Annotated in this window: 57 protein-coding genes and 1 pseudogene (1 of these 58 cut by a window edge); 35 read left to right on the top strand and 23 right to left on the bottom strand. The window is 54.8% G+C overall.

The features are described 5' to 3' along the window. The 4 genes from BLO51_RS17155 to BLO51_RS17140 all read left to right on the top strand — a co-directional run. On the top strand, positions 1-645 hold the 3' portion of the coding sequence (locus BLO51_RS17155) for a response regulator transcription factor (RefSeq protein ID WP_090673839.1). Its footprint begins 36 nt before the window's first position; the window shows 645 of its 681 coding nt (coding positions 37-681); its start codon lies beyond the left edge, outside the window; it ends in the stop codon at positions 643-645. Beyond that, positions 642-2,051, top strand: a complete 1,410-nt coding sequence (locus BLO51_RS17150) for a HAMP domain-containing sensor histidine kinase (RefSeq protein WP_090673837.1) — start codon at positions 642-644, stop codon at positions 2,049-2,051. The genes BLO51_RS17155 and BLO51_RS17150 overlap by 4 nt, the downstream gene beginning before the upstream one ends. 33 nt (positions 2,052-2,084) lie before the next feature. Next, the gene (locus BLO51_RS17145) at positions 2,085-2,672 is read left to right on the top strand and encodes an undecaprenyl-diphosphatase (RefSeq protein WP_090673836.1); all 588 of its coding nucleotides are present in this window, start codon (positions 2,085-2,087) and stop codon (positions 2,670-2,672) included. A 142-nt stretch (positions 2,673-2,814) separates the two neighbouring features. After that, complete coding sequence (locus BLO51_RS17140) at positions 2,815-3,720, top strand: YheC/YheD family protein (RefSeq protein WP_342672403.1); 906 nt, start codon at positions 2,815-2,817, stop codon at positions 3,718-3,720. 55 nt (positions 3,721-3,775) lie between these two features. On the opposite strand, the gene BLO51_RS17135 is transcribed toward BLO51_RS17140, so the two are convergent. The 3 genes from BLO51_RS17135 to BLO51_RS17125 all read right to left on the bottom strand — a co-directional run bounded on the left by BLO51_RS17135 (position 3,776) and on the right by BLO51_RS17125 (position 6,829). Next, on the bottom strand, positions 3,776-5,254 hold the full coding sequence (locus BLO51_RS17135) for a sensor histidine kinase (RefSeq protein WP_090673834.1): 1,479 nt from the start codon (positions 5,252-5,254) through the stop codon (positions 3,776-3,778). A 2-nt stretch (positions 5,255-5,256) separates the two neighbouring features. Next, positions 5,257-5,958, bottom strand: coding sequence for a response regulator transcription factor (locus BLO51_RS17130; protein ID WP_090673833.1), 702 nt, complete (start codon positions 5,956-5,958; stop codon positions 5,257-5,259). 106 nt (positions 5,959-6,064) lie between these two features. After that, a complete protein-coding gene (locus BLO51_RS17125) occupies positions 6,065-6,829 on the bottom strand; it encodes a 4'-phosphopantetheinyl transferase family protein (protein ID WP_090673831.1) in 765 nt (254 codons plus the stop codon). Between the two features lie 162 nt (positions 6,830-6,991). On the opposite strand from BLO51_RS17125, the gene BLO51_RS17120 reads away from it, so the two are divergent. Next, on the top strand, positions 6,992-8,056 hold the full coding sequence (locus tag BLO51_RS17120; RefSeq protein ID WP_090673829.1) for a LacI family DNA-binding transcriptional regulator: 1,065 nt from the start codon (positions 6,992-6,994) through the stop codon (positions 8,054-8,056). Positions 8,057-8,158: 102 nt separating this feature from the next. Here BLO51_RS17120 and sspI read toward each other — a convergent pair whose 3' ends face one another. Continuing rightward, positions 8,159-8,362 carry a small acid-soluble spore protein SspI gene (gene sspI, locus BLO51_RS17115; RefSeq protein ID WP_090673827.1) on the bottom strand — a complete coding sequence of 68 codons (204 nt, stop codon included), beginning with the start codon at positions 8,360-8,362 and terminating at the stop codon, positions 8,159-8,161. 156 nt (positions 8,363-8,518) lie between these two features. Between sspI and BLO51_RS17110 the strand changes: the two genes are divergently transcribed. The 4 genes and pseudogenes from BLO51_RS17110 to BLO51_RS31225 all read left to right on the top strand — a co-directional run. Then, a complete protein-coding gene (locus tag BLO51_RS17110) occupies positions 8,519-9,178 on the top strand; it encodes a potassium channel family protein (RefSeq protein ID WP_090673825.1) in 660 nt (219 codons plus the stop codon). 18 nt (positions 9,179-9,196) lie between these two features. Continuing rightward, positions 9,197-10,030 (top strand): TrmH family RNA methyltransferase, encoded by an 834-nt coding sequence (locus tag BLO51_RS17105; protein WP_090673823.1) that lies wholly within the window; start codon positions 9,197-9,199, stop codon positions 10,028-10,030. Positions 10,031-10,490: 460 nt separating this feature from the next. Continuing rightward, positions 10,491-10,898: a hypothetical protein gene (locus tag BLO51_RS17100; RefSeq protein WP_245719707.1), complete on the top strand. Its 408-nt coding sequence runs from the start codon at positions 10,491-10,493 to the stop codon at positions 10,896-10,898. Positions 10,899-11,036: 138 nt separating this feature from the next. Then, a pseudogene (locus tag BLO51_RS31225) lies at positions 11,037-11,232 on the top strand (transposase); the annotation flags it as partial. 166 nt (positions 11,233-11,398) lie between these two features. Here the strand turns inward: BLO51_RS31225 and BLO51_RS17090 are convergent. Both BLO51_RS17090 and BLO51_RS17085 read right to left on the bottom strand, forming a co-directional pair. Then, on the bottom strand, positions 11,399-11,725 hold the full coding sequence (locus BLO51_RS17090) for a DUF7716 domain-containing protein (RefSeq protein WP_090673821.1): 327 nt from the start codon (positions 11,723-11,725) through the stop codon (positions 11,399-11,401). A 49-nt stretch (positions 11,726-11,774) separates the two neighbouring features. Further along, the gene (locus BLO51_RS17085) at positions 11,775-12,392 is read right to left on the bottom strand and encodes a pentapeptide repeat-containing protein (RefSeq protein WP_167670244.1); all 618 of its coding nucleotides are present in this window, start codon (positions 12,390-12,392) and stop codon (positions 11,775-11,777) included. Positions 12,393-12,575: 183 nt separating this feature from the next. Between BLO51_RS17085 and BLO51_RS17080 the strand changes: the two genes are divergently transcribed. Together BLO51_RS17080 and BLO51_RS17075 are read left to right on the top strand one after the other, a co-directional pair. Then, positions 12,576-14,744, top strand: coding sequence for an ATP-dependent helicase (locus tag BLO51_RS17080; protein ID WP_090673817.1), 2,169 nt, complete (start codon positions 12,576-12,578; stop codon positions 14,742-14,744). After that, a complete protein-coding gene (locus tag BLO51_RS17075) occupies positions 14,745-15,302 on the top strand; it encodes an AAA family ATPase (protein WP_245719705.1) in 558 nt (185 codons plus the stop codon). A 136-nt stretch (positions 15,303-15,438) separates the two neighbouring features. On the opposite strand, the gene BLO51_RS17070 is transcribed toward BLO51_RS17075, so the two are convergent. Further along, positions 15,439-16,239, bottom strand: coding sequence for an ABC transporter ATP-binding protein (locus BLO51_RS17070; RefSeq protein ID WP_090673816.1), 801 nt, complete (start codon positions 16,237-16,239; stop codon positions 15,439-15,441). 227 nt (positions 16,240-16,466) lie between these two features. Between BLO51_RS17070 and BLO51_RS17065 the strand changes: the two genes are divergently transcribed. From BLO51_RS17065 to BLO51_RS17055, 4 genes are all read left to right on the top strand, one after another. Beyond that, entirely contained in the window at positions 16,467-17,690 is a 1,224-nt protein-coding gene (locus tag BLO51_RS17065; RefSeq protein WP_090673814.1) for a helix-turn-helix domain-containing protein, read from the top strand. Beyond that, entirely contained in the window at positions 17,690-17,815 is a 126-nt protein-coding gene (locus tag BLO51_RS30855; protein WP_281180379.1) for a hypothetical protein, read from the top strand. Before BLO51_RS17065 ends, BLO51_RS30855 begins: the two co-directional genes overlap by 1 nt. Before the next feature lie 151 nt (positions 17,816-17,966). Continuing rightward, positions 17,967-19,202, top strand: coding sequence for an aminopeptidase (locus tag BLO51_RS17060; RefSeq protein WP_090673812.1), 1,236 nt, complete (start codon positions 17,967-17,969; stop codon positions 19,200-19,202). Positions 19,203-19,395: 193 nt separating this feature from the next. Then, positions 19,396-19,746 (top strand): P1 family peptidase, encoded by a 351-nt coding sequence (locus BLO51_RS17055; protein WP_245719704.1) that lies wholly within the window; start codon positions 19,396-19,398, stop codon positions 19,744-19,746. 6 nt (positions 19,747-19,752) lie between these two features. Here BLO51_RS17055 and BLO51_RS17050 read toward each other — a convergent pair whose 3' ends face one another. Together BLO51_RS17050 and BLO51_RS17045 are read right to left on the bottom strand one after the other, a co-directional pair. After that, a complete protein-coding gene (locus tag BLO51_RS17050; RefSeq protein ID WP_090673809.1) occupies positions 19,753-20,943 on the bottom strand; it encodes an FAD-dependent monooxygenase in 1,191 nt (396 codons plus the stop codon). 167 nt (positions 20,944-21,110) lie between these two features. After that, positions 21,111-22,784 (bottom strand): peptide ABC transporter substrate-binding protein, encoded by a 1,674-nt coding sequence (locus BLO51_RS17045; RefSeq protein ID WP_090673808.1) that lies wholly within the window; start codon positions 22,782-22,784, stop codon positions 21,111-21,113. A gap of 610 nt (positions 22,785-23,394) precedes the next feature. On the opposite strand from BLO51_RS17045, the gene BLO51_RS17040 reads away from it, so the two are divergent. The 5 genes from BLO51_RS17040 (at position 23,395) to yunB (ending at position 29,189) form a co-directional block, all read left to right on the top strand. Next, entirely contained in the window at positions 23,395-24,975 is a 1,581-nt protein-coding gene (locus BLO51_RS17040) for a YcdB/YcdC domain-containing protein (RefSeq protein WP_167670243.1), read from the top strand. Positions 24,976-24,993: 18 nt separating this feature from the next. Then, positions 24,994-25,131 (top strand): hypothetical protein, encoded by a 138-nt coding sequence (locus BLO51_RS29830; RefSeq protein WP_217266752.1) that lies wholly within the window; start codon positions 24,994-24,996, stop codon positions 25,129-25,131. A gap of 77 nt (positions 25,132-25,208) precedes the next feature. Continuing rightward, on the top strand, positions 25,209-25,571 hold the full coding sequence (locus tag BLO51_RS17035; RefSeq protein WP_090673804.1) for an ArsR/SmtB family transcription factor: 363 nt from the start codon (positions 25,209-25,211) through the stop codon (positions 25,569-25,571). Positions 25,572-25,746: 175 nt separating this feature from the next. Then, positions 25,747-28,197 (top strand): heavy metal translocating P-type ATPase, encoded by a 2,451-nt coding sequence (locus BLO51_RS17030; protein WP_281180378.1) that lies wholly within the window; start codon positions 25,747-25,749, stop codon positions 28,195-28,197. A 209-nt stretch (positions 28,198-28,406) separates the two neighbouring features. Next, the gene (gene yunB, locus BLO51_RS17025; protein WP_090673802.1) at positions 28,407-29,189 is read left to right on the top strand and encodes a sporulation protein YunB; all 783 of its coding nucleotides are present in this window, start codon (positions 28,407-28,409) and stop codon (positions 29,187-29,189) included. 86 nt (positions 29,190-29,275) lie between these two features. Here yunB and BLO51_RS17020 read toward each other — a convergent pair whose 3' ends face one another. Beyond that, complete coding sequence (locus BLO51_RS17020) at positions 29,276-30,352, bottom strand: M23 family metallopeptidase (protein ID WP_090673800.1); 1,077 nt, start codon at positions 30,350-30,352, stop codon at positions 29,276-29,278. A 123-nt stretch (positions 30,353-30,475) separates the two neighbouring features. Here BLO51_RS17020 and larC2 point away from each other — a divergent pair, with 123 nt between their 5' ends. Then, on the top strand, positions 30,476-30,952 hold the full coding sequence (gene larC2, locus BLO51_RS17015; protein ID WP_090673798.1) for a nickel pincer cofactor biosynthesis protein LarC2: 477 nt from the start codon (positions 30,476-30,478) through the stop codon (positions 30,950-30,952). 134 nt (positions 30,953-31,086) lie between these two features. Here larC2 and larC read toward each other — a convergent pair whose 3' ends face one another. Both larC and larB read right to left on the bottom strand, forming a co-directional pair. Next, positions 31,087-32,229, bottom strand: coding sequence for a nickel pincer cofactor biosynthesis protein LarC (gene larC / locus BLO51_RS17010; protein ID WP_090673797.1), 1,143 nt, complete (start codon positions 32,227-32,229; stop codon positions 31,087-31,089). Next, entirely contained in the window at positions 32,226-33,176 is a 951-nt protein-coding gene (larB, locus tag BLO51_RS17005; RefSeq protein WP_090673795.1) for a nickel pincer cofactor biosynthesis protein LarB, read from the bottom strand. Before larB ends, larC begins: the two co-directional genes overlap by 4 nt. Before the next feature lie 156 nt (positions 33,177-33,332). On the opposite strand from larB, the gene lipA reads away from it, so the two are divergent. After that, entirely contained in the window at positions 33,333-34,208 is an 876-nt protein-coding gene (gene lipA, locus BLO51_RS17000; protein WP_090673793.1) for a lipoyl synthase, read from the top strand. 17 nt (positions 34,209-34,225) lie between these two features. Further along, a complete protein-coding gene (locus tag BLO51_RS30400; protein WP_245719703.1) occupies positions 34,226-34,924 on the top strand; it encodes a YutD family protein in 699 nt (232 codons plus the stop codon). A gap of 87 nt (positions 34,925-35,011) precedes the next feature. Here the strand turns inward: BLO51_RS30400 and BLO51_RS16990 are convergent, their stop codons facing one another. From BLO51_RS16990 to ylbJ, 4 genes are all read right to left on the bottom strand, one after another. Further along, a complete protein-coding gene (locus BLO51_RS16990; RefSeq protein ID WP_090673792.1) occupies positions 35,012-35,824 on the bottom strand; it encodes an NAD kinase in 813 nt (270 codons plus the stop codon). 31 nt (positions 35,825-35,855) lie between these two features. Further along, entirely contained in the window at positions 35,856-36,539 is a 684-nt protein-coding gene (locus BLO51_RS16985) for a flagellar brake protein (RefSeq protein WP_090673790.1), read from the bottom strand. A 377-nt stretch (positions 36,540-36,916) separates the two neighbouring features. Then, positions 36,917-39,472, bottom strand: a complete 2,556-nt coding sequence (gene glgP / locus BLO51_RS16980) for an alpha-glucan family phosphorylase (protein WP_245719702.1) — start codon at positions 39,470-39,472, stop codon at positions 36,917-36,919. Between the two features lie 93 nt (positions 39,473-39,565). Next, complete coding sequence (gene ylbJ / locus BLO51_RS16975; protein WP_090673786.1) at positions 39,566-40,822, bottom strand: sporulation integral membrane protein YlbJ; 1,257 nt, start codon at positions 40,820-40,822, stop codon at positions 39,566-39,568. Positions 40,823-41,162: 340 nt separating this feature from the next. Here ylbJ and BLO51_RS16970 point away from each other — a divergent pair, with 340 nt between their 5' ends. Together BLO51_RS16970 and BLO51_RS16965 are read left to right on the top strand one after the other, a co-directional pair. Further along, positions 41,163-41,558 carry a globin domain-containing protein gene (locus BLO51_RS16970; RefSeq protein ID WP_090673783.1) on the top strand — a complete coding sequence of 132 codons (396 nt, stop codon included), beginning with the start codon at positions 41,163-41,165 and terminating at the stop codon, positions 41,556-41,558. A 50-nt stretch (positions 41,559-41,608) separates the two neighbouring features. Beyond that, entirely contained in the window at positions 41,609-42,310 is a 702-nt protein-coding gene (locus BLO51_RS16965) for a DUF2225 domain-containing protein (RefSeq protein ID WP_090673781.1), read from the top strand. 135 nt (positions 42,311-42,445) lie between these two features. On the opposite strand, the gene BLO51_RS16960 is transcribed toward BLO51_RS16965, so the two are convergent. Both BLO51_RS16960 and BLO51_RS16955 read right to left on the bottom strand, forming a co-directional pair. Continuing rightward, positions 42,446-42,691: a hypothetical protein gene (locus BLO51_RS16960; RefSeq protein ID WP_090673780.1), complete on the bottom strand. Its 246-nt coding sequence runs from the start codon at positions 42,689-42,691 to the stop codon at positions 42,446-42,448. A gap of 4 nt (positions 42,692-42,695) precedes the next feature. After that, on the bottom strand, positions 42,696-42,887 hold the full coding sequence (locus BLO51_RS16955; protein WP_090673778.1) for a YycC family protein: 192 nt from the start codon (positions 42,885-42,887) through the stop codon (positions 42,696-42,698). A gap of 157 nt (positions 42,888-43,044) precedes the next feature. Here BLO51_RS16955 and BLO51_RS16950 point away from each other — a divergent pair, with 157 nt between their 5' ends. The 3 genes from BLO51_RS16950 (at position 43,045) to BLO51_RS16940 (ending at position 46,209) form a co-directional block, all read left to right on the top strand. Further along, positions 43,045-44,835: a M3 family oligoendopeptidase gene (locus tag BLO51_RS16950; RefSeq protein ID WP_090673777.1), complete on the top strand. Its 1,791-nt coding sequence runs from the start codon at positions 43,045-43,047 to the stop codon at positions 44,833-44,835. A gap of 232 nt (positions 44,836-45,067) precedes the next feature. After that, on the top strand, positions 45,068-45,451 hold the full coding sequence (locus tag BLO51_RS16945; RefSeq protein WP_090673775.1) for an O-methyltransferase: 384 nt from the start codon (positions 45,068-45,070) through the stop codon (positions 45,449-45,451). 224 nt (positions 45,452-45,675) lie between these two features. Then, on the top strand, positions 45,676-46,209 hold the full coding sequence (locus BLO51_RS16940; RefSeq protein WP_090673773.1) for a GNAT family N-acetyltransferase: 534 nt from the start codon (positions 45,676-45,678) through the stop codon (positions 46,207-46,209). A 114-nt stretch (positions 46,210-46,323) separates the two neighbouring features. Here the strand turns inward: BLO51_RS16940 and BLO51_RS16935 are convergent, their stop codons facing one another. Continuing rightward, positions 46,324-46,551, bottom strand: a complete 228-nt coding sequence (locus BLO51_RS16935; RefSeq protein WP_090673771.1) for an alpha/beta-type small acid-soluble spore protein — start codon at positions 46,549-46,551, stop codon at positions 46,324-46,326. Between the two features lie 99 nt (positions 46,552-46,650). Between BLO51_RS16935 and BLO51_RS16930 the strand changes: the two genes are divergently transcribed. Continuing rightward, positions 46,651-47,130: a hypothetical protein gene (locus tag BLO51_RS16930; RefSeq protein ID WP_090673770.1), complete on the top strand. Its 480-nt coding sequence runs from the start codon at positions 46,651-46,653 to the stop codon at positions 47,128-47,130. Here the strand turns inward: BLO51_RS16930 and BLO51_RS29295 are convergent. Continuing rightward, positions 47,127-47,288 carry a hypothetical protein gene (locus BLO51_RS29295; RefSeq protein ID WP_167670242.1) on the bottom strand — a complete coding sequence of 54 codons (162 nt, stop codon included), beginning with the start codon at positions 47,286-47,288 and terminating at the stop codon, positions 47,127-47,129. The two genes, BLO51_RS16930 and BLO51_RS29295, sit on opposite strands and share 4 nt — an antisense overlap. 223 nt (positions 47,289-47,511) lie before the next feature. Then, positions 47,512-48,465: an aldose 1-epimerase gene (locus tag BLO51_RS16925; protein ID WP_174551264.1), complete on the bottom strand. Its 954-nt coding sequence runs from the start codon at positions 48,463-48,465 to the stop codon at positions 47,512-47,514. Between the two features lie 705 nt (positions 48,466-49,170). Here BLO51_RS16925 and trpS point away from each other — a divergent pair. Then, a complete protein-coding gene (gene trpS, locus BLO51_RS16915) occupies positions 49,171-50,160 on the top strand; it encodes a tryptophan--tRNA ligase (protein ID WP_090673768.1) in 990 nt (329 codons plus the stop codon). A gap of 50 nt (positions 50,161-50,210) precedes the next feature. Here the strand turns inward: trpS and BLO51_RS29290 are convergent, their stop codons facing one another. Then, complete coding sequence (locus tag BLO51_RS29290) at positions 50,211-50,387, bottom strand: DUF5325 family protein (RefSeq protein ID WP_167670241.1); 177 nt, start codon at positions 50,385-50,387, stop codon at positions 50,211-50,213. 147 nt (positions 50,388-50,534) lie between these two features. Between BLO51_RS29290 and BLO51_RS16910 the strand changes: the two genes are divergently transcribed. Further along, the gene (locus tag BLO51_RS16910; protein WP_036693330.1) at positions 50,535-50,762 is read left to right on the top strand and encodes an alpha/beta-type small acid-soluble spore protein; all 228 of its coding nucleotides are present in this window, start codon (positions 50,535-50,537) and stop codon (positions 50,760-50,762) included. A gap of 101 nt (positions 50,763-50,863) precedes the next feature. Here BLO51_RS16910 and BLO51_RS16905 read toward each other — a convergent pair whose 3' ends face one another. Next, positions 50,864-51,847: a metal-dependent hydrolase gene (locus BLO51_RS16905; RefSeq protein WP_090673766.1), complete on the bottom strand. Its 984-nt coding sequence runs from the start codon at positions 51,845-51,847 to the stop codon at positions 50,864-50,866. 156 nt (positions 51,848-52,003) lie between these two features. Between BLO51_RS16905 and BLO51_RS16900 the strand changes: the two genes are divergently transcribed. The 4 genes from BLO51_RS16900 to BLO51_RS16885 form a co-directional block, all read left to right on the top strand. Next, entirely contained in the window at positions 52,004-52,273 is a 270-nt protein-coding gene (locus BLO51_RS16900; RefSeq protein ID WP_217266751.1) for a hypothetical protein, read from the top strand. 89 nt (positions 52,274-52,362) lie between these two features. Then, a complete protein-coding gene (locus tag BLO51_RS16895; RefSeq protein ID WP_090673763.1) occupies positions 52,363-54,171 on the top strand; it encodes an ABC transporter ATP-binding protein in 1,809 nt (602 codons plus the stop codon). Beyond that, complete coding sequence (locus BLO51_RS16890; RefSeq protein WP_090673762.1) at positions 54,168-56,282, top strand: ABC transporter ATP-binding protein; 2,115 nt, start codon at positions 54,168-54,170, stop codon at positions 56,280-56,282. Before BLO51_RS16895 ends, BLO51_RS16890 begins: the two co-directional genes overlap by 4 nt. Before the next feature lie 533 nt (positions 56,283-56,815). Further along, on the top strand, positions 56,816-57,046 hold a 231-nt coding region (locus tag BLO51_RS16885), incomplete at its 3' end, for a transposase (RefSeq protein ID WP_143006906.1).

The following is a 57,046-nucleotide window of genomic DNA, read 5'->3' as shown; positions in this document are numbered from 1 at the left end:
TTTGCCCGTTTTATGGAACTCGAATTGATGCACCAAGGCTATGCCGTTACCGTAGTCGGGAACGGTCGGGAAGGTCTGGAAACCGCCACTCGCGATGCATGGGATGCCATTCTCCTTGATGCCATGCTGCCGGAGCTGCACGGCTTCGAGGTATGCCGCGGCATTCGCCGTGCCGGCTTCGCGACGCCCGTCATTATGCTGACGGCCCGCGACAGCGTCATGGATCGCGTATCGGGGCTGGACAGCGGGGCGGACGATTATTTGCCGAAACCGTTCGCGATTGAGGAACTGCTGGCACGGATTCGGGCGGTCATAAGACGAAACAAGCGGGGAAGCGGCGCAGCGCAAGCGGCGTTGGCGTACCGGGAGCTTCGGATCGATCCGGTTGCCGGGACCGTAAGCAAGGCCGGGGCGGTTCTGGAGCTGACCAAGCGTGAATACGAGCTGCTGCTCGTACTTATGAACCATAGGGACCGGGTGCTGAGCCGGGCTATGCTGCTTGATCTGGTCTGGGGGTACGACTGTGAAGTTGAGACGAACGTGGTCGATGTGTACGTCCGCTATTTGCGCAACAAGATCGACGATCCGGCGCAGCGGAGCTATATTCAAACCGTCCGCGGCATCGGCTACGTCATCCGGACATGAAAAAGCTGCGAATGCGTTTCACCCGGCTGCCGATCAAATGGCAGATGACCTTATGGTCGGCCTTCATGCTGTTTGTCTTGTTTACGGTCTATAACGCCGTTCAATATATAGGCATCAACCAATGGATGAGCAGCCGCGAAGTGGAGTCGGTGCGCAAAACGATGGGCGAGCTGCAAAGTTATTTTACGGAAAAAAGCGATATACTGGATGCTGGACAAATCGTCAGGAGCAAGCATTTTATCCAGAGCATCAATCAAAAAAATCAATTGATCCGAATTTTGGACGGCGAGGGAAAGCCGGTGCTGACGGTGCTTTCGGCGCTGCCGGAGGATTGGGTGGCGCCGCGTCCGGTCACAAACACCGAGCTTGAAAGCGTATGGCACCAGGAGGAGCATCTGCTCGTTCTGCGCGCCCCGGTCGTGTCGGAGAAGTTCCGCGGCACGATTGAAATTGTCAGCAATCTGGAGATGTTCGACGAACTGAAAGGGATTGTCACGCTGGTCATGATTCTGGGCGGTGCCGGGGCGGTGCTGCTGAGCGGCCTGGGCGGGCTGCTTCTGGCGGGACGGCTGCTGAGGCCGGTTCAAAGCATAACGGACACAATGAGAAGTATCCAGAAGAACGGACTGCAGGAGCGGGTCCCTTTCTATGACAATAAGGATGAGATTTCGGCGCTGGTCCGCGTGTTCAACGAGATGATGGATCAATTGGAAACGTCGTTCCGCAAGCAGAAGCAATTCGTTGAAGACGCTTCGCATGAACTGCGGACCCCGATTGCGATTATTTCCGGACATTTGTCGATGCTGAACCGTTGGGGCAAGCGCGACCCGGTTCTCGTGGACGAATCGCTCCACGCCTCGCTTGAGGAACTGGAGCGTCTGAAAGGGCTCGTGCAGGAGCTGTTGGAGCTTACCCGCGCGGAACATGCCAGTCCGGACGGCGCTGCCGAGCTGTTCGATTTGGGAGAGACGATTGCCCAAATCGTTAAGAACGTTTCCGTTGTTCATCCCGAATTCGAGATTACGACGGATGTGGATGCGCTGAAAGGCGTTCACATCCGATTGGTTCCAAATCATATCAAACAAATTTTGTTGATTTTGTTGGATAATGCGGTGAAATATTCGACCGAACGAAACAAAATCCACGTGTCGGCCGTCTTGATAGAAGATACGATACTGCGCATCGTCATCCGCGATTACGGAATGGGCATTCCGAAAGCGGAAGTGGAGCATGTGTTCGACCGGTTTTACCGGGTGGACAAAGCCCGCAGTCGCAAACGAGGCGGCAGCGGCCTGGGACTTTCGATCGCCAAGCGGCTCGTCGAGAAGTATCATGGGGACATACGTTTGGAAAGCAAAGAGAACCAAGGAACGACGGTGACGGTGCAATTGCCGTTCAGCCGTTAACGGAACGGATAACGGGACGAGGAGAGATCGCGTATGTTATTGAAATGGGACTATGATTTATTCGAAATGATCAACGGCTTGGCTGTCGATCATACGATGCTTAACGTGTGGATGCGCTTTTTCGCGGAATATGCGGAATATTTCTTTTATTTGGGCATCCTCGTGTATTGGTTTACCCGAAAACAAGAGAACCGCCGGATGGTGGCCAAAGCGCTCTGTTCCGCCGCTTTGGCGATGGGGATCGGCTCGCTGATCGGCATGTTGTTTTACCGGAATCGGCCGTTCGTCAGCCACGAGGTTCATCAGTTGATCGAGCATGCGGCTAATGCGTCGTTTCCCAGCAGCCATGCCATTGGCGCTTTTGTCATCGCCACCTCGATCTGGCTGTACCGCCGTAAGGATGGATACGTCTGGCTTGCGCTGGCCGTATTGATCGCTTTGTCCCGGATCTGGACCGGCGTCCATTATCCGATAGACGTCACCGTCGGAGCACTGCTGGGCTTCGGCTCCGCCGTAGCCGTAAACAAGCTGTTCACCCAATGGACGCTCGCCCGGCGCTGGCTGGCCGTTGGCTTGTCGCTATTTGAAAAAATCGAGCGCAAGCTCGGCTTTAAATCGTAGAAGGACTTTTGAAAAGCAGTTGCCTGCATCGCGGCAGCTGCCTTTTTTTGCGAAAAATCGTCCATAATTGGGGTCTCTGCATGTCCCGGACGCCTGTCGTAGGCCTCTATACCTCACCGTGCTGCGGCGGGGGGCATACACTATGATGGATGAACGAGACCAGGGCTCAGAGGGATTGGATAGCGGGAGTAGGAGGTTCGTAAAGGCGCTGCAGAGGGAGATGAGGCAGCTTGGCGCCAGCCGTTCTCCGGCCGAAGGAAGAAAGGTGGATGTAATGAGGAAGAACAAACCGAATAACAGCAGGTACATCGTAAGCAAATGGGCCAAAACCCAGGCGGTGATTCCGAACCGAAAGCTGGTCAAATACATTCCCGAGACGCGCAAGCTGAACCGCGAAAGCTTGAGGGGGATGCTGGACCGGCACGGCATGGTCTATGTCAAGCCGAACAGCGGCACATACGGCATCGGCGTGATGCGGGTGGAGCGGCTGGCCGGCAGAGGGAGCGCGTCTTACCGCTGTCATATCGGAACGAAAATTAACACCTTTACCCAATACGATGACTTATACAGGCATATCGCGGGATTGACCCGAAAACGGATGTATTTGGTGCAAAAAGGCATCCATCTGCTTAAATATCAGAAGCGGCGCTTCGATCTTCGCGTCATGGTGCAGAAGACTCCGACCGGGAATTGGCAGACGACAGGACTGATCGGGCGCGTTGCGGCGCCGGGCAAGGTCGTGACCAATGTGCATAACGGAGGAACGCTCAAACCCGTAGAGGTTTTGCTGCAGGGGCATGCCGGGAGCGCCGAAAAGTCAAGATTAACCTCAGGGCTGCGCAGCCTCGGCACTTCCGTAGCAAGGCAGCTGCATTCGAAGTACGGAAGACTTAAGGAAATCGGGCTGGACGTCGCGTTGGACGAGAAGCTGCACCCGTGGATTCTGGAGATTAACACGGCTCCCGATCCTTATATTTTCCGAAAGCTGAAGGATAAGCGCATCTTCGCGAGAATTTACCGATACGCAAAAGCTTACGGACGGCTCTAAGCAGCCGTCCGCTCTTTATGAAGGAAGGAGCCCGACGCAGGCTCCTGAATCGGTGTTAATCCGCTTTGTCGTCCTTGGATGCGGCTTGGTCGACTTTGGGCAGGGTGATCGTGAACGAGGTGCTGATACCGGGCGTGCTGTCCGCTTCGATCGTGCCTGCATGGGCTTCGACGAGCTGCTTGACGATGGACAGGCCGAGCCCGGTCTCGCTGTTGCTTTTGGATCGGGACGGATCGGATTTGTAGAACCGCTCCCAGATGAGCACCAGCTCTTCCTTGGACATGCCGCGGCCGGTATCCTCGATCACGATCACGGTATGCGTTTCCGTTTCGGAGCCGGTCAGGCGGATCGTACCGTATGCCGTAAACTGGATGCTGTTTTTGACCAGATTGATGAGAATTTGCATCAGCCGGTCGTAGTCGGCATACACCTGCAGGTCCGGCTCGCATTCGATAAGAATGTGCAGGCGCTTCTCTTCAATCAAGACTTCGAGCGACTCGTGAACGATTTCGAACAGCTCTTTAAGCGGTGTTCGTTTTTTGTTCAGCGTGATGAGGCCGCTTTCGATTTTCTCCATGTCGAGCAGTCCGTTGATGAGCCGGATCAGGCGGAACGTTTCTTTCTCGATGATGCCGTAATAGTTGGCCCGCTCCTCCGGCGAGTGGACGAGATTGCTCTTCAGCCCTTCGATGATGCCGCGGATCGAGGTAAGCGGCGTGCGCAGCTCGTGCGTCACGTCCATAATAAAATGGCGGCGCCGCGTCTCGAACTGCTGCAGCTTATGCAGGGCGAGCTCGAGCTGCCGGGCCATAGAGTTGAAGTCGCCTGCGAGCTCGCCCAGCTCGTCCGACCGGCTAACTGTGGATCGGGCGGCATAATCTCCCGCGGCAATTTGGCGGGTCGTCCGGCGCAGCGACTGGATGCTGGCGCTCATGCTGCGGGAAAATATCCAACTGACGGCGACGGCCAGTATGAAAATAACGACGATCATATAGATCAGCGCTTGGTTAAGCGCCTCCATCGTCTCTTGAATGCCGTGAAGCGGGGAGAAGACGAAAAGGTGCAGCTCGGTTTTCTGCGGCTTCAGCTTGGTTTGCCTGTAAACGACGACCCATGGCTTCTCCGCTCCGCGTTCGACGATGAAGCTTTCGTTGTCCTTGGCGTCGGACATGTGCGACCGCAGCTCGTCCAAGAACGCTTTGCCCCGCAGCGCGCCGGGCATCTTCGGGTCGCGGTAGGCGATTTCGCCGGCATGGTCCAGCAGGATGAACGACGTCCGGCGTTCGGCGAGCAGGGTGCGATACGCTTGCAGCGCGCTGGTCGGGTCTTCCCCTTCTCTTGCGATCAGGCGGACGATTCCTTTGGAGACGCTGGCCAGTTCTTCCGTCTCGTTGTCGAATGTTCGCTGCTTCATGTAGTAGGTAAACCCGGCCGCCAGCAGGACGAGAATGAGCATGGACAGAAGGAGATGGGACAGAAACTGCCGCTGGAAAAAAGTAAACCGGAAGCGCGGCCGCAGATGGCTCAGCTTCATCGTCATTCCTCCAGCTCTAGCTTGTAGCCCACGCCCCAGACGGTCACAATCAACGGATGCTCCGGTGAAGACACCTTATTGCGCAGCCGCTTGATATGGACATCGACCGTGCGCTCTTCGCCCAAATAATCGTAGCCCCATATGCTTTCCAGCAGCTGCTCGCGGGTAAAGACGCGTCTGGGATACCGGACGAACAGCGAGAGCAGATCGAACTCCTTCGGCGTTAAGTTGCTGATCGTATTCCCGCCGACAGTGGCGGTCCGGGCGGACAGGTTGACGACAATCGTCTTGTGTTTGAGCAGCTCTTGCGTCTCGGCCGCCCCTTCGGCCTCAGCCCCGCCGCCTCGATGGTATCGGCGAAGCACGGCTTTCATGCGGGCGATCAGCTCCATCGGGCTGAACGGCTTGCTGACGTAATCGTCGGCTCCGAGCTCAAGCCCCATAATCCGGTCCTGCTCCTGATCGCGTGCCGTAAGCAGGATGACCGGCGTTTCCCCTTTACCGCGTATATCCCTGCACAGCGCCAGCCCGTCCTTGCCGGGAAGCATCCAGTCCAGGATGACGAAATCCCACGTATGCCGGTCAAGCTGTTCCTGGGCGCTGAGCCCGTCATGAACGAAGGTCGTATCATACTGTTCTTTTTGAAAAAACAAGTGCAGCATTTCGCAAACGGACGTATCGTCCTCCGCGACTAGCAGCTTCATGGCGGCACCTCCATCGGAGTCAGAATGGTTCGGTTAAGTCTGTTAGCTCCAGCATAGAGAGTTCCAAGCGGGATAGCAAGCGCAAGCGCTGGGCAGTAACTTCCGGTCACTGAACATCGACAGCAGACGATGTGCCGAAAAGTCGCTGGATCTCCGGGATGTTCACTTTGAATTCGGTTCTTTTCGGATGCGTGATCGAGCACATGTAGCGGCCGACGCGGAACGATACGCTGCTATATTGGGCAAAGTTCGTATAGCTGGTGACAATGCAGTCTTGCTTGATGTCCATATGATTGATTTCATACACTTTGAGCGGGGTCATGAGTCCGGTTTTCAAAATCTTCGACAAGGATTCCTTGGAGGTCCACAGCATCGTAAGCGCGGCCTCGTATTCAAGAGAGGTGTCCGCGATCATTTGCTTTTCGTTGGCTGTAAGTTGCGACTCGATGGCACTGACGTTGGCGCTGTCGATTTTCTCCAAGTCGATACCTACCGGGTGGGCCTCCGGGAACGCGATAGCAGCCGCGATATGATCGCAATGCGTAATGGTGATCTGAAGAGGCTCGGTTCGTGGAAGCATGATGACCGGCTGCTGGAATACTCCCTTCTGCACCCATATTTGCCCAAGCTGAGGTTCCGCCATACGAGTGTACGCGGAGATCGCCTGCTTCGCGCAGTAGCGGCCAAGCACAAAACTGTGCTTCCTTTTATATTGCAGCTTCCGGTAGTAAGCAAGCTCCTGCTCATGGAGGACGCTTAATGCTTCCGCATCTTCATATGGGGTTGTACGGCTGCTAAGACACAACTGCGCCTTAAAGCGATTGTCAGGTCTTATGAATGCCAGTTCCTCCAAATACAATAAGGTGTTCAATACTACCTCTCCTCTCGTCTTCGTTCGTTGTTGAACGTCGTTATGTAGTTAATCGTTTCCCATCATTCGCCAGTTGTCAATAGGTGAAATTCAGGGTTGACATACAAAGAAAGAGCGTGAAATAATGAACGCGCGCACATTATTTTTAAGGAGGCGGCTGAAATCGTAACCCGAAAGGAAGTTGCAGAGCTGGCGGGAGTGTCCGAAGCGACGGTTTCCCGCGTATTCAACGACGTCGGTCCGATGAAGGAGCAGACTCGGCTGCGGGTGCTACAGGCCGCCAAAGCTTTAAATTATCATCCGAACGCGATTGCTCAAAGCTTCGCCCGCCGCAGAAGCGGCAACTTGGGCGTCGTGCTGCCTTACGTGCCGAAAGTACACATTTTCTCGACTTACTATTTCTCCGAGGTGCTTAGCGGAATCGGGGAGCAGGTGAAGGCTTCAGGCTACGATATGCTGCTGAAATTCCGCGTTCCCGGAGAAGAAAGCGATCACAGCGATATTTTTCGTTCGCAAAAGGTGGATGCCTGCGTGATCCTCGGAGCGACGGATACGCCCTCGGAGCGGGCGGAGCTGAAAAAATTGGAAGACGGCGGGTTCCCCTTTTGCCTGATCAACCAGCATATGAGCGGAGAGCGGTTTCATGAAGTGGATGCGGATCATGAGGGAGGCAGCTACCGCGCGGTACGGTATTTGCTTGATCTGGGATACCGGGACATAGCGTTTTTGAGCGGCTCGCCCGAATTTTCCAACAGCGGCGACCGGCTGCGGGGGTATATGCAGGCCATGCGCGAAGCGGGACTGCTGCCGGCGGATGCCAAGGCTCCGGGTGACCTGCCTGTGCATCTGTACTACGAGGGCAATTACAGCCGAACAAGCGGAATGAAAACGGCGTCGGCCATGCATCCGCACCTGAACCGGATCGAGGCGGTGTTCGCCTCCAACGACCGGATGGCGATCGGCTTGATGCAGGGGCTGCGCGAGTACGGGCACGTTCCCGGCCGGGATTACGCCATTGTCGGCTATGACGACTCGGAGGCCGCCCGCGTAACCGACCCTCCGCTAACGAGTGTTGCCGTGCCGTTCTACGAGATGGGCCAGCTGGCGGCGGAGCGGGTGCTGAGACGCGTCGGCGGAGGGAATGAGACGGATGGCGCATCGGAGAGCTTCAGACTTAGGCTGGATACGAAGCTTGTTGTGCGGCAATCGTGCTGCATCCTGCGGTAACACCGTCGTTGCGCCCGATTCGATAAGGGACGGTAAGGGGAAGAGGCCACATGACGGAAAAGCGCGCAGGGACCGTTCCCCGCACGCTTTTTTGCTGTTGCTTTAAGCCAAATGCTCTTTGAGTGTCGCGATCAGCTGGTTCTGCGTATCCGCTTCGCTGTGCTTCCAAATAATTTCGAACAGCACTCCAAGGCCCGGCAGCACACGTTCTTCCGCATCCATCGAATCCGCAATAACTTCGAACAGTTCTTCGTTGCTTTTGTCATGCATGCGCTGAATGATCGCTTGCCGCAAATTCAGGTTCATGGCAGTTCCTCGCTTTATTGTCTTTTCCACTTGGATGATGCGATTTCGCTTTTATTAATATGCTCCGCTTGAATAAGTTTCATGCTTCGTCACGAACTTTGGTGAACTGCCGCGCTTCTTGATATAATAAAGAAATGAGAAGGGGGATGAACACGGATGAGCAAACAATTCGCTGTCATTGGAATGGGGCGCTTCGGCTTCAGCGTAGCCAAAACGTTATCGAATCTGGGCTTTGAAGTGCTGGCGATCGACAGCAGCGAGCAGCGGACTCAGGAAGTGTCGAATATTGTGACCCACGTCGTTCAGGCCGATTCCACCGATGAAGAAGCGCTGCGCGCGCTCGGATTGCGCAATTTCGACGTCGTCATCGTCTCAATCGGACAAGATATTCAGGCCAGTATTCTTACAACAATCATCGTTAAAGAAATCGGCGTGCCGAAGGTCGTCGTCAAGGCTCAGAACGAACTGCACGGCAAGGTGCTCGCGAAAGTAGGGGCGGACAAGGTAATTTATCCGGAGCGCGATATGGGTGTCCGGGTGGCCCACCACTTGATTTCATCCAACATTATCGATTACATCGAGCTTTCGGAAGACTACAGCATCGTCGAGGTTCAAGCGTCCGGGCAAATGGTCGGCCGCAATCTGAGAGAGCTCGATATTCGCGCCAAATATGGCTGCAACGTGATAGCGATCCGAACCGGGGACAAGATGAACATTGCTCCGCACGCCGAGGATATTATTAGACATCACGACATTCTTGTCGTTGTAGGGACGAACACGGATTTGAAAAATTTCGAAAAGACGTTTGCGGAATAGAGGGTCGAAGAAAATCGTATGAACGATAAAAAAAAGATAGTTTCCAATGAATCGGCTATCCTAAGCTCGGTTCAAAATCCGCGGGTTAAGCAGTGGACCGAGTTGCTCAGCCGCAAAGGGAGGGACAAGCAGGGACGCTTCCTGATCGAAGGCGTCCACATTGTGCAGGAGGCACTCCGTTCTGGCGACCTGGTGCCGGAGGTATTGGTTTACGTCGCCGATAAGAAGCAGGCGATTGCCGGACTGCTGGAGGATGCGGCGGCTAAAGGAACGGAATGCGTCGCGGTAACGGAAGCCGTGCTGGCCAAATGCACGGACACCGAGACGCCGCAGCCTGTGTTCGCAGTCGTGCCGAAGCTGCCGTGGCGCGGAAGCGATCTTCTCGCAGCAAGTGAGCTGAACGGGCTGGTCGTTGTCATCGACGGCATCCAGGACCCCGGCAATCTGGGCACGATCATCCGCAGCGCGGATGCGGTCGGCGCCTCCGGCGTGCTGCTTGGCAAAGGAACCGTCGACCTATATAACCCGAAAACGGTGCGCTCGACGATGGGGTCGCTTTTTCATCTGCCGATCGTCCAAGGCGAATTGACCGAATGGCTGCCGCGGGCCGCTGAGTCTGGCGTGCAGGTTGTCGCTACAAGCCTGCAGGGAGCGGTTAGCTGCTACGAGCACGATTTTCGCAAAGCCACGTGGTTTGTCATCGGCAACGAAGGGCAAGGCGTCTCCGAGGAAGTGCGGCAGCTTGCCCGGCATCAGGTGCTAGTCCCGATGAAGGGGCGTGCCGAATCGCTGAATGCGGCAATGGCCGCTACCGTCGTCCTGTTCGAGGCTATGCGGCAGCGGGGGGGTTAATAAAACAATTATTCTTGTCCACACCCCCAAATAAGTGTCCAGGAATAAAAAATACTGTCCACCAACTCACCATAGACTGGCAATGGCTCGGGCAATCCCCAAGCGATTTCCGGTCTTTTTTCTCTGCCGGCACACAAAAGCAGGGAAATGCAGGGGGATCTCGAATTCTTTACCCAAGCATAAACCCAAGCGTATCAAATACAAATCATTGTAAAAAAGTAAAAAGTAATAAGGATTTTTGAGATACGAAAACAAGAAGTGGATTTGATGAATAAATCAAAGGTGGCTACTATAATTAAACATATTAGGCGACCTCAAAGGTACTGAGGTGGACGATAACGAGGATATTGCCATACAGTTTTGCGACGAAAAGAATATAGATGAGTACCAGTTGGAATATAACGTTCATCAGGATGGACATTTTTCCTGAAGAGCATTTCATCGTAGAAAAGATGGGATGGTGAAAAATGTGATCTGGGTGCCTCATGAAATGACAGTAGGACATCCTCAAGATTTCGATGTGAAGTATAGACTGTACTCCTATGAAGAAGGAGGCAGAAAGAATCCGCCAAGACAAGGTTACAGATGCGATTTTTCCTATGACGGTGATGACATAACCAAGACTGGCATCTATATGATTCATCCTGAATTCGAAGATGAACAAGGCGAGATTATTTTAGATCGCGAGATGCCGATTGCATTAGATGGGACGGCAAGAATGTGGATCGTGATTCCTGAAATGAGAGAAGCCGTACATCGGCACCGAATTCAAGTAGGGGTTAAAGGATATTTCATGGAAGGGTCAAGGAAAGTTGGTGAAGTTGAAGTCATCAAGGTAGTGGGACTTTTTACGAATCCGGTAAAGTAATTAATGGGGATTGCTACAAGAAGCAACAATTGGATAGAGAAGGCATGAATCAAGATGATATGGGTGCTATAGGTAAAAGTAAATGCGTTGGAGTTAGGGAACTATAGCATCGTCAATCACGCGGCGGACTGAAACATGATGCTGCACCTGTCTGCCGAGCAAATTGCCGATATGTACAAGGCAAGATGGGGCATCGAAGTTTTCTTCCGATGGATCAAGCAAAACTTGAATGTCCCTGTTCTGTTTGGAACCACGAAAAATGCCGTATTCAACCAGTTGTTCGCTGCACTCATGACGTATGTCGTCCTGAGATGGCTATATGACCATTCCAAATCGCTCATCATCGCTTGCAGGTCCATGCCACTTATCCGATTTAAGGAACTCATGCAAGAGAATCAATTGCAGGCGGAATGGCTTATTGCTGTTACTAGGATTCTGGATAAATACGTCTATTTGTCGCGTCTTGATAACCCAAAAGTTGGTAAATCAACAGGCGTGAATTATTCTATTACTAAAAAAGCATCATTATCATAGTAGTATAAGAAAGCTTCGAATAAATCGTTATCTGTACACGATGCCTTTTGATCAGAAATGTTACTGATAATTCCTCGTACAGAGTCTATACCTAATACATATTTTAAATTATGTTCCTTTGCAAATTTAGGAATTTCATCACTGTCATTTTCCATGTCATCTATGTCATCTGGAAGTACAGCACCTTTTGTATCTAGACTCCACGTTTCGTCTTCTGGAAGAAACAAATCATCCGACCACTCGAATTGTTCAATATTATTTAGTATATCTCGCAATACCATAAGCTTTTCCATATTTTCCTCCCATTAAATAGTTAAGACATTGCATGCGTCATCTATTATTTTACTGTGCCCATACGGGAATATCCATGTCAGTAAACTGGGCTGCAGATGGCAGCCGCTCGCCTTCCGCTTTCGTCCCGCTTAGCTCACATTTGATAAATGTCGTATTGTCAAAAATACAGTCGTAAAATCTCGCAGCTCTAAGCTCCACCCTGCGAAACGTTGCATTCGTAAAGTTACAATTGTAAAACTTCACTCGTCTCCCCCCGAACTCTAACCAGCCATGGCCGAAAAATTGAGTGCCTGTAAAGCGACAATGATGATAACGGGTATCGTCCATGTTAACCCTCATTTTAGCCGATGAAAAATCAGAGTCCGCAATTTGGCATGAACGCATCAAACACCGCTCCAAGGTAGCTTTGGAAAAGTTGACACGAGACAAAATACTCTTCGATAAATTATGTATATTTGCATAGGAAAGATTTACATTTTCAAGGTGAGATCCATATAAACTGGACCTTTCCAATTCTTTTATGACGGCAAAAGGGCCCACTTCCAGTCCGGCTAAGTCAGCATCCCGAATAACTGCATGTCCAGCAGAAATGGCATCGATAAAAGGACGGACACTTTCCACAAATTCTTCACAATGCCATCGTTCCAAGATGGTTTTCTTTTTCATCCCCGCAAGCATCTCCTGTTAATATATACTGATATTATAGAATTATAGGATATATTCATATTAACTTCAAAGCTGAAGTGTAAGATGGTCCAAGAATTGGCCTTCTGTTTGGATGATAGCTTCAGATAAGATTCTGAATATCATGGGAATATAGGGAATGGAACGGTGAAAGGAAAATTCGAAATGAAGGGAAAAGAAGATTTCTTTACACGCAAGAGACGTGAAATAGGCGTTGCCTTAAACGAAGTTCAGAGGAAAGCTGTTCTTCAGACAAACGGAGCACTGCTCTTATTGGCATCGCCAGGGTCCGGGAAGACGACTACTATCATCATGAGGATAGGTTATTTGATCGAGGAGAAAAAAATTGATCCATCGAGAATAAAGGCGGTTACATTTAGCCGTGCGTCGGCTCATGATATGAAGGAGCGATTTAAGCGATTTTTTCCGCACCTTCAACCAGTCCATTTTTCGACGATACACAGCTTTGCTTATGAGGTAATGAGAGAACATTTTCGGAAAACAAGAACAGCTTTCCAAATCATCGAAGGGGATCTGGATTTGGAAGAGCAAGAAACGATGGATGCGAAACATCTGCCGCTGCACAAGAAAATGATTTTGCGTAATTTGTTCAAGTCCATTGTTGGCGACAATATTACCGACGATCAGATGGATGATTTGACGACCTATATCAGTTTCATCAAAAATAAAATGATTCCTCCGGAGAAATGGTCGTTGGTTCGAGCAGCTGTACCGGAAGCGGAACGGATTCTACATGAATATGAGGCATTTAAGAGGTCAGGTCACAGCAAGTTGCTTGTTGATTACGACGATATGCTGACGATAGGAGAGCAGGTTTTAGAGAGAGATACAGAACTCCTTCAGAGGGTTCAGGAGCGGTATGATTATATCCTTACGGACGAGAGTCAGGATACCTCCGCAGTGCAACATGCCATTATCGAAAAGCTGGTTCGGAAGCACGGGAATCTTTGCGTGGTTGCAGATGACGATCAATCGATTTATAGTTGGCGTGGCGCGGAGCCTGCCTACCTTCTGGACTTCAAGCAAGTATATCCTCATGCCATTACCTTGTTTATGGAGCAAAATTATCGCTCCTCTAAAGATATCGTGACCATAACGAATCAGTTCATCAAGCGAAATAAGAACCGTTACGACAAAAATATGTTCACGAAGAATCCATCAAGTAAGCCGATGAAGATCAGAAGCTTATCGGATTACATCTATCAAACGAAGTATCTGGTTCAACAGATTCAGAAGGTGGAGCAGCTTTCTGAAGTGGCCGTATTGTATCGTAACAATTCCTCATCGATTGCCTTGATCAATGAATTTGATCGAGCAGGGATTCCCTTTTTCATGAAAGATGCAGACAATCGATTCTTTTCGCATTGGGTGGTTGAAGATATTAAAAATTTCATGCGAATGAGCTTTACTGACAAGCGTCCGGACATTTTGGAAAAGATCCACCTGAAATTTAATGGATATATCAGTAAACAGCAGATGGCGGTATTGAAGCAAATTGACAACAAAGAATCGGTATTTGATAATTTGCTGAATCATGTGCAATTGCAGGATTATCAAGTGAGGCCGTTGGTTGCAAGCAAAGAAACATTTCTGCAAATGCGGGGGATGCCGCCGCTACATGCTATACGTGTCATTCGTGATCGATTGGGATATGAAAAGGCGCTTGAAAAGATTTGCGAGCGGCTTGGATTCCGTAAGGAATACTTAATGGGCATCCTTAACACATTGGAAGAGATTGCAGTGGGGCTGGAGACGATGGAGGAGTTTGCGAGCAGGTTAAAGCATCTGGAATTGGTTCTAAAGAATGCGAAGTTCAGGAAAGATCAGAATGTAGTGACTTTTTCAACGTTTCATAGTGCTAAGGGTCTTGAGTTTGAGCGGGTCTATATGATTGATCTCGTGGATGGCATTATTCCGTCATCTGACGATCTCAAAGCAAGCTCAGTAGCAATGATGGAAGAGGCAGTTCGACTTTTTTATGTTGGTATGACACGAGCGAAGAAACATCTGGAGCTTATAACGTATAGGAAAAGAGACGGTGAGGAGGTTAAAGAATCGCAGTTTGTTACGGCGATCAGGAACATCATGAATCCTCCGAAAAAGGATGTGGCCCAAAACAGCGGAGCAGCAGAAAAAAATGCTATACGGGATCGAGCCGGGCTGGTTGTAGGGAAGACCATAAGACATGGCGCTTTCGGCTCCGGGTCCATAAGACGGATAGACAAAGATTACATCCATATTCAATTTGGATCAAGCGTAAAAGTTCTATGGATTACAACTTGTTTAGAAAAAGGATTATTGGAGCGAGTGTAAATGAATGTCACGAAAAGAGAGGCTGATAAAATGCAAACGGTATACCTATTGTCAGGACCGGCAGGGGTCGGGAAGTCAACGACCTCACAGGCACTGGCAAGGTGCTTGAACAATAGTGCATATGTTTCAGGGGATTATGTAAGCCATATGCATGTTAACGGTCGCCAGAAACCTTGGGAGAGTAAGTTGGAATTATCCCTTATTTGGAATAATATCTTGAGTCTAACCCGAAATTTTATTCTCAATGAAATTGATGTTGTAGTAGATTACGTTACTTTCCCGGATGAGGCGTATTGGCTAAGAGATAAGCTAAAGGATTTAACCGACAATGTTGTCTATACGGTCTTATGGGTTGACCCTGAAACCCTGTTAAAAAGAGATCAGCTCAGACTCCCGGAACATCAGATGGGAGAGCGGTGTCTTATTCTAATGGAAGAATTCAAGCAATCCGGGTTAAAAAACAACAATTTGCTTGATACAAGTCAGAAAAGCCCTGATGATATCCAACAGGTTATTGAAGAAATTATGAACAATAAACAATACAGGTTAGCGGATTGAGTTAACCCATACAGCGGCAGCCCGGACTTTTTTGCTTCGGGGCTGCCGCCGGTTTTTCCACCTTACTTAGCGCGGCCTTTGTCATGTTCCGAACGAAGAAGAACTCTAAGCTTTTTTGGCTTTGCTTCTTAAGCCGCTATGTAAGCGGGTCCCCGCCGTGGGCTGCCCGCACGTACACGCGCTGACGGTGCTTTTCGACCTCGACAGGGGCCTCGAAAAATTCGGTCAAGATATCCGCCTCCAGGATGCTTTCGGTGGCTCCGCTGCGGACCACCTCGCCTCTGCGCAGCAGCAGCGTATGGCTGAAGGCGGGAACGATTTCTTCCGTATGGTGGGTGACGTAAATCAGCGTCGGCGACTGCTCCTGGCAGCTCAGCTCCTGGATGCTGTCCAGCAGCTTTTCGCGCGAAAACAAATCCAGCCCGTTGCAGGGCTCGTCCAATATCAGCAGGTGCGGGTCGGCCATCAGCGCCCGGGCGATCAGCACCTTCTGCTTCTCTCCCTGCGAGCAGGTCCGGAATTCCCGGTCCCACAGATGCGTGCAGCCCAGCGTGCGCATCAGCGCTTGCGCTCGGTTCAGATCTTCTTCGGACAGCCGCTCGTACAAGCCGATGGTTGCGTATTTGCCGCTGATGACCACATACTGGGTTATGTCGGTGGCATACAGCTTCTCCTGCAGCGAGGAGCTGACCCAGCCGATGGATCGGCGCAGCTCGCGCAAATCAACTTCCCCGAACCGGTGGCCGAGCACGGACACCGACCCTTTCGTTGGCCAGAGATAGCCGTTAATCATGTTCAGCAGCGTCGTTTTTCCCGATCCGTTCAAGCCCAGCAGCGCCCAATGCTCTTTGGGACGCACGGTCCAGCTGATATTGTGCAGCAAAACGTTCTGGCCGTTTTTCCAAGATACATCCTGAATATCAATGACATGTTCCATAGGCTGACCTCTTCCCTTTTGTTCACCATTGTCTATTTCCTCATCATAAAACAAGGAAGATGCCGTGTCGATGCGAAAAGTGCTCATCCCGAAGAGCAATTTTTGCTACATTTCATTTTTTTGTGTGATAGCGGTTACAAACCAGTAATATACATATAAAGTAGGTTGTTTACACTTCCCTTCGACCGATGTACTATTATGGATATAGGTAGGGAGGAGAATTTTATATGGTAACGACCATGGAAAGTATGAGAACGGTAGTTGAGAATGAGTTGCAGCTCCACAGGTACACGCCTTCGCAATTCAGCAAGCTTGCAGGAATCCGTATTGAGCAGTTGGATTACCCTCGATCCGTCACCATAGACCAGCTCGACAAGATAGCATCCGTGTTGGGGCACAGCCCCGGTTGGCTTTACGAATTGTACTTGGGCCAATGTTTCTTGAACGATCAGTTGACCTGCTCGCAGCAATTTTCTTTAGCCGAGAGTCTGTTTGAGCAAGGAAAGAAAAAAGAGGCTATTCCGCTTTATCGCCAAATTGTCGATAAAGGAGACACAGAGGACCCGCAGTATGTCATGAGTCAGTTCCGGTTGTTTCAATTGCTCATCGGAACCGGGGTGGAAGAAAACAGAGAAGCCGTATTTCGTTTTGAAACCCATTACAAACATCTGCCGGAGGATGTCCGGCTGGACGCTCTCTTGCAGATGGCCAACATTTATTACACCTTCGAAAGGTGGGACAAAGTCGGACAGTACGCTGATGAACTCAGAGAACTGGCAACTGCGATCTACGAAAAGCAGATTCATCGTGAGCTGCATCAACCGCTGCAAACGGAACGGCATTTAGTGGTGTACTACGGTCAAGGCTGTCTGATGAAAGGGGTGGCTCTAACCAAACTGGAACAATACGAAGAGGCTAAGCGCTGTGTGCAGGAGTATTCTGATCTTTCATGGTTCCAAGGTCTTGACGAGGTCGGTAAAAAGGAGGTTGAGAAATTCCAGGTATGGGGGAGAGGAAACGGGCTCATCCTCGAATTGAATACGGGAAACCTCAAAGTGCTGCCCGAATTATCCGTCTATATGGATGAATTTCCCAACCAAATCCTTCCCAGTTTATCGGTCGTCATGAAAGCTGCAAACCGATACCAGTTTTCCGTTGATGCGATCCTTTCCAAATTCGAAAAGAGAATCCCGACAGTAGGCACGATTTGCGATCACATTCATGGCACGCAGCTGTTTCACTTTTGGTATGAGAAAGTCATTTACAGCTTCAAAAGAGGAGGGAAGCACCAAGCCTTAAATGAATTAATTCACGCATTGGGTCTGGCTCAAAAATTACGTTATTATTCAGGGTTCGAAAGATGCGTTTCTTTGTTCTGGAAGCACGTTGATCGTGCGACGGAACAGCAGAAAAAGGAATACGAGAAAATTTTGGAAGGAGTGTCCGTATGATGAAAAAAATGCTGGTGCTTCTGACCTTGGGGTTCATTTTCTTGAATGGCTTGTCCGTATCGTATCAATCGCCGACAAACGGGTCGGTAAAAACGCTCTTGCATGATAATGGTGTAGGAGGCTGACATCGATCGCAAGGAGCCCCGGCCGGTTCATGGAACAGGTCAGGGGCTTCTTTCGTTTGACCGGATCTGAGCCTGGGAGTACGTTTGGTTCGCCTTCTGACTTTTAGTATAATGAAACGGGTAACCAATCGATAGGACAGGAGACAGGAACATGGAAGCTTTTGACCGAAGTCTGGAAAAATACGCGGAGCTTGTCGTCCGGGTCGGAGCGAACGTTCAGCCCGGACAAGTGCTTCACATCGAATCGCCGCTGGAAGCTGCGCCCTTCACCCGCAAAGTCGTGCAAAAGGCCTACGAAGCGGGAGCGAAATACGTGCAGGTTCAATGGGATGACGAGGAAGTGACGAGAAACCGGTTCTTATATGCGCCCGACGAATCGTTCGACTACTACCCGCAGTGGATGCCGGCGATGATGGAGCAGCTGGCGGAGAACGGCGGGGCATTGATCAACATTAAGGTACCCGATCCGGAACTGTACAAGGGCATCGATTCGGACAAAGTGACGCAGGCGACCAAAGTGGCGGCCGTGGCGAGGGAGAAATTCCAAGGCTACGTGCGCAACAAAAAGTTCAGCTGGTGTCTGGTGAAAGCGCCGACGCGCGCTTGGGCGGCCAAGGTGTTCCCCGAGCTTCCGGAGGAAGAGCGGGTCCGGGTGATGTGGGATACGATCTTCAAAATGAACCGGGTCGACGCGGACGATCCCGTGGCGGCTTGGAAAGAGCATATCGGCCGGTTGAAGCAGCTCAAGGAGAAGCTCAACGAGAAAAAATACAAGAAGCTGCATTACCGGGCTCCCGGCACCGACTTGTCGGTCGAGCTGCCCGAAGGGCATATTTGGCACGGCGGCGGGACGACGGACGATCTGGGCGTATACTTCGTAGCCAACATGCCGACGGAGGAAGTGTACACGATGCCGCTGCGGACTGGAGTGAACGGAACGGTGACGAGCACGAAGCCGTTAAACTTGAACGGCCGACTGGTCGACAAGTTTTCGCTCACATTCGAAGGCGGCAAAGTGGTCAGCTATACGGCCGAGGTCGGGCTTGAATATTTGGATGCCCTGCTGAAGACGGACGAAGGGGCGAAATATTTGGGGGAAGTGGCGCTTGTGCCGCACGATTCTCCGATTTCGAACCTGAACCGCGTGTTTTACAATACCGGTATTGACGAGAACGCGTCTTGCCACTTCGCCGTTGGCAGCGCCTATCCGTTTACGATCGAGAATGGAACGAAGATGACCAATCAGGAACTGCTGGCCAAGGGCGCGAACGTCAGCCTGACGCACGTCGACTTTATGATCGGTTCGGCAGAGCTGGATATTGACGGCGAGCTGCCGGACGGCACCCGCGAGCCTGTGTTCCGGCAGGGCAACTGGGCTATCGGGTAATCCCCGCTCTGTTGCTTGAACATTTGAACAAAGGACCGCCCGACTTGCCGAGTCGGGCGTTTTTTATTTCGTTACTCCGACTGCGCATGGTGCTGACGAATTTCGGTCTTGGGGAAGATTTGACCATTCTTGGGAAGCCTGTGGGCGAATCCCTTCGGGCGAAGCGCGGGACAACGACGGCTCGATCATCATCGTGGTCGGCACCGACTTGCCGATGGACGCCCGCCAGTTAAAGCGGACTGCCAAGCGGGCAGGCTTCGGCTTGGCGCGTACCGGCTCGATCGCTCATCATGGAAGCGGCGACATCGTGATCGCCTTCAGCAACGGCAACCGCATTCCGCATACGCCGGCTTCCAGTGTGCTGGAGCTTCGCGTCGCTCGCGAAGACGGCCGGCTGATGTCCGAATGCTTCCGCGCCGTCGCGGAGGCGACCGAGGAAGCGATCTACAACTCCCTGTTTATGGCGGAGACGACTTCGGGGCGCGAAGGAAGAACGATTGCCGCTCTGTCGGTTGAGGAAGTGCTGGCCTTACTAGGACGCTGATCGGGGTCAGGGCTCATATCCGACCAGCCAGTCCAGACGGCTAATTTGCATCTGGGCGGGGAGCAGGCGAAGCAATCGGTTCCGGACGGCAATGGCGGCGGGGTGCGCGAGCTGCACCATCCGGCCCATCGCGCGCGACCTGCGGACGACCAGCGCGGTCCGTCCGAGCCGCTCCCGTTCATATTGCTGCAGAGCGGCGGTGCCGCCGGGAGTGTCCGGCGTGCCGCACTTCTGCCGCAGGCAGCGGGCTAACGCAAGAGCGTCTTCCATCGCCTGCGCCCCGCCTTGTCCGAGGTTGGGCAGCATCGGATGCGCGGCGTCGCCGAGCAAGGTCACACGCCCCCGGCTCCAGTCGGCGAGCGGCCGGCGGTCGAAAATATCGTGCGAAAGGATAGACGCCTCATCGGTCGCGGCGATCAGCGCCTCGATCGGCTCCATCCAACCGCGAAAATGATGCAGCGTGGCCGCCTTCCTCTCGGCGGGCGGGAGCTCTTGGCCTTGCGGCGCGTTGATGGCGGCGAACCAGAAGATGCGCCCTTGTCCGATTGCCGACACGCCGAACCGCTTGCCTGGCCCCCAGGCCTCGAAGCCGCCGCCTTGCTCGAATGGAAACCGTTCGTCGTGCCAATGCGCTATGCCCCGCAGCGCGGTATATCCGGCATAACGAAGCGGGGCGTTTTCGCCGAAGAGCTGCGCCCGAACGGCGGAGTGAAGGCCGTCGGCGCCGATCAGCACGTCCCCTTCGGCAGTCGTGCCGTCCTCGAAGAAAGCCTTGACGCTCCGCTCGCTCTGCTCCCAGCGACGCAATTTCATATCCGTGTGTACCGTTTCGGGCTCCAGACGGTCGAGCAGAACGGAATGCAGGTCGGCCCGGTGGATCAGGTAGCTCTGCGCCCCGTAGCGGCGGGCTTGCTCTTCCGTCGGAAGCGACACCAGCAGCCGTCCGTCCGAAGTATAAATATCCGCTTTCCGTACAGGGGCTCCGAGGCGGCTTACCTGCTCGTCGGCTCCAAGCTGCCGCAGCGCTTTCATAGCATTGGCGGCGAGCACGATGCCTGCGCCGATGCCGGACAGGGTGCGTGTCCTCTCGTAGACCGAGACGTCCCACCCCGCGGATTGCAGCGCAATGGCCGCGGACAATCCGCCGATGCCTGCGCCGATAATGACCGCTCTTGGACGGGATGAAGCTGATACCATGCGGAACTCTCCTTTCAGGCAGCTATCGCTGCTGTTAAGCGATACCCTGATTATAAGGCGTAGTCTTGGTTCAAACAATGGTACAGATCCAGTAAGACAGTCATAGAAAAAGCCGTCCTCCGTTGGTTGTTCAACGGGAAGGACGGCTTTTGCCTATTTAGCTCGAACTACTTTACATAGGCCCACTTAAGTTCGTATTCGATCGCATATGGCGGGAAGATCGCACCTTGCAGTTTCGGGTCTTTGAGCCAGCTCATGGAGCGGAAGTAGTTCGGGATGATCGGCATTTCCTCCATCAATAATTTTTCGCCGTCGACCATCATCTGCGAACGCTTCGCTTTGTCCATCTCGCCTTGCGCGCCTTTGATGAACTTGTCGTATTCGGCATTCGACCAATCGACGTCGTTGAATTCATTGCCCGTCACCCACATTTCAAGGAACGTCATCGGATCGTTATAGTCCGCGCTCCAGCCGGAGAGAGACGCTTCGTATTTGTGGTTGTTCTCGTTATCGACGCGCAGCTTGTGAGGAACCGGCTCGCCGATGGCATCGACGTCAAGATTTTGCTTCCATTGGGCCAGAACGAACTCAACGGATTTCGGACCGACGCCGTTGTCGTCCGCCTGAAGCTTGAACTTGGGCAGCTTCGCCAAGCCCAGCTCCTTTAAGCCTTCTTGGAGCAGTTGCTTCGCTTTGGCCGGATCGAATTTCGGTCTCAGCTCGCCGGCTTTTTTGCGGAACTCTGTGCCGTTGCCGTCACTTGTTCCGTTCGGTACGAAGCCGGTGGCCGGAACGGGACCTTTGCCTGTAACCGTCTCGATGTACGCTTTGGTGTCGATGGCAAGCGCGAGCGCTTGACGAACCTTTTTGTTTTTGAAGGCCGGCACGTTTTTCTGGCTCAGCTTAACATACCAGGAAGACAGCTCGGGCTGCAGGACGAATTCCGGCTTTCCTTCCCATTGATTGATGCTCTCGCGTGTAATATTTTGCAGTTGGGTAACGCCGGTTTGGAACAGGTTCAGACCGGTGTTCTCGTCTTTGACGATGTTCAGCGTGATTTTTTCCAGCTTGACTTTATCTTTGTCCCAATATTTATCGTTTTTGACTAAGACGATCTGCTGCTCATGGTCCCATTGGGCCAGCTTGAATGGACCCGGGCCGATGGCAGAATCTGCGTCTGCGCCGTTTTTGTCGCCGAACTTCTCGACGATGTCTTTGCGTTGCGGGAAAAATTGCAGGAAGGATAATTGCTCGGTGAAGAATGGAATCGGGCGTTCCAAGGTGATTTCCACGGTTTTATCATCCAGCGCCTTGACGCCGAGCGCCTTCTTCGCCGCTTCGAGCTCTTGGGGGGTCTTGGCTTTCTGCACGTCCGCCCCGCCCTTGACCCAAGCCACCATAAACGCATACAGCGCCTTGGTCGAAGGGTCCAGCGTACGCTGGTACGAGTAGACGAAATCTTGGGCTTTGACCGGCTGGCCGTCGGAATAGACCACATTGTCCTTCAGTTGGATCGTGTACGTTTTGCCATCCGCCGAAATTTTCGGCATGTCTTTAGCCAACCCCGGCTCGGCTTTGCCGTCTTTATTCAGACGGTACAGCCCTTCGCTGACGGCGTTCATGACAGTAAACGCTGCCACCTGCGTCGATTTGGAGACGTCCATCGCTCCCGGCTCCGTCCTGAAGTTAAGGGTGATCTCCTGCTTGGGGGCAGCGCTCTTCTCGCCGCCTTCGGTTCCCTTACCGGGGGCCGTACCGGTGTTGCCGCCGGTACATCCGGCTGCCGTTGCGCCGACAACAGTCAAGATGACCGTTGTAGCCAGCCATTTGCGAATCTTCATAAGCTCGCTCCTTTTTCATGATTTTATAAAATCAAGAACGACAATGAATCGTTCTGTGATTCCGTTGCAAAATGACACAAGTCGCATCGACTGCTGCGTTGTTATGCAGGTTCAATGAAGTAGGGGATTGAGCGGCAGAGTTGGCGGCTCGGGGACGGCGGGAGCATGGAGGAAGGCCCGGTAGGAAGTGAGTGCTCGTCCCAAATACTAGGTTCGATGAAAGATTAATAGATTATATGTAAAATTAAGTTTGTAAAAATATATTATCAAGCTACCACAATATACCAGCGTTTTCAATACAATTTTAATAAAATGTATTCGTTTTCAAAAAGAAAATAACGGGAAGTCCACCAACGAAATAAACCATAAGTTAAACCGGCCGGCCGAGCTGAACGAGTTTTTTTCGAAACCTCTGAAACCTAACTGCGCTCTTGCCAGTCTAAAGGGTATACACAGGAGGCGTCTCGATTTGCGTTCGGCGGTCAGACCGTTGTAGCCGAAGCAGAGACAGATGATTACGTTCAAGGATTGGCACGATATGACGGCCGTTTTGCTTCGCACATAGCCGACAGGCACGGCGAAAACCATTTTGCACGGGGGGTTGGAGGAGTTGCACAAACGATACGATAACCCGGACGAACCGGCAGGCTCAAGGCCGTCACCAGCGGACGGGGCTTCCGAATTATCCGCCGAGGAAGTCTTACCGCGCAAGCTGCTGGCCGAATTGAAGCTGCGAACGGAGGAGCTCTTTGACATCCCGGAAGCGTACGAGCTTACGATTGCGGATTATCACGAAGACAAGCGCGAAGGCGGACGGGCGCTGTTCGTCTGGACGAAAGCGGGCGAAGACCCCATATGGAACAAGTCCGGGAACGATAGCGGCCTATCCGTGGAGCTTAACGGTCAAGGGGAGCTGATCGAGTATACGATCGATGTGGAGGAGTCTGCCTGCGATTTGCCGAAGCTGTCTGTGGAGGAACTGCGGCTCCGGGCGGAGAAGTTCGCGCTCGACCATTATCTGGGCGCGCTGAAGCCGTTTTCCCTAACGCGCACCAAATCCGCAGACTCCGGGACGCTTTTCTTCTATGAGCAGGAGGTCATGGGGTTGCCGCTGCCGATGTCGGGCTTCCGGGTGAAGGTTCACCGCAGCGGCATCGTCAGCGACTTCCGGTATTTCGGCCGGCAAACGAAGCCGAAAGTCCCGGAGTCCCTTGTGCTGAAGGAGCAGCTTCTGCGCCAGATTGCGGATACCGCCAGGCTGGACCTGCGGCTGGACTTCCTTTACAAGTCCGTCGACGATACGGAAAAGGATGAGCTGAGGCTGGTCTACGAACCGAGAACCCGCTGGATGCATTTCCAAGCGGACGGGATGGAAGCGGCCCGCGAAGCAGACGAAGACACGGCATCCGAAGAGCCGGCCGTATGGCTGCCTGTTCCCGAGCTGCTGGCGGTCGAGGCCTCGGCTGTCCGGACGGCGCAGGACGTTCAGGAACTGCTTGGACTCGATCCGGACCGGTATGTGCTGCTGAGAGAAGTGAAAATGGACGACCGTATGATGGGTATCGTCTGGCGGCGGCGCGATTGGCAGCCGGCTGCATCAGAGGACCGTTCGCTGGACGCTTTTTTCCGGGAGCGGGCGGAGGAGACGGTGAAAGCGCAGATCGATTCGGTCGGCGGAAAGCTGGTGTCGTTTATTCGTTTTGAAGAGGAGATTCCAGGGGAGCTGAGGCTGTCACGGGACGAGTGTTTGGACATCGCGCTTGGATTTTTGGCACGCATGCAGCCTGGGTTGGCGCCGTTTTTGCAACTGCGGCAGCAGGAGGAAGCGTCCGATTCCGACAGGGAACATTTCGATTTCCGCATCGGGAAGCAGGGCGTCTGGCTGGAGCTGAAGCATATCCGGTTATCCGTCAACAAGACGTCGGGTCAGATCGGACGCGTGACGGGTCCATCCGTCGATCCGGCACAATTGCAGGCCGTCGAGGTAACACCGCTCATAGACGAGCCGGAGGCGCGCCGGATTTATGCGGAAGCTCTCGATTTGAAGCTGGGGTGGGAGATCGATTACTCGGGCAACGGCAAAAGGCGCTGTTACCGCTTGATGTACCGTCTGGAGCATAAGGAGAAGGGCCGGGAAATCCGTCGGATCGATGCCCGAACGGGCGAGTTGATTTGTTCGAAGCTGGATTAGAGGAGATGATTCGACGGGATGAACAAAAGAACGGAGCAGAGGTGCAGCATGCGCTTGTTGAAGCTGTGGATCCGTATGCCCCGGAAGCTTCGTTACCTGGCAATTATCGGGTCGCTGGTCTTCTTGCATTGGTTCTTCAAGTGGCTTAATGGGTGAATCCGGCAAGCCGTTTGGTTTTCTGTTATAATGAGATCAACAGATAAGCTTGATTAGGATGAAGGCGGTGTTGTGTCTTGGAAAAAGTGCTGCAAGATCAATGCGATGAGACCTGTGGCGGCACCTCTCAAATTGAAGATTTGAAGGAGAGTCTGATCCCGGAAGCGACGGCGGCCGGACTGGCGGACGTATTCAAAGCGCTGGGCGACCCGACGCGGGTGAAGATCATATATACGCTGTTGCAAAAAGAGCTCTGCGTGCATGACCTGACATTGGTGTTGGAAATGGGGCAGTCGGCGATTTCGCATCAGCTTCGCTATTTGCGCAATTTACGTATCGTGAAGCGGCGCAAAGTAGGAAAAACGGTTTTTTACTCGCTTGACGACGAGCACATCGAGCAAATTTTCGTGCAGATGCTGCAGCACGTCAAGCACGGCTAGCACTAAGTGAGCATACTAAAGCAGGGGGGAGATCCTCCTGCTTTTTTTTATATTTCTTTTTCATCCACTGCTACAAAATAAGGGCGAACGACGGTTGACAGAACTGCGGTGGAGTCATAAGATGGTAATAAACGTATGAACAATTAATCATATATTGTATAGAGGAGATGGGGATATGTCCGACAAACCATCTTGCTGCGGGTCCGAAGCGTCGCGCAGCAGCAATCCTGACGTTCATGGAAATGGCAACTCCCGGCACGATCAAGAGCTTAAGCATACGCATAAGGCCGGGTGCGAACACGAACATCGTCATGATCACGAGCATGGTCATGATCAAAACCACGCTCACGATCACGGCCACAGCCATGACGCTTGCGGCTGTGGGGATCATCAGGATCATGACCACAGTCATAGCCGCGATCACGGCGCTTGCGGCTGCGGAAGCAGCCACGAGACGGAGGATGCGGCCAACGCCGCTCTGGCAGCTGCGGAAGCTGCGGCGGCCGGAGCGATATCCAGCGTGTACCGCATCGAAGGAATGGACTGCGCAGATTGCGCGCGGAAGCTGGAGAAACGGGTAGGGGCGCTGGCGGCCGTCCAGATCGCCTCGGTCAATTACGGGGCTGCCAAAATGACCGTCATCCATGACGGGACCGCCGGGGAAGCTGTCATGCAGACGGTAAGGCAGGCGGGCTATACGGCTATCGCCGACAATGGTACGCTGTCCGGGACCTACGGAGAGCAGCCGTTCTGGAAACGCAACAAAAAAGCGGTGCCGACGGCGGTGTCCGGAGCGGTGTTTTTGTTTGCTTGGCTGCTTGCCTTAACCAAAGTCGCGCCGGAGTCGGTCGTCACGCTGCTGTACGCCGCGGCCATGGTGATCGGCGGCTTCCGCATCGCGCGTACCGGCATCTACGGGCTCAAATCGGGGACGATCGGCATGGATCTGCTCATGACCATAGCCGCAATCGGCGCCGGCTGCATCGGGCAGTGGGAGGAAGGGGCCGCTGTCGTGGTGCTTTTCTCACTTGGCGAGACGCTTGAAGCTTACACGATGGACCGGACCCGAAGGTCGATCCGCGGATTGATGGATTTGTCGCCGAAGGAGGCGCTGGTCCGCAGGCAAGGCAGCGAGATGAAGCTGTCGACGGGACAGATCGAAGTCGGGGACATTCTGCTCGTGAAGCCCGGCGAAAAAATCGCTATGGACGGGATGGTCGTTCAAGGGACTTCGTCAGTGAATCAAGCCCCGATTACGGGCGAATCCGTTCCGGTACTCAAGGAAATGGGCAGCGAGGCATTTGCCGGCACGATCAACGGGGAAGGGGCGCTGGAAATCCGGGTAACCCGGCGCGTGGAAGACAACACGCTATCCCGCATCATCCGCATGGTCGAAGATGCCCAGGCGCAGAAAGCGCCGTCGCAACGGTTCATCGACGCATTCGCCAAGTACTATACCCCTGCCGTTCTCCTTATTGCGCTCGGCATTGCGGTGATTCCTGCGCTGGCGTTCGGCCAGCCGTTCGAGCCGTGGTTTTACCGGGCGCTGATGATGCTCGTCGTGTCTTGCCCGTGCGCCTTGGTCATTTCTACGCCCGTCAGCATCGTATCGGCGATCGGCAATGCGGCGAGACACGGCGTATTGATCAAGGGCGGCGCCTATTTGGAACGGCTCGGCGCCGTAGAGGCCGTCGCCTTCGACAAAACCGGCACGTTGACGGCCGGCGTGCCCGAGGTGACGGAATGCATTCCGCTAGGAGGAAGAACCGCGGAAGAGGTGCTGACGATCGCAGGAGGGATCGAGGCGCGGTCCGGGCACCCCGTCGGCGAGGCCATCGTCAGGAGAGCGAAGCGGGAGGGCGTGCCGCTTGCGGACATCTCGGATTTTGCCGCCGTGCCCGGACGCGGGGCCAAAGCACAAGTCGGCGACAGCTTATTCTTTATCGGGAGCCCCCGGTGGTTCGTCCAAGAGCTGGGCATTTCCCTGGAATCGCTGCAAGGAGAGCTGAAGCGGCTGGAAAGCCAAGGAAACACCGTCATGGTGCTGGGTACGGCGAAGGAGCCGTGGGCCGTCTTCGCGGCTTCCGACGAGCTTCGTCCGAACAGCCGCACGGCATTGGAGCAGCTTCGCGTCGCAGGCATCCGTCAAGCGGTGATGCTGACCGGCGACAACCGGGGAACGGCCGAGGCGACCGCCTCCAAGCTGGGCGGGATCGCCTACCGCGCCGAACTGCTGCCCCAGGATAAAGTAACCGCCGTCCGCGAGCTGATGAACGAGCACGGGCATGTCGCGATGGTGGGGGACGGCGTCAACGATGCGCCTGCGCTGGCTACGGCCACCGTAGGCATCGCGATGGGGGCGGCCGGTACCGACACGGCGCTTGAAACGGCCGATGTCGCCCTGATGGCGGACGATCTGTCCAAACTGGCGTACACGGTGCGGCTAAGCCGCCGCGCGCTGCGGATTATTAAGCAAAATATCGCCTTTTCTCTGCTTGTAAAGGCGGTCTTTCTCGCGCTCATCTTCTTCGGAGCTTCGACGCTCTGGTTGGCGGTACTCGCCGACACGGGCAGCTCGCTTATCGTGATCGCCAACGGCATGCGGCTGCTCCGCATCAAGCCATAAAGCCGCAAGGCTCATTTTCCGACCGTCTTTCCTTGCGAAAGGCGGTTTTTTATCATGATAGAATGTATGAGTTTTTAGCGATAAGAAGCTTTTCTTATGCTTCAGCTTGAAGCCGCGCAGCTTGTTTCCATCCGGCTCCGTCTTTTTCCCGGCTGGCCCGCATAGGCTGTAACAGACGGGCCGTACAGGCCGGGGAAGGGGGAGCCGCGGTGCTGAGGCGCAGATGGAGAAGCAGTCCCTCGGGCAAAAGCAAGCTGAAGCGCACGCTGTTGATCGTGCTGGTCGTTCTGCTGCTTCTCTGCATGCAAGCTTATTTGTACGTCGAGCGCAATTTAAAGGAGCCACTGGTGCATCTGGCGCGGGTGCGCGTGAAGCAAATCGCGACGGAAGCAATCAATTCGGCGATCGCGGACCGGATGACGCAAAACACCAATTTCAAGAAGCTCATCGATTGGCATACCGACAACAGCGGCAAAATTACGGGTTTCATGTTGAATTATGCGGAGCACAGCCGGATTACCGCCGACACGGTCAATATTGTCACCAAGCAGCTGGAAGCCGTAGGCTCCGTTCCTGAACATATCCCGCTCGGTCAGGCGATGCATTCGCCGCTGCTCGCTTCGTTCGGGCCGAATATTCCGATCCGGCTCGTGCCTGCGGGCACGGCCAAGGTGGAGCTGAATACGCGCTATCAGAGCGCCGGCATCAATATGATTTTGGTGGAGGTATACGTTCATGTGACGGTCGAAATGACGGTCATTATTCCATTCGATTCCGCGCCCGAAGTGGTGGAAACGGAGCTGCCTGTTTCCTACTCGCTGGTGGTTGGGGATGTGCCTACCTATTATTTCGACGGCCGGGGCAATCCGGTCGGCCAATCGGGGCCGCTGCCCCCGGGGATCTCGCTCCCGAATGTAAACGTTCCGGCAGCGAAGCCCGACGCATCGGAGGCGCGAAGCATGGAGTCGTCTGTCGAGCCGAAAGCAAAATAAATCCGGTACGGGATACGCGGAAGCTTCCGCGTTTACGCACCGGATCATTCGTAGCGATATGAACGCCCCAGGCAGGGAGAACTCCGTCACGGTGGGGTCGTCTTGCTCCGCATGCGTTCTTCCCGCTCCCATTTGCGTAAATGGGGGTACGGATCGAAGGACCATTCCGTCAACCCGTTGTCCCGGTACAATCCGTAATGCAGATGGGGCGGAAACTTCCCGGACGTGCCGGGCTTCCCATAGCCGGAGCTGCCGACCCAACCGACCACTTGGCCGGGCTTCACGATACTGCCCTGCTGCACTTCTTTTTTGTTAAAGCGGGACAAATGGGCGTAATAATGATACACGTTGTTTAGATCGCGGATCCCGATGCGCCAGCCGCCGTACGGATTCCAGCCCATCACTTCGATGACGCCGTACGTGGCGCTGCGCACCGGAACGCCGTAGCCGGCGAAGATATCGGTTCCTTCGTGGATACGGTATCCGCCCCAGCCGCGGCTGGCCCCCCATGTGCTGCGGTAGGAATAATCGGCGCTAAGCGGCATTACGAAGCAGTGCTCGTACAAGTCGAGCGTATCGAAATGGGCGTAGATCCGGGCGAATTGCTGAATTCGCTCGACGCTCCGCGTATTTTGATAATAGTCCCAAAGTCCGATTCGGAGGTCTTCCTCGGCACTCCCTTTTTGGAGCATGTTGGAGGCCATCGAATACAGCCGGTCAAGATCGTTCATCCGGTCCGCCAAGCCATCTCCGGAGCCGTCCCTGCCGATTCCACCGAACCATTGAATGCTCTTCGCATTTTTGTCTTCGTGGTCGGGGTTAAGAATGCCGCCCCACTGCAGATCGGTAAAATATATGGCGATCAATCCGTCAGGAGCCGGGCGCTTTTTGGCCAGGTTGATCGTCCGTTCGTATTGATCGACCGCGGCTAAATAATACCAAGGAATGCCGGTAACCGCACTGACTTTGTGGAACAGATCCTTGCGCTCGGAGAACACGGCTTTCATTCCACTCGCCGCCTTGCTTGCTTTTGGTAATGCAGGTGTCTTGGCTGCGGGAGCATAGGCGAACCCCCGGTTTTCCAATCCCCCTGCTGCCGGGCCAACGAGCAGCGCGGCACACAGAGCCGCCGCGGTTAACACTCGTGCATGGAATGCCGCCATACGATAGCTGCCTCCTTCGTTCGGGTTTCGATTCGCTGGTTTCATTTAACTGTAGCATGTGCGAGCCGCTGCCTTTTTATCCCTTGTCCGGTTTGATATGATGAAGGCATGGAGGGATGCCGGATGCCGTTTGATCACCGGGAAGAGCATGTAGATGACCGCATGCTTATTTTGCAGGCCAATCTCGACGACATGAATCCGGAATATTGTTCGTACGTGACCGACCTGCTGCTGGAGCAGGGGGCCAACGACGTATACTGGATTCCGCTTATTATGAAAAAAGGCCGTCCCGGCGTCATGCTGAACGTACTGACTGACGATGAGGGCGCGAAGCGAATGGAGGACGTCATTTTCCGGGAAACGACGACGCTTGGCTTGCGTTATTTGCGGGCCTCTTGCCACCGTCTGGGAAGAGAGTTTCATAGGGTCGATACGCCCTGGGGGCCCATTCAGGTAAAAGCGGGGTTCCATCAGGGAGAACTCGTTCAGTTCGCCCCGGAGTTTAAGGAATGTGAGCAGGCGGCCAAAGCGCACGGCGTGCCGCTCAAGCAGGTGTACGACGAGGTACGGAGGCGGTTTATGGAGCGCGGAGACGCTTAAACAAGCCAACGGACGGGTTTCCCAAAGCAGACCTTACGCATGTGCCGGGGGAAGCCGTCCGTTGGCCGTTCTGCCGTAGTGAAGCAGAGAACGAAAAAGCGGCCTTTTCCCGGAGGAAAAGCCGCTCGTTGTAACTATTGCCGAATGGAAGTATGGTGCGGACCGTCGTTGTCATGCTTGTGGTGCACGTGAGGATGCTTCTCATCGTGCGAATGATCGCCGTGGCTATGTTTTTCGTGCCCGCGTTCATGCTCATGCGAATGCTCATGATGATGGTGCTCATGGCCGTGTTCATGCGAATGCCCGTGATGATGGTGCTCATGGCCGTGTTCGTGCGAATGCTCATGATGATGGTGCTCGTGGTTGTGTTCATGCGGGTGCTCATGATGATGGTGCCCATGGTTGCGTTCATGCGGGTGCTCATGATGATGGTGCCCGTGGCCGTGCTCGTGCGAGTGTCCGTGATGATGGTGTTCCGGCTGATGATGTCCGTGAACGTGTTCGTGCGAAAACTCTTCGTGGTGCACCTGCCACTTGTTCATATAGGGATCGGCCTGTCCGACAACGACGCGCAGCACGTTAGGCTGGTTCGGCAAATCGCGCGTTCCGGCCCCGTAGCCAATCGACTCCACGATCATCGGCGGGAGGCCCTTGGCGAATTCGTCGACGAGTCCGGAGACAATGCCCGCGCCTGTTGGCGTCGTCATCTCCAGAGAGTACGAGGTCGGCGCGATAGGCAGCCCTTTCATCATTTCCAGGGTAGCCGGGGCCGGCACCGGATAAATGCCATGATCGCAATGCACCGTGCCGGAGCCGAGCGGTACGGCGGAGGACAAGATTTTCTCGATCTCCAGCGAATCGATGGCCAAGGCTACCCCGATCACATCGACGATCGAATCAATTGCGCCTACTTCGTGAAAATGAACGCGGTCGATCGGGATGTTATGTATTTTCGCTTCCGCTACCCCGATCTTCTCGAAAATCGCGAGGCTCAGCTTGACGACGCGCTCGTTGAAACCGACACGATGAATCATCTCCACGATTTCCGAGTAATGGCGATGGTGAGCCGGCGGCGTATGCGGATCAAGAATGACGTCAAGCTTCAGCGCGGATATGCCGCGCTTGTTCACGCGTCTCCATTCCAGCGTGAACGGCTCGATCTGAATTTTGCGAAGCTCTTCTTCGATATAGTGACGGTCCGCGCCGGCGTCGACAAGCGCGCCCAGCGTCATATCGCCGCTGATTCCGGAGAAGCAGTCCAAATACAAGATTTTCACGTTTCATCCCTCTTTGTCCCGTTTTGGTGGATTAGTGCGGCGTTATATCCGGCGCCGAAGCCGTTGTCGATGTTCACGACGGAAATGCCGGGCGCACAGGCGTTGAGCATGGATAACAGCGCGGCGACGCCTTGAAAGCTGGCGCCGTAGCCGACGCTCGTCGGCACCGCAATGACCGGCACGGCCACCAGGCCGCCCAAGACGCTGGCGAGCGCCCCTTCCATCCCGGCGACGACCACAACCGCGCTCGCTCCGCGGATGACCGGCAGCCGGCGGAACAGCCGGTGAATACCGGCCACGCCGACATCGTAGACGCGCTCCACGCGGGAGCCCAGGCACTCGGCCGTCACGACGGCTTCCTCCGCCACCGGCACGTCCGACGTGCCCGCGCAGACGACGGCGATGTAGCTGCCGCCGTCCGGCACGGCTTCGCCGCTTCGCAGCCAAGTCAGCGCCCGCGCCTCGGGGTGATGCTTCACCCCCGGGATGCGCTCTGCGACATAGGCGGCTTTCTCCGCGTCGACGCGCGTCGCCAGCACGCGGTCCGTATGGGCGGCCAGCCGCTCGAAGATCGCGGCGATTTGCTCCGCCGATTTGCTTTCCCCGTAGATGACCTCGGGAAAGCCGGTCCGTGCCGGACGGCTCAGATCAAGCTGCGCGTAGCCGAGACTGTCGTCAACGGCGTCTTCCGAAAGCGACAGGAAGGCAGCCTTGCGGCGCATCGGCGTTTCCCCGGCTGATTGCTGCCCGGCATCTTCTTTGGAGTCTTGTACGTTTTTATCGATCGCCGGCTGCTCCGGCGTTCTTCTGGCCTGTGCGGCCGATTCCGGGCGGCCGGCCGGGGCGGTATGATCCCCGGACAGTCCTTCCTCCAGCAGCCGTTTGGCTTCGGCGATGTCCAGATCGCCGGATTGTACCAGCTTAAGTATGTTGTCGATGTTCATCATCGTAAATGTTCGAACCTCCCGCTGCCAAACCCTTTCCTCAGTGTACCATATTTCCAATCCCAAAGTAATTTCGAAAGTGGATTGTTGGCCTATTCGTGATATAATAGCTTCAAATCCAAGCGCAAGAAAAGCTTGTTGCGGAACAGGAGTGCATTCATGGCGACTCATCAAATAGAACGCAAGCCCGATTGGCTGAAAATCAAGTTGACGACGGGAGACAACTACAAAGAGCTGAAAAACATGATGCGCGGTAAAACGCTGCACACGGTATGCGAGGAAGCGAAATGCCCGAACATCCATGAATGCTGGGCGGCCCGGACCGCCACCTTTATGATTTTGGGCGATATCTGTACGCGGGCGTGCCGATTCTGCGCTGTCAATACCGGGATGCCGACGGAGCTGGATCTGCAGGAGCCGGAGCGCGTCGCGGAGGCGTCGGAGCAGATGGGCCTGCGCCATGTCGTCGTCACTTCCGTCGCGCGGGACGACCTGAAGGACGGCGGGGCTTCGGTGTTCGCCGCGACGATCCGGGCGATCCGGGGGCGTCTGCCGCTGGCCGGAGTCGAGGTGCTCATTCCCGATTTTCAAGGGGACGAGGAAGCGCTTCGCACCGTGCTTGAAGCGAAGCCCGATATTTTGAACCACAACGTGGAAACGGTGGAGCGGCTGTCCGACAAGGTGCGGGCCAAGGCCAAATACCGCCGTTCACTGGAACTGCTTGCGCGCTCCAAACGGGTTGCCCCTTCGATCCCGACAAAATCGAGCATCATGCTCGGCGTCGGAGAGACGTGGGATGAAATTTTACAGACAATGGACGACTTGCGCGCCGTCGATTGTTCCATCATGACGATCGGTCAATACTTGCAGCCTTCACTCAAGCATTTGCCGGTATCCAAGTACTACACGCCGGAGCAATTCGCAGAGCTGAAGCAGGAGGGCTTGAAACGCGGGTTCAGTCACGTGGAGTCCGGTCCGCTCGTTCGCAGCTCGTATCATGCGCATGAACAGGTCCAATCGGCAAAGCAGTCGTAGAATTCGGAGGTGATACGGTGATTCATATTGCGGGCAAAACGTACGAAGTGGTCGTTGATCATAAGAATGGCTGGCGTTTCGAGGCGTTCCGCGACCGGTATAGCGAGGTGCTGGAGCGGTACGATTATATTGTGGGCGATTGGGGCTACAGCCAGCTCCGCCTGCGCGGATTTTTTAAGGACAACCATCCGAAAGCGACGAAGGACAGCATGATCTCCACGCTTCAGGATTATTTGAACGAATACTGCAATTTTGGCTGCGCCTATTTCATCATTGAGAAGGTGCCGAACAAGAGCGGAATGGAACCGACCGGAGCGCCGGGGGATTTCTACGAGGATAAACCGGCAGCCGAGGCAGGCGCAGGGGCGGAACAAGGCGACAGGCCGAGCCCGCAGCCCGCTGTAACGGCCGAAGTCTCCGTGCACCAGCATGAGGACACGGCCGCTGCTGCGGCCCCCCGCACGCCGTCGCAGCAGCATCAACGGTACAACCCGTCTGGCAAGACGTACGGTCCCCGCCACGGGCAGGGCCAGCAGTCTGGCGGCCAAAACCAGTCCAAATCGCAGCACGGTTCTGGGCGGCAGGGCGAGGGAAGACCAGGGGGCCGACATCAAGGCCAGAACAGGCAGCAGGGGCATGCGTCCAAGCCGAAAAGCGGACAGCCCTCCCAGAATCCGCCGAAGCCCAAGTCCGAATCGTCTCGCGTGGAAGCGTAACGACAAATAAAGACCCGATGCTCCGTCTCCCTGCGAAAGTGCGGGAAGGACGGGCACCGGGTCTTTTTGCGCCCAATGGCAGCGCGATCAGACCATGTCATAGCCGATGAACGCTTCGCGTACGCGGCTCCAGAACGGAAACGGGCGGAAGCGGGCGAACTTGACCTTTTTGCCGGCGGCGACCAGGCTGCGGATCGAGATGATATCGTTGCGCTGCATGTACAAGTGATCGAGCGACAGCAAAATATTTTGGTTCGCGCGCGGGTAAATGTCGCAGTGATGATGCTTCGGCAGCAAGATCGGCGAACCGAGCGTACGGTATACGCGATTGTTGATCGAAGCGATCTCCGCAATCTGAATGGCGTCGAGCGACGGATGCACGATGGCGCCGCCCAAGCTTTTGTTGTAGGCGGTGCTTCCCGACGGCGTGGAGATGCAGATGCCGTCGCCGCGGAACGTCTCAAGCAGCTCGTTGTTAATATGCAGTTGGGCAACCAGCGTGGCGTCGACGCCTTTCAGCGTAAATTCGTTCAGCGCAAGCTCCGTTTCGATCCCTTGGGGAGTCGTGATCTGGATCTCGACCAAAGGATATTTGACGGCGCGCAGGTCGTTTTGATTGGCGCTCTCGCCCATCAGTTGGGCAAGCAGCTCGACTTCATCCGGCTTCCAGTCGGCAAAAAAACCGAGTCTCCCCGTGTGAATCCCGGTAAATGCAATGTGATCGAGTTGGTCCTTGTATTGATGAAACGCATTCAGCAGCGTCCCGTCGCCGCCAATGGACAGTACGATATCAGGGGACGCTTCTTCGTGAATGAGCCCGTACTGACGGATCAATTCGTGAAACCTGTGCATCAATTGGATGGAGATGTCATCGCCGCGGTGTATCACATTGTATTTCAACCGGTTATCCTCCTATAACTATCCGCTTTCGTCAGCTGTCGGCTCCCGAAGCGGAGCAATACTCCTCCATAAGCGTGGCAATGCTGTCCGGAACACGATGGAACTGCACGGCTACCCGGTAAGCATCGTTGCTGAAATGGGCCACGCGCACGATTTCCCCATAGACCGTAATTTTCTGGGCAATGCCGGGAAGAACAAAAGATAATTCCAATTCGAGCGGGCAAAACACGCGGGTCGACGTCATAAACGCCATCCCTCCGCTGGACAAATCCAGAATTTGTCCCGTGAACGCCACGTTCTGATACGATAGTTGCTCCCGTACCCCGACGATCCGGGAGGTAACCGGCGTACGGGTAGGCAGAGCAATACGCGGATAGCGCCTTTTCTGCGACTGCTTGAGCTCCAGCGGCGCGGTTAAGGTTAACGTGCATACATTGCGCTTCGTTTCCAAATGCAGCAGATCCACCAAAGCATAATACAGAATGCCCTGCTCGCGGAAAGAAAATTCAATAAAGCATACATGATGCAGCTTCTCCAGCGGATGGATCGACGCGGCATCGAGCGTGACCGTCAGTTCCTCCGCGGAAGCCTTGAGAAGCGTAAAGTTGTCCTCGTAGCAAAAGGGCGAGCCCTCTTTGGTTTCGCCTACGACGATGAGACTACAGCTTCTGGGGAACACAACCGTTTCGTTTGCCAAGGCCAAGGTCCAATTCATCAGTTATCACCACACGGTATGATTTTCTGAAACTTCATTACCGTTTACATCCATAATAATCAATAATGTAAAATAACACAATGCCGGAAGCCCGGGCTCAAGTTTGTTCCAGCGCGTTACCGGCTTTGCACGCGCGAGCCTGTCCTCCTGACGCTGCGGCGCCCGGACTGTTTGTTGCTTCCAAATGCTGTTTTCCGTCCGGAGTTTGCTTTTTGATGTGGAAACAAAGAAAATCCCGCTCGCGGGAGCGGGATGATTGGCGGCAAGTGATTGGCGGTGGGAGAAATGTCCGGCGTATCGGTTCGATCTCCGGACGCGGTGCGCCGTTGCGCCTCGCCCGGAACAAAGGCTGGATCGAGACTCGACCCGACGTTCCGTTAAAAGGTCGTAACCAGCGGCAATTCGAAGCGGCGGGCGAAGTTCGCGCTCACCGGATACACGCGAACGCTGTAATGGGGGCCGTGCTGGAGATGGGGCGGAAGAACCGCCCGGTACAGCACGGTATTGTCTCCGAGCTCGCGCACGGGCTCCATCGTCACGATCACCGGGTCCCAGCGGCCCGCTTTTTCCTCGTAATAGATAATCTCGACCGCCGTATCTTTATACCAGACCGATCCGAATTTCACCGTGGCCGTGACCTCCTTAGGAGAGGTTGCGTTCGTATGAGCCAGGGGATCGTTCAGCTCGGCGACGCGGACGTGATGCCAGTTTTTCCGGATAAACCTCTTGTAATCGGCGACTTTGGTCGCTTCGTCATAGCGGTTGGCCACGAAATGCTGCGTCCGCTTCAAGGCGGGGACGTAAAATTCGTTCACGTACTCCATGACCATCCGGTCCGAATTATATACCGGCGCGAGCGTGCGGATCGAACGCTTCATCCGGGCGATCCATTGGGTCGGCAGCGGGCGTTGATTGTAATAGAGCGGCACGATCTCCGTTTCGAGCAGACGGTAGATCGCTTCGGTGTTCTCGCGCTCCTGCGTACCGGCATCCGCCCCGTCGCTTGCTTCGATGCTCCAGCCGTTGGCGCCGTCGTAGCCTTCCTCCCACCAGCCGTCCAGCACGCTGAAGTTGATGACGCCGTTCATCGCGGCTTTTTGGCCGCTGGTGCCGCTCGCCTCATACGGCCGCCGCGGGTTGTTGAGCCATACGTCCACCCCCTGCACCAGATGCCGCGCCATGTTCATGTCGTAATTTTCGAGCAGCACGATTTTTCCGCGGAAGCGGTCCATCTCGGACACCCTGTAGATTTCGCGGATCAGCTCTTGTCCGGGGCGGTCGGCCGGGTGCGCCTTGCCCGCGAAGACGAACTGCACGGGCCGGTTCGGATCGTTCACCAAGAGGTCCAGCCGCTCCAAATCGTTGAAGATGAGATTGGCCCGCTTGTACGTCGCGAACCGCCGGGCGAAGCCGATGGTCAGCGCGTCGGGGGACAAGTAGTCCCGGACCTCCTCGATCCGGTCCGCCGGTCTGTTGCGGCGCCGCTGCTCGCGCAGGTTGGCGCGGGCGAGCCGGATCATCCGCTGCTTAAGCTCCATATGAACGGACCAGAGCGATTCGCCCGGCACCAGATCGACGGTTTTCCATACGTCTTTGTTGGCTTGATGGCTCAGCCACGTCCCCGGTAAAAAGCGGTCGAACAGCTCCTTGAGCTCGGGGGCGAGCCATGTGCTCAGGTGGACGCCGTTGGTCACATGCCCGATCGGCACCTCCGGGATGTCGATGCCGCCGTGGAAAGCCCGGAACATCTCACGCGACACGTGGCCGTGCAGCTTGCTGACTCCGTTGCGCAGCGTGGAGGTGTTCAGGGCAAGGTGAGTCATGTTGAACAGCAGCTTCGGTTCGTCGAGTCCAAGCCGGGTCCATTCCCGCCGGACGGACGGATAATCGGCGAACAGGCGGCTGAAATAATATTCGAACATCGGGAGCGGGAACGCATCATGCCCGGCCGGTACCGGCGTATGCGTCGTAAATACGGTGCTGGCGCGGATGACCTCCAGCGCGACGTGAAACGGCAGGCCTTTGTCCAACTGCTCACGGATTCGCTCGAACGATAGAAACGCGGCATGCCCTTCGTTGATATGGAACGTGCCGGTCGGAATCCCCAGCGCCCGCAGCGCTTTGACGCCGCCGACGCCGAGCAGCACCTCCTGCGCAATCCGGATATCCTGGTTCCCGCCGTACAGCTGAGCCGTCAGCTCGCGGTCCCAGGGGCTGTTTTCCTCCAAGTCGGCATCGAGCAAATAGACCGGCACGCGGCCGACCTGCACCTGCCATACCTTCAAGTGGACGGTCCGGTCAGCCAGCGGCACATCAACAGTCAATTCCCGCAGCGGAGGCGCGCCATCCCCTTGACCTTCGGCCGCTTGGCCTTCCAGCACCGGAACGTAGGCGGGAACGATCGGCAGCTTGTTGAAGTCGTAGGCGATATTTTCGGCCAGCTGCCCGCCCTCCGTATCAAGCTTTTGATCGAAGTAACCTTTCTTGTAAAGCAATCCTATGCCGACCAGCGGTACACCCAAGTCGCTGGCCGATTTGCAGTGGTCCCCGGCCAGAACGCCAAGCCCTCCCGAATATATCGGAAGCGATTCATGAAAGCCGAATTCCGCCGAGAAATAAGCGATCGCCTGATGGGTGTGCTGCGGGTACTCCTTCTGAAACCACGTTTCCGCCTCGCGGTACGCGTCCCACTCGGCCATGACGTCGCGGTACCGCTGCAGGAAGGCTTCGTCCTCCGAGCGTTCCTTCAGCACGGCTGCATCCGTTTCCGTCAACAAGCGCACGGGATTGTGCCGGAACTGGTCCCACAGCTTCGGCTCGATCGCCGCGAACAGCTCCTTGGCCCCGTCGTTCCAGCTAAACCACAGATTGAAAGCAAGCTCGGTCAATCGCCCGATGGCAGGCGGCAGCGCCAAATCTCTTCGATGGAACATCGTATACATCGTTTCACCTCGACCCTGAATTTGGCTCCTCGACTTCGGAAGCAGAAGGAACCGGATACGCTTCTGTTGGTTCCTAGTAGTATCTTATGATCGAATCCGCTTCATACATCTTTTGGCTATAAGAAAGCAGAACGATAGGACTAGCGATGCGCCCAGCACTGCAGCAAACGTAAGCCCGGCCGCCGGAAGCGTATGCTGCGTCAGCGTCTCCAGCGGGCGGGTCATATCCGGCTCGGGAAAAAAGGCGGCAAGCGCGTCATGATAAGGGGCAAGCGGCCGCCACAAAGCGATGACAAGCCCGGCCGCCAGCAGACTGTGGATGAACCGGGCCGCGACGAACGGCGCGTACCGAAGGTTCGTATGGTGCAGCAGGCTGATGATTTGCGCATGCACCGAAAGTCCCGCCCAGGACAGCACCCATGCGGCGATCGCCACCTGATATACCAGCGGTACGCCGGCTGCCGCACCTGCGGCTTTGGCCCCAAGCGTTACCTCGAAGAAGCCGCTGGCTACCGCTTCGGCGAGCGGGAGCGGTAATCCGAAGACGCCCAGCACCGATTCGATGGCCGCGTAGAACAAGCTCATCACCTTCGCGGAAGCCATCACCTCCATGACGACGGAGAAGAAGACGACGAGCCCGCCGATCACGAAAATCATCTGCAGCCCCGAAGCGAGCGCCTGCTGCAGCATCGTGCCCAGCGTCCGGCCGTCGTTCATCCGGGCGTGGTGCATGGCTTCGAAAGCGCGGCGCCACAGCGGCTGGTCGGGGGAGGCTTCCGGGAGAGATGTGAACGCCGGCTGGCGGTATTCGTCGGCGTGCTTCCCCGGCCTGCCGTGAAACCGCATCAGGAGGCCGATCATCAGAGCCGAGCCGTAATGCGCCGCGGCGAGCACGCCCGCAAGCGCGGCATCGTGGAAAAAACCGACGGCTACGGCGCCGATCAGAAAGATCGGGTCGGACGATGTCGTAAAAGCGACCAGCCGTTCGCCCTCTTCCCGGTTGACGAGCCGCTGCGTCCACAGCTGTGATGTCAGGCGCGCGCCGATCGGATAGCCGGAGGCGAAGCCCATAGCCATGACGAAGCCCCCGATGCCGGGAACGCGGAATACCGGCCGCATCATCGGATCGAGCAGCATGCCGAAAAAATGCACGATGCCCAGCCCGAGCATGATTTCGGTGATGACGAAAAACGGGAACAGCGCCGGAAACAGCACGTCCCACCAGATGGACACCCCTTTCAGCGAGGCTTGAAACGCCTCGGAGGGGAAAGCGAGCATCAAGCAGGCCAGCAGGATGGCGAGCGATGCGGCGACATGGACGGATATTCGTTTGCCAAGCAAAGGTACCACTTCCTTTCGAAAAAGGCCTGTCATTCTGATATATGAGCCGCTGCGGGGAGACATGCCTCGCGGACGCGCGGACAAGGGGACGAAAAAATCGCTGGGCCGTCAGAAAAAGGCTGAATTTTCAAGCGATGTATGGTACAATAGTACCAATATGAGAATGGGAGTGATTTCAGATGATGGGTATCATTGCTGGAATTCTCGTATGCGCTTTTGTGTATGTCATTAGGGAGACGTTGATGACATCGGGCGAAGAAGATGTATAAAGCGTTTGACAAAATAACGATGCTAAGGCGCAAGGCAGCTTAGCATCTTTTTTCGTTAGGAGATGAACCGTATGACCCGAGGAGAACGGGAGTTGACGTTTTACGAAGCGATCGGCGGGGAGGCGGCCATCCGCAGCATAGTGGAGGCTTTTTACCCGAAGGTGCAGGCGCATCCGCTGTTGGGGCCCCTGTTCCCGGAAGATATTACGCCGGTCATGGAAAAGCAGTATTTGTTCCTGACGCAGTTTTTCGGCGGACCGCCGCTGTATTCCGGGCAGTACGGGCATCCGATGATGCGTGCGCGGCATTTGCCGTTCCCGATCACGCCGGAGCGCGCGGACGCCTGGCTCGGCTGTATGGCGGAGGCGCTGGAAGAAACGGGAATGGACCGGGAGCTTCGGCTTGCCGTACTGGAGCGGCTGAAGGGTCCGGCGTATCATTTTATCAACAGCCAGAGCAGCAGCTAACGAAGCTTATCGAGACCAGAAAACGAAGCTGATCGAAGGAAGTGTGTCCCGTGGTCGAACCTTTATTTCAAGTCAGCGTCAGATGTCATCACTGCGACGTCGTATTTCAAACGTCCCGCGTTCGCCCGAGCTTCAAGAAGGCGTCCGGCACCGACACCGATTTCTGCGTTCATTATAAGGATATCAACCCCGACTTTTATGTCGTACGCATCTGCCCCCACTGCGGGTTTGCGGGGACGGAAAATTCCAAGGACCGGCTAACGCCTGCGCAAAAAAACGCATTCCGCGAAAAAATCGCCGACCATTGGACGTACAAAGACTACGGGGGCGAACGGACGTGGGAGGATGCGCTCTACGCCTACAAGCTTTCGCTCGTCACGGCCCAGACGGTCAACGATAAAGGGCGCATCACCGCAGGTCTGCTGCACCATATTGCCTGGCTTTACCGCTATCGGAACGACGAGGCGCAGGAAGCCCGTTTTTTGCAGCATGCGCTGGACGAATACACGCGGGCGTTCGAGACGGAAGCGGGGGAGATGAACAATGCCCGTTTGATGTACCTGATGGGGGAGCTCAACCGCCGGCTGAAGCAGTATAACCAAGCGGTCAAATGGTTCTCGCGCGTCGTTAACGACAAGCGCATCATGGATGCTGGCATGATTCGGGCATGCCGCGAGCAGTGGGCCGTGACCCGTGAGAATGTGCTTGCGGATTCGGTCGTTCTCGAACCCGAGACCCAGGAATTGACCTGATGCCTTTAACGCAAAAACGCTTCAAGCTTCCCGGCATCGATCCGAGAATGCTTCAAGCGTTTTTTTGCCTTGTTTGATTCGCGCGATAGAACAAAAGCAATCCATGAAGATGGTTTCCTGGGAAGACGGGAACGCTTACTCTTTGCCGTATCGGCGCAGCGGACGGCCCGCAAGCAAATAATCTTGGTCGGCATCGACCAGCGTCTCTCTATTTCGGCAGCAGGGGAAGACGAGCAGCTTTTTGACGCCTTCGCGAAGTTCCGAGAGGTCTTTAAGCTTGAGCGGCAACAAAACATTGGCAGCGTGGCAAAAGGGGCAGCTATGAACGTACACGTCTTGTCCGATCCGTTCATAGGGCCATGTATTCTCAAAAGGTATCATACGTTTACTCCCGGCCGGAAACGCCGGAATCTTGATCCGGTGCCGCAGTCGTGGAATTGTCCTTCGCCTTTCCGGCCAGCTCGGCCAGCTTCTGCAGAAGAATGTGCTGAGGCATATGCATCAGGTGTTCGATCGGAACGTTCAATTCCTTCGCGAGTTTCTGCGCCGTCTCGGGTGAAATCTGCAAAGGTCTCATTCGCAGTCCCTCCAGTCTAAAGGTTTATAGTCTCCATTTAATCATATCCGAGACCTGAAATTCAACCAAAAAATGGGGCCACACCATTTTGGTTTTACGCCAAATTGTGGTTTAATGGGAAGAGATACATAATGTATAAATAAGGAAGGTGTATAGCATGCGTAATGCTTTGCCGCAAACTTGGAATTTGGAACGCTTTTTTCCGGGAGGCAGCGGGTCTAATGCTTTTATTCAATTTTTGAAAGAGCTGCAATCGAACATCGCCGAACTGGACGAGACGTTAAGCGGGTTGGCCGTACCGGAAACGGCCGAGCAATCGGCAACGCTGCTTCCCGTGATCGTGCTGGCGCAAACGGCCTTATTGAAAATACGCGAAGCGGAGTCGTTCACCGGCTGCCTGACGGCAGAAAATCAGAACGACAAGCGGGCGGTCCAGCTAACCGGGCAGGTGAAGTCGATTCAAGCCACCTTCGCTTCCGCTTTGACGCGGTTCGACGATTTCCTGCGGCGCATTCCTGAACCGGCTTGGCAAGGCTTGCTTGCTCACGCGGAGCTTAGTGAAATCGCTTACCCGCTTGAAGAGCGGCGTCGGCTCGCTTCGGAGAAGCTGCCGCCGGAGCAGGAGGCGCTGATCCACGACCTTGCCGTGGACGGGTATCACGGTTGGGGCGAGCTGTACAACACGACCGTGAGCAAATTCAGCATCCCGTTCGAAGAAAACGGGGTCGTTACGGAGTTGTCGGCGGGACAAGCCGCCAACAAAATGTACAGCCCGGACCGCGGCGTGCGGCAGCGGGTATTCGAGCTGTGGGAGCGGGAATGGGCGAAGCATGCCGATTACTGCGCCGACGCGCTCAATCACCTGGGCGGCTTCCGGCTAAAGCTGTATGAACGCCGGGGCTGGGATGAGATTCATCGGGAGCCGCTAACCATCAACCGGATGTCGAAGGAAACGCTGGATGCGATGTGGGGCGTGATCGAGCAAAGCAAAGACGTGTTCGTCCGTTACCTGGAGCGGAAAGCGAAGCTGCTGGGCGTTGAGAAATTGACATGGCATGACGTCGACGCTCCGGTCGGAGACGGCAATACGACGTTCAGCTACGATCAGGGCGCGCAGCTCATCGTAGAGCAGTTCCGCCGCTTCAGCCCGAAGATGGCCGATTTCACCGTGATGGCGTTCGAGAATGGCTGGATCGAAGCGGAGGATCGCGCAGGCAAACGTCCCGGCGGCTTCTGCACGTCGTTTCCCATCTCCGAAGAAACGCGCATCTTTATGACGTATGCGGGCACCGCATCGAATGTATCGACACTTGCGCACGAGCTCGGACACGCCTATCATCAGCATGTGATGAACGATCTGCCGGCGTTGGCTCAAGAGTACGCCATGAACGTCGCCGAGACGGCTTCCACGTTCGCCGAGATGGTCGTCTCCGACGCGGCGGTGAAAGGGGCGACCACCGACGAAGAACGCATCACACTGCTTGAGAATAAGATTCAGGGCTCGGTCGCATTCTATATGAACATTCATGCCCGGTTCTTGTTCGAAACGGACTTTTACGAAGCGCGCCGCCACGGGATCGTGAGCATTGAGCGGTTGAACGAATTGATGGAAGCCGCTCAGAAGAAGGCATACCGGAATACGCTTGCCGAGTATCATCCGCACTTCTGGGCATCGAAAATGCATTTTTACTTAACGGACGTGCCGTTCTACAATTTCCCGTACACCTTCGGCTACATGTTCAGCACCGGTTTGTACGCCGAAGCGCTCCGCCGGGGCGCGGCGTTCGAAGACCAGTACATCGCGCTGCTGCGCGATACCGGACGGATGACGGTCGAAGACTTGGCGAGCAAGCATCTCGGCGTCGACCTGCGCAAGCCGGACTTCTGGCAGCAGGCGATGGACGTCACGATCGCCGACGTTAACGAGTTCCTGCGCTTGACGGAGTAATTTTTGGCCCCGCCTATTGTAGGCGGGGCTTAAGCTTGTTTTGAGGGGCCGCTTGATGGCCGGAATGAAATCGGTGACAACTGCACGATGTCTAACAATGTAAAATTTTGTTGAATTATCGTTTATTTTATGAAAAAAATTTGTTGTCAACGTGGTTATATTGTCCTATAATGGGTCTAGAGCCTCAGGTATACATAATATTCCAATTACACTACTTGAAAGGAGGAACTCTGTGATTTTAGAACAGTTGCCTTTAGCCAGACAGTTGGATTTGGTGTTTCGTGAATTGAAAGAGGAGCTGGCTCAGCTTACCTCGGGGACGGTTTTCGTCCAGATTCGAAATAACATGGTTGGAAAGTTCGGCATCCGGCATTTTCCTCTGGAGAGCAAGGGTACGGAGATCAAGATGTCAGAGCGCGGCCTGTCCGAAAGCCAGCAGCTTTCGTTCCGCCATACCGCTCTGGAATCGTTGAAGCTAAAACGTTGGACGCACGGGGAGATTCAGTTTGAATTCGCGATGCGCCAAGACTTGCTTTGCACCAGCGTGACCTTCGAATCAAACTATAACATGGCGAATTTGGTTGGCGAGTCCAATAAAAACAAACGCGATTTTTGATTGACCAAGCTTACTGCACTCATACCTAGGTTACCTTTTATCCCATTATAACTTTCTACATTCTTTTTTGTTTTCAACTAAATTTAATCCTTCTGATGCTCTAATTGTTCGATATAACGTACACCCTCCCTTGATCGCTGGATCGGGAGGTTTTTTTGATTTTAAAAGGGGAGATATGGAACTTTTTGGATTGTTAAGCGTATAAACAACCGGGGGTAACAATGATGAAAGTGCTCGAAACCGACCGGCTGGTTCTTCGCCACCAGACCCTAGAGGATGCGTCGTTTATCCTGGAGCTTATGAACGATCCTTCCTGGATTCGGTACATCGGGGATAAAGGCGTGAAAACGCTCGATGAGGCGCGGAGCTTTATTATAAAAGGACCGCTGGACACGTATGCTCGTTTGGGGTTCGGATTTTATTTGACGGAATTGAAAGAGGGGGGCACGCCGATCGGCATCTGCGGATTTGCCAAACGAGATTTCTTAGAGGATGTCGATGTTGGATATACTTTTCTTCCCGAATTCCGGGGGAAAGGGTACGCCTTCGAGGCGGCTTCCGCCGCGATGGCTTATGCTAAATCCGAACTGGGTCTCAAACGCATTGTGGCTATTACCTATAAAGATAATCACTCGTCGGCCAAGCTATTGGAAAAGCTGGGAATGCGTTTTGAAGGTATGGTCCCAAGTGCGGGTACGGATAGGGAAGTCTGTCTTTATGCGATTAACGTCGAACACGCGGTGAAGGCCGGCGAATGATTGCTGCGCAACTTCGGGATCAAATAGAAAGCAAATGATAGTTTTGTTATAATGAATGGCAACGGAAAAAGGCGGTCCCGAAGGAGCCGCCCGGTTAAGTATTGAGGTCGTGCATTATCTTGTGAACTTGCCAGCCAGCTGCTGCTCGGCGATTTGAACCAGACGACGAGTGATGTGACCCCCGATTGCTCCGGTATCACGGGTAGCCATGAAGCCATAATAACCGTCTTGAGGAATCTGAATGCCCAACTCTTGAGCAACTTCATACTTCAACTGCTCCAAAGCTTGGTTAGCTTGAGGTACGACCAATTGGTTGCTGCTGCGGGATTGTCCTGCGCCCATCGATATCACCTCCGTTCACTAGGTAGTATGTTCCACGCGAAAGAATATACACAGATAGGAAATTGGTAAATGTGACCACCTGACGGAGGAGGGATTGTCTTGGGATTTTTGCTGACGTGCAGCAACTGGTCCTTCGATGCGGACCTGCAAATCGTACATGCCGACGTTAAACTGGAGATTGACGGCGAAACGCTGATCGACGAACCGCTGTGCATCGACGTGGGGCTTCCGGCGCTGCTGCTCAGCGTCCATGAAGATGTGGAGCCGTTTCGTTGGGCGCCGGCGGACGAATGGCAGCGTGTGCCGTTCTTCTGCTGCGGCTGCGGCGACCCGGAATGCCGGGCGTTCTCGTTTATCGTACGGCATAAGGCCGACGGCCGGTTAGAATTCACGGAAGTGGAGGAACGGGAGGGAAGATACCCCCGTCAACTGGGTAAGTACGATATCGAATGGTCAGCTTATGCCAAGCAGGTAAGGGAGATCGGAGAGACGTTTTTGCGTTTTGTCGAACATCTGGATTACCGGCCGTATTTCAAAAATACCGTCGAAACGGTGAAGCAGCAGCTTGCCCGGGGCTAGTTCTTATTTTTCGGCTTTTTGAGCGCTTCCATCTGCTTCATTAAAGCTGTCATTTCTTTTTCCAGTTTTTCCATGTCCTTAAACATGGTTTTCATTTGTTTATCCTCGGTCAATAATTTGGTAATGCCGTCGAACCAGTCGGATTTGCTGATGCTCATCTGTCCAGCCTGCCTTTCTTCGCTCGTTTTGTATATCGTACGAAGAAGAGCGGGGCAGGTGTGTGTTTCGGACTGGAAACAAGAAAAAAAGGCTGACGCCTGACTGGGGCGCAGCCTTTTGGTATCTTCCCGCTTAATCGCAGAGCTGGGATAAAAAAGTCAGCAGCGTGCGCTACTGACTGTTGTCGTTCTTTGCAGCATAAAGGATTTTTATGGTTAAACGTTATTTGTAAGCGACCTCAAGCTTTACTTCCAGCTCCAGCGAACCTCCCGGTTCGATGGCCCGGAAGCCTGTCACCTCGGCCGGCTGATTAATATTCGGTGCGTTGGTGACCCAAGTGTACGGCTCCAGGCAGATGAAATCCCGGGCTTCACCCTTCGTATAAATGACCCATTGCTTGAACAGATCGGAACCGCTGTAACGGATATCGGCCTTCGGGCCGGACAGCACGGCGAGGCAGGGATAATCCCCGATTTGGAACACAGTGTCCAAGTTGTGGCCTTTCAGCACGTCGCCTTCGGGCAGCTTCGCGCACTTGTCGCTGAGCGGCGCGATATGGCCGAGAGGCACGCTCGTTTCGTCCAGCTCCCAGATGCCGATCGCCGGCAGCTGCAGCGTCCAATTTTCCGGCTCGCCGTCCAGCAAAAACCATGTATGCAGCCCGTAGCCGAACGGAGCGGACGTTTGGCCGCGGTTGGTCGCTTTCAGCAGATGACGGAGCGTGCTGCCCCGCAGCTCGTAAGTCACTTCAAGCTCTAACTCGTGCGGGAATTGATGCTGCACGTGTGCATCGTCGACTAGACGAAAAACGGACGTGATGTAGAGGGCTCCGTCCTTTTCGCCGGTGGCAAGCACCGTCCAAGGCTGGCTCTTGATCACGCCATGGATATGATTGCCCTGAACGCTATTGATCTCGAATTGGTAGCTGCGGCCCTCGAATGTGAAGCGGCCATCGCGGATGCGGTTCGGCGGCATCAGAATCGGCGTGCCGTATTGCACCGGCTCGGTGGCCATCTCGGACGGCGAGGTTGGTACGCGAAGCATTTCGCGTTCCAGCGTTTTGTCCCAAATGCTGTAGACGTTGTTGCCGACGGATGGACAGATGCTGACGATCAGGTGGTCGTTTTCGAGCGTATAGGCTGGTGTTCCCTGCCAGTCGATCTGCTTAATTATCATTCCGAAAGTTCTCCTTTGTCCGGTAAAATAGTCCGATCGTAAATCGCTTCCATTGTACCAGAGGAGCCAGGGACTGTCACCCGGGAAAATCGTTTTGATCAGGCGCCGAAGTCGAAATTCGGGAACACGTGCGGCGCTTTGGCCGGTTCGGCTTTGGAGATTTTCTCCAGCAGCAAAGCACGGCGAGAATGTTCGTGACCCGCCGTTGGACGATTGTTTGCAATGGTTTCATTCGTATATAGGACAAGATTTTGAGAGTTGATGAAGTCTGGGAAAGCGCATGGCTGCGGCGGTGAACGTTCCTGTTCCGATTCCGAGGTTGACAAGGGGGAGGGCGTTTAGGTACAATGACGTCTAATAAGAGCGATGATGGGAATAAGTAGGCGGCAGGCAAGCTCTGCAGAGAGCCGGTGGGTGGTGCGAACCGGCGGGCGGCGGCTGAACGAATGGGTCCCTGAGCTGAAGGTTGAACGTGCGCAGACGCACCCGGGCCCGGGTAAGCTTCGATTCAGCGTTGCGCGCCGGTAGGCCGGTCCGGTTTCCTCCCCGTTACAGGAGGCTGAAGGCCCGCGCTGTCTGTCTTGGACAGTACGATTGCGGGTAAATTAGGGTGGCACCACGGTCTCTCGTCCCTTGCGGCGGGAGGCCTTTTTGTTTTTCTTGGGAAGCTTACAGGCGAGATGAGAAAAGGAGGCGGACTGCAAAATGTCCAAATTGAGAGTATTGTCCGGCATGCAGCCCAGCGGTCAGCTGACGCTCGGCAACTATATCGGCGCATTGAAAAATTACGTGAAGCTTCAACATACGCACGATTGTTATTTTATGGCGGTAGACCTGCATGCCATTACGGTGCCGCAGGAGCCGGAAAAGCTGAAGGAACAGTCGGAAGCCGTCGCTGCGCTGTACCTGGCGGCGGGCATCGATCCGAATGTGGCGACCGTATTCCTGCAATCGACCGTACCGGCGCATGCCGAGCTCGGCTGGCTGCTGACGACGCTCACCTATATGGGCGAGCTGGAACGCATGACGCAGTTCAAAGACAAGTCCGCCGGCAAGGAATCCGTCGGAGCGGGTTTGTTCACTTATCCGTCGCTGATGGCCGCCGACATTTTGCTGTACGATACGGCTCTTGTCCCGGTCGGCGACGACCAGACGCAGCACTTGGAGCTGACGCGCGATCTGGCGCATCGCTTCAATCAGCGCTACGGCGACACGTTTACGATTCCGAAAGGCTACTTCCCCGAAGTGGGCGCACGGATTATGTCGCTGGATGACGCGTCCAAGAAGATGAGCAAGAGCAATCCGAACGCCGGCAGCTACATTGCCATGCTGGATGCCCCGGACGTGATCCGCAAAAAAATAAGCCGGGCTGTGACCGACTCGGGGCGGGAAGTGAAGTTCGACCCGCAAAACAAGCCGGAGGTCAGCAACCTGATCAGCATCTACGCCCAGTGCGCGGACAAGACGATTGCGGAGATCGAAGCGCAATACGAGGGGCAAGGCTACGGGCCGTTCAAGAAGGATTTGGCTGAAGCGGTCGTCGCTGTCCTGGAGCCGATCCAGCAGCGGTATGCAGAGATCCGCAGCTCGGGCGAGCTGTACGATATTTTGCGTCAAGGCCAAGAGCGCGCGGCAGCGCAAGCGGAGCAAATGCTGAAGCGGGTAAAAGAAAAAATGGGCTACGTAGTACTGTAGCCCATCCCAGGGCTTGTCCGAACGAACCTTTCTTCGTTCTGGGCAAGCTCTTATTTGTTTCGCTTTCTCAGTTTGGCTTTCACGATAAAACCGGCGCCGATAAACAGTATCGACAACAAGCCGAACAGCGCAGCCAGCCACGGCTTGCCCGTGGCCATAAAGAAGCTGATGCACGCGAGGAGCGCCGTGCCCCCGAAGGCAAAAAACAACCCTAATCCTTTCGTCATGACGAGACCGCACCTGCCTTTCCGATAAAATTTGAAACTGCGATTGATTTTTCAAAAGGGAGTATAAGTTCAGGCATACGACACATAATAAGCTTGCAAGCTTGCAAATACATCAAAGACATCATCCCGTTGAAAGGAGTGCTGAACATGGGTGCAGGACAATCCCGCAGCAGCAATCAATTGGTTGTACCTCAAGCAAACCAAGCTTTGGAGCAATTGAAGTATGAGGTTGCTCAAGAACTGGGCATTCAAATTCCGCAAGACGGCTACTACGGTTACATGGCTTCCCGCGACACAGGCGCAATCGGTGGTCACATTACCCGCCGCTTGGTCCAAATCGCTGAGCAAGCCATCTCCGGCGGCGCAGCCCGCTAACCGCAGGGCTTTGGAAACAAAGCTTCACGAATATAAGCTCAAGGAGAAATCCTTGAGCTTTTTTCCATGGCAGCAGAAAAAGAGGAGGATGAGCCCGCCTGTTAAGCGCCGCCCATCCGCAGCTTCTTTTCGAGCCGGGAATCGCTGACCCAGCCTACGTACGAATCGATCGTATTCAGCTTTTTGTCCAGCAGCAGCACCGCGACGAACGGATACTGCTTGCGGTGCCGGTAGCGTACGTCGGCCCAGCGCACCTCGTATCCCCAAGCGTGCTCCTTCAGCTCGGCGCAGGCATAGGAAGTAAAGTACAGGAAGCAAGCGACATTCGGGTGAGCCCTGGATGCCTCCACGGCAGGGTGGACGGCGCAGGAAACCCGGTCGATCCAATGGATCTTGCGGTTTTTGAGCTCCCCGAGCTGAAACGAACCGTCCTGCTTCCGCTTCACGATCTGCCATTGGTGCAGATGGACTGTCGGGATCAGCGTGTACCGGTCGCCGGGCTCATAAATCGAATCCTGCAGGCGCAGCCCTGACTCAAGCCGGTAGTGGGTCCATGAGCGCCATATATAATAGAGGGCGAGGAAGGCGTATAATATAGGAAACAGAATTTCCGGACGCATCAGATGAACGGACCATATAAAAATGGCGAGCACGTGAGACGAGAAAATGATCGGGTCGAAAATGTGAATGATATTCCACGAGACCCATCGCTCTGAAATCGGGCGAAGCGCCTGGGTTCCATACGCATTAAACAAATCGGTGAATACGTGAAACGCAACCGCGATAAACACCCACATGGTCACATGCGCCATCGGCAAATCGTTAAAGACAAGCCAGAGGATGCCGGAGATAAGCGCTGTCCAAAGCACCAAAGCAGGCAGCGAGTGGGATAAGCCACGGTGATTTTTAATGTAAGCGGCGTTTCCTTTCAGCCGCAGTAGCGTATCGGCATCGGGCGCCTGTGAACCGGCCACCGTTCCGATCAATACGGCTGTCGAAACCATGGGATCTGCTGCCACAACCGGATCGACATAAGCCAGGCCTGCAAGGCCGAGCCCGATCACCAGGTGTGTTCCGGTGTCCATGGACTAACCTCCTGAACGTCTAATTTTGCAATAGTCTTCTCTAGCCCATTACTATTAGTGTATCATTTTCTTGTCCAAAATAAAGCAAAGGCTGTGAAAAAAATGTGTATCGTTTTTGTCGAATACCGAATTGATGCGTCATATCGCCTCCCATACTTGGCATGGTCTCAGAGGCTGAGCGACGATTTCCCCCAGATGGAGCTGTATGAAGGAACCGACCAGCCGGGGCTGTTCGTGGAGCTGTGGAGCGGGCTTACCGACGATCAATACCGGTTCATGCGGGCCGTCCGTACCCGGAAGGACGAATACGCTGTGGAGCCGGGGGCGTGGGACGGGAGCGATCCCGAACGTTGGGCGCCTCTCGAACAGTGGGTGCCGGGCGGGTGTGCCAAAATTCATATTTGGCAGTTCCAAAAAGTCAAATAGTCCATTTTATAAGGTAAACATATCCATGGTTTCTTCCACCCGATCGCGGTACCCTTACAATAGTCTTCAATTGCGACGGAGGAACACGGATGGAGAATAACAATATATTCTGGTCTCATATCAAGCGGAACCGTTTGCCTTACCTAATGGGCTTTGCATTATTGTCCATATCGTCCATCCTGCAGCTGATCATTCCTTGGCTGCTTGGACGGTTTACGGACAGCCTCCAAGCAGGCGGGCTGACCTATGATAAGGCGGTCCGTTTCGGCGTCTGGATGATTGCCGCAGGGTTTGGGATCGCTTTCTTCCGGTCCGTTTCCCGCATTTATTTGTTCCGGCTGTCGCGGCAGCTGGAGATGCGGGTGCGCGGCGAGCTGTTCGTCCACTGGGAGAAGCTGTCGGCGCAATATTTCAACAATCGGCGGATCGGGGACTTGATGTCGCACGCCATCAGCGACGTTGGGGTCATTCGCGAGGTGACGATGTCAGGATACTTCAACGTCATGGAAGCCGTATTTCTGATCGTCGTTTCCGTTGCGGCCATGACGAGCTCGGTCAATCCTTGGCTCACGCTGCTGACAATGCTGCCGCTGCCGCTGCTCAGCCTGCTCGCCTACCGGTTCAACAAGCGGATTATGCAGCAGTCGGCGGATATGCAATCCGCGATCTCCGATTTGACGAGCCGCGTGCAGGAGTTTACCGCAGGCATCCGGATCGTCAAGGCATTCGTACAGGAAAAAGCGGAGCGGGAGCTGTTCACCCAGGATAACCGGCGGGCCGTCGAAATGAACCGGCGGTATGTGCGCTCGAATTCGTTGTTCGGAGCGCTCAGCGCCGGGATTGTCGGACTCAGCTTTCTCGTCTCGGTCGTACTCGGCGGCATAATGGTACTGAAAGACATCATTACGCTCGGCGAATTCGTCGCTTTCAATACGTATTTGTCGCTTCTCATGGGGCCGATCGAAAGCTTGGGCCGGGTCGTTAACTTGCTTCAGCGCGGGAAGGCGTCTGAGCTGCGGCTGCTGGAAATTTTCAATACGCAGCCGGACGTGGTGGACGACGTTGTCGCGAAGCCGGAGATTCAAACGATCGGCGGCGAGATCGAGATCCGGGATTTGACGTTTTCTTACCCCGAAGCGAAGCGGCCCTCCCTCCGGAACGTCTCGCTCAAGGTGCCGAAGGGCTCCAGCCTTGCCATCGCGGGCCGGGTCGGCAGCGGTAAAAGCACGCTGGCGCATCTGCTCGTACGGCTGTATAACCCGCCGAAAGGGACGGTGTTTATCGACGGGCACGATATTCACGAAATTCCGCTGCGGACGCTGCGCGGCCAGATCGGCATCGTGCCGCAGGACCAGTTCCTGTTCTCGTCTACAATCCGGGACAACATCGGGTTCGATCCGAAGCCATACAGCGACGAGCAGGTCGTCGAAGCGGCCAAGATCGCCCAAGTCTACGAAAATATCGTCGAATTTCCGGACCAGTTCGATACGGCGCTCGGCGAGCGCGGCATTTCGCTGTCGGGCGGGCAGCGTCAGCGGGTAAGCATCGCGCGGGCCGTGATCAAGAAGCCGTCGGTGCTGATTTTCGACGACAGTTTGTCCGCGGTCGATACGATCACGGAGGATCTGATCCTCGAAGGGCTCGAATCCGTGATGGACCGGCGCACGACGATCATTATCGGGCACCGGATCTCGTCGGTGCAGAGCGCCGACCAAATCGTCGTCATGGACGAAGGCCGCATCGTCGAGCGCGGCAATCATGAGCAATTGCTGGCCGGGGGCGGCATTTACGCCGACATGTACCATAAGCAACTGCTGGATCAGGAAGCCAAGCGGGAGGACGGACAGGAGCGGCATACCGCTGCTTCGCAGCTGATGCGGGGAGGGGCGGGCGCATGAATATACACGCGGAGAAAACCGTCAAGACGATGAAAGATACGCAACTGCTGACGAAGCTGCTTTCCTACGCCAAGCCGTATTGGCGAATGATCGCGCTTTGCGTCGTCCTGGCCTTCCTGATCGTCGTCGCCGATTTGGCGCGCCCTTATCTCATCAAGGTGGCGATCGACGGCCATATCAACGGGCTGCACAAGCCGATGCTGTCGGCGGAAGCGTCCCAGGCCGAGCGCCTGCGGAGCTACGGGGATGTGACGGAGTGGAACGGCAGGGCTTACGTCCGGCTCGAACCGGACGCAGCCGAGCGGTCGGCCCGCCCGCCGGAGCTTGGAACGAAGCAAGCCCAGATTGTCCGGATCGACGGCAAAGACTGGCTCATTGCCGGCTGGATCGCCAAGCAGTCCGAGCAGGCGACCGTAGCGGAAGCGGGCGGCAAAGCGGAAGTATATGCCGGAGGACAGACGTTCGCCGCCGAACCGCTGGACGCCGCCGCGCTGGAGGCGTTCCGCAAGCAGGATTACACCGGGTTCCTTTGGCTGGGTGTCGTTTTCCTCAGCGCGGTCGTCGTCGCGTCGCTGCTCAGCTACCTGCAAAGCAACCTGTTGCAGTATACGGGGCAAACGATCATTTTCAACATCCGGCAGCAGCTCTTTCAGCATTTAAGCCGCATGTCGATGTCCTACTTCGACCGCAATCCCGTCGGAAGGATCGTCGTCCGCGTCACGCAGGATACAGAGTCGCTTAACCAACTTTATTCGCAGGTTGTCGTCAACCTGATCAAAGACGTCATCGTGCTGATCGGCATCGTCGTCGTCATGCTGCAGCTCAGCGTCAAGCTAGCGCTGCTGTCGTTTGCGGTGCTGCCGTTTCTGGCTGTGCTTACGTTCTGGTACCGGTCGGTCATCCGGGATGCCATGCGGAAATCACGGGCGATCCTGTCGCGGCTCAATTCGTTTCTGGCGGAAAACTTGTCCGGCATCCGGATTACGCAGTTGTTTATCCGCGAAGAGCGGCAATGGGAGCAGTTCGATCATCACAATACGGCATATTACCGGGCAGGGATGCGGGGAACGGTCATCAACTCGATCTTCCAGCCGGCGATCGGCTTTCTCGGCAATCTGGCTATCGCGCTGCTTCTCTGGTACGGCGGCGCCAGCGTCATCGACGGCGGCCTGACCTTCGGGGTGGTGTATGCTTTCACGCATTACGTGCGGCAGTTTTTCCAGCCGCTGCAGAGCTTGGCAGAGAAGTATAACCAGATTCAGACGGCGATGGTCGGCGCGGAGCGCATCTTCGAGACGCTCGGCGAGAAGCCTGCGATCGTCGACCCGGAACAGCCGAAGCGGCTGCCGAAGGAAATCCGCGGCGAAATTGCGTTCGAGAACGTATGGTTTGCCTATAACGGGGACGATTGGGTGTTGAAGGATGTCAGCTTCAAGATCCGGCCAGGGCAGACGGTGGCGTTCGTCGGGGCGACCGGGGCGGGCAAAAGCTCGATCATCCAATTGATGAATCGCTTCTACGACATTCAAAAAGGCAGCATCAAGCTCGACGGTGTCGATATCCGCGACATCCCACTGGACGACCTGCGCCATTACATCGGCATCGTGCAGCAGGACGTGTTCCTGTTCACCGGAGATATCGCCTCGAATATTCGGTTGAATCACCCGGAGATTGCCGACGAGCAGGTCGTCGCTGCGGCCTGGATGGTGCATATGGACGAGTTTATCCGCAGCCTGCCCGGCGGCTACAAGACGCTGCTCGGCGAGCGCGGCATCAATCTGTCGCTGGGTCAGCGGCAGCTGCTGTCGTTTGCTCGCGCCATCGCATTCCGTCCGCAGATTCTCATTCTCGACGAAGCGACGTCGAACATCGATACGGAGACGGAGCTGATCGTGCAGGACGCGCTGATGAACATTTCGGAGGATCGGACGACGCTGATTGTGGCGCACCGCTTGTCGACGATCCAGCATGCCGACCAGATCATCGTCATGCATAAGGGCAAGGTCCGCGAGACCGGAAACCATTACCAGCTTCTCGCGGAGCGCGGGTACTATTATCGTCTGTTCGAGCTTCAGTATAAGGAGCAGAGGCCGGTGCCGAAGGCAAGGTAGGGGATCAAAGACGCGTTCTAACTAAGTGCGTGTGAGCATGATTATTGAGAAAAATCGCGCGAAACATGAGAAAAATTCGCAAGCTTAGTGAGAAAAAAATTATATTCATAATAATGAATAATTATACAAAAAAATGACGCACTTCAAGAGAAATACTATTCTACAAAGTGTGTCATTTTTTTGTAAGGAGTGATGATATGGATTCAATAAATAAGCTGCCTGTTACTCCTAGGATATTTCATGATGAATCGATGGAGGGGTATTTAGCGAGGTTGGCAGAGGCAAATGACTTTCCAAATGTAGTCGTACCTTAACTATAAGCCGTGGAAAGACAGTTCAATTTATTTACAGGCTCTCACAAAAATAACAGGTCAGGATCTCGCAGGGTTCCATGAAAATTTTCTTAGCTATTGGGTAAAGAAACAATTAGCGATTCCAACAATTAGGGCGTGTCTGAAAACTATCTATTGCTTCAAAGAAGAAACCGAAGCATAATTTTACAGGGACGAGATCACGAGGAGGCCTGTAAAATTATGCTACGACGCCACGAAATCAAGGACCAGGATTGGGAACGGATCCAAGGTCTATTGCCACCCGAAAATACAGGCGAAGGCAGACCCTCGAAGCCCAATCGAGTCATGCTGAATGGAATGCTTTGGAAAGTAAAAACAGGGGCTCCTTGGCGTGATTTGCCGGAACGTTTTGGTCCTTGGAAAACCGTGTATTCCCGTTTTCGTTTGTGGAGCAAAGATGACCTCTTTCAA

This window comes from Paenibacillus tianmuensis, from assembly GCF_900100345.1.
Classification (GTDB): domain Bacteria; phylum Bacillota; class Bacilli; order Paenibacillales; family NBRC-103111; genus Paenibacillus_G; species Paenibacillus_G tianmuensis.
This window is presented reverse-complemented; position numbering and strand designations above follow the sequence as displayed.

Coding starts and splice junctions, on each gene's coding strand:
- BLO51_RS17150 (WP_090673837.1), top strand. CDS start 642: ATGAAAAAGCTGCGAATGCGTTTCACCCGGCTGCCGATCAAATGGCAG.
- BLO51_RS17145 (WP_090673836.1), top strand. CDS start 2,085: ATGTTATTGAAATGGGACTATGATTTATTCGAAATGATCAACGGCTTG.
- BLO51_RS17140 (WP_342672403.1), top strand. CDS start 2,815: ATGATGGATGAACGAGACCAGGGCTCAGAGGGATTGGATAGCGGGAGT.
- BLO51_RS17135 (WP_090673834.1), bottom strand. CDS start 5,254: ATGAAGCTGAGCCATCTGCGGCCGCGCTTCCGGTTTACTTTTTTCCAG.
- BLO51_RS17130 (WP_090673833.1), bottom strand. CDS start 5,958: ATGAAGCTGCTAGTCGCGGAGGACGATACGTCCGTTTGCGAAATGCTG.
- sspI (WP_090673827.1), bottom strand. CDS start 8,362: ATGAACCTGAATTTGCGGCAAGCGATCATTCAGCGCATGCATGACAAA.
- BLO51_RS17110 (WP_090673825.1), top strand. CDS start 8,519: ATGAGCAAACAATTCGCTGTCATTGGAATGGGGCGCTTCGGCTTCAGC.
- BLO51_RS17105 (WP_090673823.1), top strand. CDS start 9,197: ATGAACGATAAAAAAAAGATAGTTTCCAATGAATCGGCTATCCTAAGC.
- BLO51_RS17090 (WP_090673821.1), bottom strand. CDS start 11,725: ATGGAAAAGCTTATGGTATTGCGAGATATACTAAATAATATTGAACAA.
- BLO51_RS17085 (WP_167670244.1), bottom strand. CDS start 12,392: ATGAAAAAGAAAACCATCTTGGAACGATGGCATTGTGAAGAATTTGTG.
- BLO51_RS17080 (WP_090673817.1), top strand. CDS start 12,576: ATGAAGGGAAAAGAAGATTTCTTTACACGCAAGAGACGTGAAATAGGC.
- BLO51_RS17075 (WP_245719705.1), top strand. CDS start 14,745: ATGAATGTCACGAAAAGAGAGGCTGATAAAATGCAAACGGTATACCTA.
- BLO51_RS17070 (WP_090673816.1), bottom strand. CDS start 16,239: ATGGAACATGTCATTGATATTCAGGATGTATCTTGGAAAAACGGCCAG.
- BLO51_RS17065 (WP_090673814.1), top strand. CDS start 16,467: ATGGTAACGACCATGGAAAGTATGAGAACGGTAGTTGAGAATGAGTTG.
- BLO51_RS30855 (WP_281180379.1), top strand. CDS start 17,690: ATGAAAAAAATGCTGGTGCTTCTGACCTTGGGGTTCATTTTCTTGAAT.
- BLO51_RS17060 (WP_090673812.1), top strand. CDS start 17,967: ATGGAAGCTTTTGACCGAAGTCTGGAAAAATACGCGGAGCTTGTCGTC.
- BLO51_RS17050 (WP_090673809.1), bottom strand. CDS start 20,943: ATGGTATCAGCTTCATCCCGTCCAAGAGCGGTCATTATCGGCGCAGGC.
- BLO51_RS17045 (WP_090673808.1), bottom strand. CDS start 22,784: ATGAAGATTCGCAAATGGCTGGCTACAACGGTCATCTTGACTGTTGTC.
- BLO51_RS29830 (WP_217266752.1), top strand. CDS start 24,994: ATGAACAAAAGAACGGAGCAGAGGTGCAGCATGCGCTTGTTGAAGCTG.
- BLO51_RS17030 (WP_281180378.1), top strand. CDS start 25,747: ATGTCCGACAAACCATCTTGCTGCGGGTCCGAAGCGTCGCGCAGCAGC.
- BLO51_RS17020 (WP_090673800.1), bottom strand. CDS start 30,352: ATGGCGGCATTCCATGCACGAGTGTTAACCGCGGCGGCTCTGTGTGCC.
- larC2 (WP_090673798.1), top strand. CDS start 30,476: ATGCCGTTTGATCACCGGGAAGAGCATGTAGATGACCGCATGCTTATT.
- larB (WP_090673795.1), bottom strand. CDS start 33,176: ATGATGAACATCGACAACATACTTAAGCTGGTACAATCCGGCGATCTG.
- lipA (WP_090673793.1), top strand. CDS start 33,333: ATGGCGACTCATCAAATAGAACGCAAGCCCGATTGGCTGAAAATCAAG.
- BLO51_RS16985 (WP_090673790.1), bottom strand. CDS start 36,539: ATGAATTGGACCTTGGCCTTGGCAAACGAAACGGTTGTGTTCCCCAGA.
- glgP (WP_245719702.1), bottom strand. CDS start 39,472: ATGTTCCATCGAAGAGATTTGGCGCTGCCGCCTGCCATCGGGCGATTG.
- BLO51_RS16970 (WP_090673783.1), top strand. CDS start 41,163: ATGACCCGAGGAGAACGGGAGTTGACGTTTTACGAAGCGATCGGCGGG.
- BLO51_RS16960 (WP_090673780.1), bottom strand. CDS start 42,691: ATGATACCTTTTGAGAATACATGGCCCTATGAACGGATCGGACAAGAC.
- BLO51_RS16955 (WP_090673778.1), bottom strand. CDS start 42,887: ATGAGACCTTTGCAGATTTCACCCGAGACGGCGCAGAAACTCGCGAAG.
- BLO51_RS16950 (WP_090673777.1), top strand. CDS start 43,045: ATGCGTAATGCTTTGCCGCAAACTTGGAATTTGGAACGCTTTTTTCCG.
- BLO51_RS16940 (WP_090673773.1), top strand. CDS start 45,676: ATGAAAGTGCTCGAAACCGACCGGCTGGTTCTTCGCCACCAGACCCTA.
- BLO51_RS16935 (WP_090673771.1), bottom strand. CDS start 46,551: ATGGGCGCAGGACAATCCCGCAGCAGCAACCAATTGGTCGTACCTCAA.
- BLO51_RS29295 (WP_167670242.1), bottom strand. CDS start 47,288: ATGAGCATCAGCAAATCCGACTGGTTCGACGGCATTACCAAATTATTG.
- BLO51_RS16925 (WP_174551264.1), bottom strand. CDS start 48,465: ATGATAATTAAGCAGATCGACTGGCAGGGAACACCAGCCTATACGCTC.
- trpS (WP_090673768.1), top strand. CDS start 49,171: ATGTCCAAATTGAGAGTATTGTCCGGCATGCAGCCCAGCGGTCAGCTG.
- BLO51_RS29290 (WP_167670241.1), bottom strand. CDS start 50,387: ATGACGAAAGGATTAGGGTTGTTTTTTGCCTTCGGGGGCACGGCGCTC.
- BLO51_RS16910 (WP_036693330.1), top strand. CDS start 50,535: ATGGGTGCAGGACAATCCCGCAGCAGCAATCAATTGGTTGTACCTCAA.
- BLO51_RS16905 (WP_090673766.1), bottom strand. CDS start 51,847: ATGGACACCGGAACACACCTGGTGATCGGGCTCGGCCTTGCAGGCCTG.
- BLO51_RS16895 (WP_090673763.1), top strand. CDS start 52,363: ATGGAGAATAACAATATATTCTGGTCTCATATCAAGCGGAACCGTTTG.
- BLO51_RS16890 (WP_090673762.1), top strand. CDS start 54,168: ATGAATATACACGCGGAGAAAACCGTCAAGACGATGAAAGATACGCAA.